Genomic DNA, 56761 nt, shown 5'->3' on the forward strand with positions numbered 1-56761 from the left:
GGCGACGTCACCGCTCCAGGTCCCGCTGAAGGCGCTCACGGTGCCTTGGATCTCCAGCGGGGACGCCATGTCGCCATCGATGACCAGCACGCCATGCCGCTCGATGACCGTCTTGCCGGTGTAGGTGTTGTCGCCCGACAGCCAGAGCGTGGCGTACGCGGCGGGGTCGTCCACTCCGACGGTCAAGCCGCCGCTTCCGCTGATGTCGTTCTGCCAGAACGAATGCGCCTTGTCCGGAAGCGATACCCGCACGTTGCCCCAATCGAAACGCGACGGTCCCCATACCGCCTTGTTGACGTTGAGCAAGCCGTAGCCGTAGACCTCGTCCACTCCGGGGGCGCCGAGGTCGGTCGCGCTCCCCAGGAGCGTCTGGCGGACCAGATCGTTGTCGAAGTACGGGAATGCGGACCACACCAGGGCCGCGGCTCCGGACACCTGCGCAGCGGCGTAGTCCGTCCCGTGCAAGGTGCGATAGGTTTCGGCGCCGGCCGTGTCCCGCGCGCCGTTGACCACCACGTCGCCGGGCGCAACGAGGCAGCTGTTCTTCGCCACGCCGCACTGGTTCGAGTAGCTTGCCAGGCGGGTTGGCGCGAGGGAGTCCACCGCGCCCACCACGAGCCAGCCTGACTGCAGGTCGCGGCTATCGACGCTGTCGAACGGAAGCCGCGCCAGCGCAGAGGGTTGCGCCTGGGCCGAGTTGCCGGCTTCGACCACCGTCAGGATGTCTTTGCCGTTCGTACCGGAAAGATCGGCGAAACCTTCGTACACCGGCGTCGCGGCGCCCAGTCGCAGCGCGTCGGTCGAGATGTTCAGGATGGTTTGCGCGTTTGTACCGGTGAAACTGTAGAGGAAGGTCAGCGCGTCCTCCGTCAGTGTCTGACCGCTCTCGGACGGCTTGTCCTCCAGCATCCGCAGCGAGCCGAGGAACAGATTGCCGGGCGCGACGCCACCGGGGAACGTGCCCTGCCAGCTGCCGGCGGCGATCTGCGCGACCGCAGTGCCGTGCCCATTCGGATCGCTCACGGACGTGTCGGGCGCCGGCACGCCCGCCCAGGTGGATGACCAGGACGTGTCGTCGTCGAGGCTCGGGTGGGCGAAGTTCACGCCCGAATCCATGAAGAGGATCGTCGCGCCGTTACCGGCGAACCCGGCGCGCCGGACTTCGGCGGCGCCGATCGCGTGCAGGTGCGCGTCCGCGGGAACGGCCGGCGTTACTGGCGCAGGCGGTGTGACCGGTGGCGCCGTCACGGGCGGATTCGGCGTGCTCGGCGCCGGCGGCGGATCGCTGCGGACATTCCCGCCGCCACCACCACCGCCACCACACCCGACCAGCCCCATGACGCACAACCCCAACATCACGCTGCGCGCCAGCGGCGCGCGCGTCGGCATCCCTTCCATGTTTGTCCCCTTTGGTGCTGCTCGCACCGCCCCCCGGCGGTCAGGCGCGCAGCGCTGGTACCGATTGCATCATGAATGTCCCGGCCACGCACGTGCCGGCCCTGGCGCGTCGGCCGATCAGAACGCCGTCGTCCAGTTGAGCATCGCCTGCGTCCAGGTTTCGCCGTGATCGCTGCGTGCATCGACGTCCAGGCTCAGGCGGCTGTTGTAGCGCAGCCAGGTGCCAATGCCGAAGCCCAGCACGCCGACGTCGCGATCCAGCGCGCCGCCCACGATCGGCGACCACGCGTCCAGTGCAGTGAAACGCGCCTGGATGTCGCCCCCGGACTGCGAGAGCAGGCGCTGCCATTCCGCGCGCGCCTGCAGGTCCCATTGCATGGAACCGACGTTCCATTGCGTCGCATAGCGCGCGCCGAGCAAGGCCTGGCTGACGCGCATCGACGAGGCATCGGTGCTCAGGCCGAACCCGACCGCGCCCGCTTCGCTGAACCCATCGCGTTCCAGCTGCAGGTTCTGCAGGCCGACGTACGGCGTGATGCGGCCCTCGCCGACGTTCATCGGCAAGCCGGCCTGCATGCCGACGCTCGCATAACGCTGCGCGTAGTCGGTGCCGAGGCGGAACGCGTCGGCACCGAGCAGCACGTCGCGACGCGTCCAGCGCTGCATGCGGCCGACGGCAACGCTGCCGAGCAGGTAGCCCTGCCCGAGGTCGTAGCTCGCGTAGAACTGCGCCTCCAGCTGACGGTTGTGTTCGCGGTCGAAACGCTGCTCGTGGTGTGCGTAGCCTTCGGTCTGCGCGAGCGCGGCGCCGACGGTCAGCGCGCCGACGCGGCGATCCTGGCCGGCCATCCAGCCGTCGGCCTGCATGTCGAAGCGCGCGAGCGCACGCTGCGAGTCGAGGTCGTCGAACCATGCGCCGCCGAGCGGCGCGTCCTGCAGCGCGTCGATGCGCGATTCCAGCGCGCGGCGGTTGCCTTCGATCGCCATCATCGCGAAGGCGGTGTCGGCGACGTGCAGCTCTCCGGAGAGGCTCGAGAGCGACTTCTCCGCCGCGGCTGCATCAGGCGTGCCCTGGAACGCGATCGCCCCCGCGAGCACGTCGAGACTGGCGCCCTCGCCATTGGCGACGCTGGTGTCGATCTGGTCCATCGCGCCTTCCATGCGCTGCGCGCTGGACAGCGCGGTCGCGCTGAGGTTCATCGACGACGCGGCCGTGGCGACGTCGGCGCGCGTGAGCAGCAGCGAGACGTCGGTGGCCGCGTAAGCGACCGAACCGGTCACGAACGGCGACCACGTGACCGTGGCAAACGTGCCCGTCACGGTAGAGGCCTGGAGGAAGGTCTCGCGCGTGGGCGTGTTGATGCTGGGCGTGGCGATGATGTAGTTCGGCGCACGGCCGGTCAGCCGCAGTTCGCCGCCAAGCGTCGCCGTGCCGGACACGTCCAGGTGCGCGCCGATCTGCAGTTCCATCGCACCGCCGGCGTTGTTGCGGAACGACGACATCGAGTACGTCGCGCCCTGCGCGGTATTGCCGCCAAGGAATTCGAGGGTGCCGGTGTTGTCCAGCGCACCGACGTTCGCCGCGACCGGGTTGCCCTGCAGGCCGGCGTTCAGGCGCAGGCGTCCACCGCTGGCTACCGTCGCGCCGCCCGGCATGGCGCGCTGCACTTCGAGGGTGCCCTGCTCGACTATGGTGGCGCCGGTGTAGGTATTCGCGCCGGTCAGCGCGAGCGTGCCGGTGCCGCGCTTGCGCAACCCGCCGCTGCCGGCGATGGCGTTGCTCCACGGACGACTCGTGCCGGTGACGTCCACGCTGGTCACGCCCCAGTCGAAACGGCCCGGTCCGTTGATCGCGCGCCCGACGTTGAGCAGGCCGTAGCCGAAGACGGGATCGACGCCCGGCGCGCCGAGGTCGGTCGCCGTGCCGAGCAACGTCTGCCGCACCAGGTCGTTGCTGAAGTACGGGAACGCCTGCCACACCAGCGCCGCTGCGCCCGACACCTGCGGCGCAGCGAAGGAGGTGCCCGAACCGCGCCAGTACGACGGCGAGGTCGGGCCGTCATTGACGCCGGTGAACACCGTCGTACCCGGCGCCGCCAGGCAATAGCGCATCGCGACGCCACACGCGTTGGCGTAGACCGCGCCGTTGGAATCGACGTCGAGCTGCTGCACGTTGTTGGGATTGACGCCGGTCACCGCAAGCCAGCCGCGTTCCAGGTCCGCCGCGGGCAGCGTGCCGTTCGGGCCGGGCTGGCTCGGCAGTCCCGCCATGCTGTCGGGGTTCGGGCGACCGTCGTTGCCAGTGGCGAACACCACCAGGCCGTTGTTGCTCAACACGAAGGGGCGGTATTCGTCGGCGATCGGATTGGTCGCGACCGTGTTGGTCCAGTACAGGCCGCCCCATGAGTTGTTCATGATCCGCACGCCGCTGTTGATCAGCTGCTGGTGGACCTGACGCATGCCGAGTTCGCCGCCGACTTCGTTGCCCTGCCCCGTGCCGTCGTCCTTCGGCGGCGTGTCGGACAGGATGCGCGCCGACACGATCTGAGCGCCCGGCGCGATACCACCCGGCCATGCACCGAACGGCGTGCCGGCGGCAAGTTGCGCGACATCCGTACCGTGGCCGAGCACGTCGTCGACCTGCAGGTTGTTCGGTGGCGAGGCGATGTAATTGAAGTTCGCCACGACGCGCGGCGCGAGCGCCGGGTGGTTACGATTCACGCCGCTGTCGACGACACCGATGCGTACGCCGGCGCCGGTGAAGCCGGCCTGGTGCGCGGCCGCGGTGTTGGTCAGCGCGATGTGCTGGCTGTACGCGGGATTGGGTGTGCTGACGACAGGCGGTGTCGGATTGGACGGAGTGCTCGGCGGCGGCGTACCCGGCTGCTGCGGTGCATAGAGCGGAGGCGTCTCGCGCACGTTCCCGCCGCCACCACCGCCGCCGCACGCGGCAAGCCCCATCAAGCCCGAGCACAGCAGCACGCTGCGCATCGCCGTCACCAGTTCCTTGTGCCTGTAATGCATGACGCTCCCCATCTGAATGAAATCGCATCGCTCCCCAGCGATCGCGAATCGAGTATCGACCCAATGCGGATCGTCCACAATCAACCGCACGATCCGGTGACGGAAACCGCGTCGGGCGCCACATTCCGCGCACATCGGTGAACGCGATGAACGCCATCCTCACCCGACCTCTGGGTTGCGACGACTGGTCCATCGTCGAAACGCTGCTCGGCCCGCGTGGCGCCTGCGGCGGGTGCTGGTGCATGTGGTGGCGCGTGCCGATGGGCGGGCGGCGTGGGAGGCAGCGAAAGGCGAACCCAACCGCGAGGCGTTTCGCAAACTCGTCAACGCCGGCGCGGCCTCCGGGGTGCTCGCATTCGTCGATGATGAGGCGGCCGGATGGTGCGGGATCGGCCCGCGCGCTGAGTTCCCGCGGGTCGACCGGAGCAAGTCGCTGGTTCGCCAATGGTCCGCCGATACCTGGTCGCTCAACTGCCTGTATGTGCCGCCGCGCTGGCGCGGTGTCGGGGTGGCCCGGGCGCTGGTGGCTGCCGCGGTGGAGCTGGCCCGGCAGCGGGGCGCGACCGAGGTCGAGGCGTACCCGCAATCCTTGGCGCCGGGGGAGCGGCAGGCCGGGGCGTTCGTCTGGACCGGCGTCCCCTCGCTTTATGAGCCGTTGGGGTTTCGCCGGCAGGGCGAACCAGGACGTGGCCGCGCCCTGTTCCTGCTGAAGCTGGGCTGAGCCCGGTTTGCCGCGCCGCAGCACGGCCCCGCATAATCGGAGGGTTCCGGCCCTCGCGCTGGCCGCTGTCACGGTTCGACCTTCAGTTGGAGTCCTCATGAGCGACGTCGTCATCGTCGGTGCCAAGCGCACCGCCATCGGTTCCTTCCTCGGCCAGTTCACCGGCGTCCCGACCCCCGCGCTGGGTAAGGCCGCCATCACGGGTGCGCTCGAACATGCCGGCGTCGCCGCCGACCAGGTCGACGAAGTGATCATGGGCTGCGTGCTGCCGGCCGGCCTGGGCCAGGCGCCCGCCCGCCAGGCCGCGCTGGGTGCAGGCCTTCCCACCTCCGCCGGTTGCACGACCATCAACAAGGTCTGCGGCTCGGGCATGAAGGCGATCATGCTGGCGCATGACCTGATCAAGGCCGGTTCGGCCAACGTCGTCGTCGCCGGCGGCATGGAGTCGATGACCAACGCACCGCACCTGCTCAACAACTCGCGCACCGGTATCCGCTACGGCAGCGCGGAATTCCTCGACCACATGGCGTGGGATGGCCTGACCAATCCGTACGACGGCAAGGCGATGGGCGTGTTCGGCGATGCGACGAGCCACAAGTACGGCTTCGATCGCGAAGCGCTCGACGCGTACTCGACCGAAAGCGCGCGTCGCGCGCAGGCGGCGGTGAGCGGTGGTGCGTTCAAGGACGAAGTCGTGCCGGTCACGGTCAAGGGTCGCAAGGGCGACGTCGTCGTCGACACCGACGAGGAGCCGGGCAAGATCGACCTCGGGAAGATCCCCACGCTGCGCGCGGCGTTCGGCAAGGATGGCGTGCTGACCGCTGCGTCGTCCTCGAAGATTTCCGACGGTGCCGCGGCCACGCTGCTGATGAGCGCCGACGAAGCCGCCAAGCGTGGCCTGACGCCGCTCGCGCGCATCGTCGCGCATGCCGGCCATGCGCAGGCGCCGGAGTGGTTCACCACCGCGCCGGTGAAAGCGATTTCAAACGTGTTGGCCAAGGCCGGCTGGTCGGTCGAGGACGTTGACCTGTTCGAGGTCAATGAAGCGTTTTCCTGTGTGGCCATGGCGCCGATGAAGGACCTGGGCATCTCGCACGAGAAGCTCAACGTCAACGGCGGCGCGGTCGCACTGGGGCATCCCATCGGCGCCAGTGGCGCCCGTCTGGTCGTGACGTTGCTGCACGCGCTGCGTGCACGGGGCGTCAAGAAGGGCGTGGCTTCGCTGTGCATCGGGGGTGGCGAGGCTACCGCTGTCGCCATCGAGCTGCTATAAGGCGTTAAAAACGCATTACCTAAAAAAAACCGGCCAAGCCGCTTGACACGCGTCACCGGCTTGTCATCATGTTATTGACGCGCAATTGCGCGTTGCCTAACTAAACGACGAGGATAAAAATCATGACCTTCAACAAGGCGCTGATCGCCCTGGCTATGGTTGCCGCTCTGGCCGCCTGCTCGAACCAGAAGCAGGCTGACGAAGCCGCTGCTGACGCCGCCGCTGCTTCGACCGAAGCCGCTGCTGCCGCCACCGACGCCGCTGCTTCGGGCGACGCCGCTGCTGCCGACGCTGCCCAGGCTGCTGCCGACACCGCTGCCCAGGCTGCTGACGCCGCCGCCGCTTCGGCCGACGCCACCGCCGCCGCTGCTGCTCCGGCCGCTGCCGACGCCGCTGCCGACGCCGCTTCGCAGGCTGCTGACGCCGCTGGCCAGGCTGCTGACGCTGCCGACCAGGCTGCCGAAGCTTCGAAGGAAGAGAAGAAGTAATAACCGCGGGCAAGCAATTGCCCAGGTGATTACCGCTTCGAAGAAGCCGCCGGATTTCCGGCGGCTTTTTCATTTGTGGCATCCGCAGTGGCATCCGCGCATGCATCGCAATGGGACCGAGGTGACGGTACCGCGCTCGTCGATCCACATGCATCGACCTGAGCCCCACGACCCATCGCGCGTGTAACGACGGACGTGCGTTCGGTCGGCAACGGTTTCTCCACGATTCATCCGTCCGGGCATCGGCGTCCCCGACGATGACTTTTCCTTCGCGCGGCCGCTGGCATCGTGCGCCCCGGCTGGGACCCAAACCCCGTCACACGGAGAAACCCATGAACACCAAGCTTTACGTCGCCATTGCCATGACCGCTGCTGCGCTGTCGCTGTCGGCCTGCCACCAGGCCGACACGCAGAGCGAAGCGGCCGAAGCCGCCGCTGCGGCCAACCAGGCCGCCGACGCCTCCGCCAACGCCGCGCAGGAATCGGCCGAGGCTGCGGCGGCTGCGACCAGCGAAGCCGCCGATCGCGCGAGCGTTGCGGTGGACAACGCCGCCGAACGTTCGCGCGAAGTCGCCAACGATGCGGCGGCCGGTGCGGCAGCTGCCACCGCCGACGCCGCGCAGGCCACGGCCGACGCGGCGAGCAAGGTCGCCGAGAAGGCCGACAACGCTGCGGAGAAGGCCGAGCAGGAAGCCGCCGAACGCAAGTAAGGCGCGCGATCGTTCCACTGGAAAGGCCCGCCTTGCGCGGGCCTTTTCTTTGCGCGTGCATGCCGCGCAGGTCGGGCACCGTTGGCCCATTCCCGCGCTTTATGGTCTGATGCCGCATCTTCCGCACGCCGCTGCATCGATGCCCGCACTGACTTCCCACATCGATCCCCGCTCGCAGGAATTCCAGGACAACGTCGCCTACCACCGCGCGCTGGTCGACGAGCTGGATGCCCGCCTCGCCCGCGCAGCCGGCGGCGGTGGCGAGAAGGCACGTGCGAAGCACACCGAACGCGGCAAGCTGCTCGCGCGCGATCGCATCGCCGCGCTGCTCGACCCCGGTTCGCCTTTCCTCGAGATCGCACCGCTCGCGGCCGAAGGCATGTACGACGATGCAGCGCCAGCCGCCGGCATGGTCTGCGGCATCGGCCGCGTCATGGGCCAGGAAGTGGTGATCGTCGCGAATGACGCCACGGTCAAGGGCGGCACCTATTTCCCGATGACGGTGAAGAAGCACCTGCGCGCGCAGGAAATCGCGCGCGAGAACCGCCTGCCCTGCGTCTACCTCGTCGATTCCGGCGGCGCGTTCCTTCCGCTGCAGGACGAGGTGTTCCCCGACAAGGAACACTTCGGCCGCATCTTCTACAACCAGGCGCGGCTGAGCGCGGAGAACATCCCGCAGGTCGCGGTCGTCATGGGCTCGTGCACCGCCGGTGGCGCCTATGTGCCGGCGATGTGCGACGAGTCGATCATCGTCAAGGAACAGGGCACGATCTTCCTCGGTGGCCCGCCGCTGGTGAAGGCGGCCACGGGCGAAGTCGTCGACGCCGAAGCGCTCGGCGGCGCGGGCGTGCACACCAGCGTGTCGGGCGTCGCGGATCACTTCGCCGAAGACGACCGCCATGCATTGCAGATCGCGCGCGACATCGTCGGCACGTTCAATCGCCGCAAGACGCTGCCGGTCGCGGTGCGCGAGTCGCGCGAGCCGGCGTTCCCGACCAGCGAGTTGTACGGCGTCGTCCCGAAGGACACGCGTCGTCCGTTCGACATCCGCGAAGTGATCGCGCGCGTGGTCGACGGCAGCGAGTTCCAGGAGTTCAAGGCGCGCTACGGCAAGACGCTGGTCACCGGCTTCGCGCACGTGCACGGCTATCCGGTGGGCATCGTCGCCAACAACGGCATCCTGTTCGCCGAGAGCGCGCTCAAGGGCGCGCACTTCATCGAACTGTGCAACCAGCGCGGCATCCCGCTGGTGTTCCTGCAGAACATCACCGGCTTCATGGTCGGCCGCAAGTACGAGAACGCCGGCATCGCGAAGGACGGCGCGAAAATGGTGACGGCGGTGGCGTGCTCGCACGTGCCGAAGTTCACCGTCGTCATCGGCGGCAGCTTCGGCGCCGGCAACTACGCGATGTGCGGCCGCGCATACGGCGCGCGCTTCCTGTGGATGTGGCCGAATGCACGCATCAGCGTGATGGGCGGCGAACAGGCCGCGAGCGTGCTGGCGACGGTGAGGCGCGACGGCATCGAAGCGGCCGGCAAGTCGTGGTCGAGCGAAGAGGAAGACGCGTTCAAGGCGCCGATCCGCGAGCAGTACGAATCGCAGGGCAACCCTTACTACGCGACCGCGCGCCTGTGGGACGACGGCATCATCGATCCGGCCGACACGCGTCGCGTGCTCGGTCTCGCGTTGTCCGCGAGCTTCAACGCGCCCATCGAGAGCGCGCCGGGTGACGCCAGCACGCGCTTCGGTGTCTTCCGCATGTGATGCGCTTCGCAGGCTTAAGGCGCTCTGATGCGGATTCAGGCAGGTGATCGGCATATGAACGGTGCAAAGCCGGCAACGATTGGGTGAGGCGAGTCACACGCAGCGCGGTTTTGCGGGCGTAGCCTCGGCTGGGTTGCACCCCGTTCTCTGCACCCCCGTGCATTGCCCCGCCCCTGCCAATCGAGGAAGTGCGTCATGGCGATCTTCAATTCCCCACAGCCCGCAACGCCGAAGCGCGACAATGGCCCCGCTCCCACGAATCCGACCGAATCGGCGCTGCCGAAGGAACCGGCACGCGACGAGTTCTCCTTCGGCGCGCCCAAGCCCGCCGCTGCAGCTGCACCTGCGCCCTCTCCTGCGCCGTCGCCGAGCCCGCGTGCGAACGAACGCGAAGGCAAGGAGTCGGTGATCGCCGCCGACCTGTCGATCGAAGGCAAGATCAACGGCGCCGGCCACATCCGCATCGCGGGCCGGTTCAAGGGCGACGTGCATGTCGAAGGCGACCTCACCGTGGAAGTCGGCGCGAAGGTCAACGGCGGCGTGCGTGCGCGCAAGGTCGTGATCGCCGGCGAGCTTGAAGGCAACGTCGAATCGGCGCAGCGCGTCGAACTGCTCGAAGGCGGCGTGGTCGTCGGCGACATCAAGGCCGGCGTCGTCAGCATCGCGCCGGGTTCGCGCATGCGCGGCCAGGTCGACTTCGGATTCGAGGATCGCGACACGCGCAGCGCCGGCAAGGCCGACAAGAACGAGAAGGCCGACAAGGGCGAAGCGAAGTCCGAGGCGTCCGCCACGTCATGAGCCTCGCGCGCCCCGGTACGCCCGGCGCGACGCGGACGTGCCCGCACTGCAAGACGACGATCCTGGAAAGCGCCAACGTCTGTCCGTCGTGCCGGCACCACCTGCGTTTCGATCCGGACGCCGCGCAATCCGCGCAGTTGCGGTCGGTGCCGCTGCGCGTGGAGGGCACGATCAAGCCGCCGCCCGGCGAGAACGCGCTGGAGTACTCGGTGGTGCTCACCATCCGTAACGCGGATGGCGAGGAAATCGAGCGTCAGGTGATGGGCGTGGGCGCGCTGTTCAATGGCGAGGAGCGCTCGTTCACGCTGGAAGTCGAAGCCGTGGAAGTGCGCGGGTACAAGGCGCGGCGGAAACACTGACGCTACGACCGGCGTAATCGTCCGCTTGCCCTCACCCCAACCCCTCTCCCGCACGCGGGAGAAGGGTTTCGTTACTCGGGAAAGGAACTTGCCGGTTTCAATGACGCCGCGGCGTTGACGGCCCGCAGCTGTTGCAGCCGCCGCAGGATGCATCGCTCAAGGCCGAAGGCGGCGCGATCCGGCGCCCGAGCTTCTGCATCCACGCGGCGCGACCTTCGCGCACCAGCGGAATGGCGAGGCCGACGCGCAGTCGGCGCACCGCGTTCGGGAACTGCCGCTTCGCGACGAACCACGCGCTGACGATCACCGCCACGGCGATGATCGCGTACTGCGCGAGCAGGCCGGCGTCCATCGTCATCCCGCGCCCAGCGCCACGGCGATGTGGTACGTCGCGAACGACGCCAGGTACGCCAGGCCGAACAGATAGCCCGTGGCGATCGCCACCTGCTTCCACGAGTTGGTCTCGCGCTTGATCGTCGCCAAGGTCGAGATGCACTGCGGCGCGTAGATGAACCACACCAGCAGCGACAGCGCGGTCGCCAGGGACCACGATCCGGTGATGATCGGCGAAAGCGCCTGCGCCGCGGCTTCATCACTCGCGGCCGACAACGCGTACACCGTCGCCAGCGAGGACACCGCGACTTCGCGCGCCGCCAGGCCCGGGATCAGCGCGATGCAGATCTGCCAGTTGAAGCCGATCGGCGCGAACACCGCCGTCAGCGCGTGGCCGATGCGGCCGGCGAAGCTGTAGTCGATCGCCGGGCCCGTCGCGCCCGCCGGCGCCGCCGGGAACGACAGCAGGAACCACAGCAGGATCGTCAGCGCGAGGATGATGCCGCCGACGCGGCGCAGGAAGATCCACGCGCGTTCCCACAGGCCGATCAGCAGATCGCGCGGATGCGGTATGCGGTACGACGGCAGTTCGAGCAGCAACGCGTGCTCGCTCTTGTCGCGGCGCCACTTCTTCATGATCCACGACACGGCCAGTGCGCTGGCGATGCCGGCCGCGTACAACGCGAAGAGCACCAGGCCCTGCAGGTTGAGCAGGCCGCCGGCCACCTGGCGCTGCGGGATGAACGCACCGATCAGCAGTGCGTACACCGGAAGGCGCGCGGAGCACGTCATCAGCGGCGCAACGAGGATCGTGGCGAGGCGGTCGCGCGGATCCTGGATGGAACGCGTCGCCATGATGCCCGGCACCGCGCACGCGAAGCTCGACAGCAGCGGGATGAACGACCGCCCCGACAGGCCCGCCCGCGACATCAGGCGATCCAGCAGGAACGCCGCGCGCGGCAGGTAGCCGGATTCCTCCAGCGCGAGGATGAAGGCGAACAAGATGAGGATCTGCGGCAGGAACACGATCACGCCGCCGAGGCCGGCGATGATGCCGTCGAGCATCAGGCTGCGCAGCGGGCCGTCGGGCATGACGCTGCCGACTGTCTCGCCAAGCGCGCCGGTGCCGGCTTCGATCAGGTCCATCAGCGGCGTCGCCCAGGCGTACACCGCCTGGAAGATCAGGAACATCACCACCGCCAGCGACACCAGTCCGAGCACCGGATGCAGCAGCCAGCGGTCGAGCGCGTCGTCCACCTCGGCGGTGCGGCGGGGCATCGTCACGGCGAGCGACAGCAGGCGGCGCGTTTCGGCGTGCAGCGCGTCGGGATCGTGGACGAGGTCGGCCGGCAGGTGCGCGCTGGGCTCGTGCAGTTTGCCGGCGACGCGATCGAGCATCGCGACCAGTTCGCGCGCGCCGCCGTTGCGGACCGCCACCGTCGGCACGACCGGAACGCCGAGTTCGCGTTCCAGCGCGGCCAGGTCCACTTCGATGCCGCGGCGCTTGGCGGCGTCCATCATGTTGACGGCCAGCACCATCGGGCGGCCGAGTTCGCGCACTTCCAGCGCGAAGCGAAGGTGCAGGCGCAGGTTGGTCGCGTCGACCACGCACACCAGCACGTCCGGCGCGGGTTCGCCGGGATAGAAGCCGCGGCAGACGTCGCGGGCGACCGCTTCGTCCAGGCTCGCCGCGTGCAGGCTGTAGGCACCGGGGAGATCGAGCACCGCGTAGTGGCGGCCCGACGGTGCGTGGAAACGGCCTTCCTTGCGCTCCACGGTGACGCCGGCGTAGTTGGCGACCTTCTGACGGCTGCCGGTCAGCTGGTTGAACAGCGCCGTCTTGCCGCAATTGGGGTTGCCGATCAGCGCGACGCGCACGCTCTGCGCGGCCGCGCTCTGCACGACGGCCACGCCCTTCACCGTCCCTTCGGCCGCGCTCACGCGATCGCTCCCGCCGCGGCCTGCGCGCCTTCGAGCGACACCCTCACGCGCGCCGCTTCGGTGCGGCGCAGCGCGAAACGCGTGAAGCCGATCTGCACCAGCAGCGGCTCCTTCGACACCGGGCCGGCGGCCATGACTTCCACGCGTTCGCCGCGCACGAAGCCGAGCTCGCGCAGGCGGCGGGCGATCGCGTCGTTGGGCGCCTGGTCCTCGACGGCTTCGACGATGGCGGCGGTGCGGCGTTGCAGTTCGGACAGCTTCAAGGGTCACCTTTAGGCCGAACCCGCCGCGGGCGGCGACGGGTCGACAAGATGGGAATCGTTCTCAATTGTAGCACCCGGCCGCCGCCGTACGCGGCTGCAGCATGGCCGTCGGAGGGCAGCGGCTATCATTCGCCAAACTCCAGCAAGCAATCCGGCCGATGACCAATCCGCTGTTGAACCTGCGCGAAGGGCCCGTCGCCCGCCTGCGCCTGAATCGTCCGGAGCTGCACAACGCCTTCGACGCGATGCTGATCGCCGCCCTGACCGGCGCCCTGGAAGCCGTGGCCGCCGACGACAGCGTCCGGGTCGTTGTGCTGGAGGGCGAAGGCGCCTCCTTCTCGGCCGGCGCGGACCTCAACTGGATGCGCGGCATGGCCGCCGCCAGCGAGGAGGCCAACCGCACCGACTCGCTCGCCCTCGCCCGCTTGATGCGGACCCTGGACGAACTCCCCCGCCCGACCATCGCCCGCATCCAGGGCGCGGCCTTCGGCGGCGGCGTCGGGCTGGTGGCCTGTTGCGACATCGCCATTGCCTCGGCCGACGCGAAGTTCGGCCTGACCGAGAGCAAGCTCGGGCTGCTGCCGGCGGTGATCTCGCCCTACGTGCTCGATGCCATCGGTCCGCGTCAGGCACGACGCTGGTTCGCTACCGGGGAAATTTTCGACGCGGCGACCGCGCTGCACATCGGATTGCTGCACCAGGTTGTGGAAGGCGACGCGCTGGACGCCGCGGTGCAACGCCAAGTCGACCTGCTGCTCAAGGCCGGCCCGCACGCGAGCGCCGAGGCCAAGACGCTGGTGCGGCGCGTGGCGTTCGAGCGCGACCGCGATCGCCTGGACCACGACAACGCCGCGCTGATCGCGCGCCTGCGCGTGTCGGAGGAAGGCCAGGAAGGACTCACCGCGTTCCTCGACAAGCGCAAGCCGCGCTGGATCCCGTAATCGAACCAGAAGGACCGACCATGCTCGACCATATGGGAATCACGGTGTCCGACTACGCGCATTCGCGCGCCTTCTACGAGCGCGTGCTCGGCGTGCTCGACTACGGCATCGTCATGGACGTGACGAAGGAACAGACCGGCGGCTACGAAGGGTGCGGCTTCGGCCCCGACGGCAAGCCCGCGTTCTGGATCGGCACCGGCCAGACGGCAAGCACCGGCCTGCACGTCGCGTTCGTCGCGTCATCGCGTGCCGCCGTCGACGAGTTCCACGCCATCGCCCTGCAGCACGGTGCGCGCGACAACGGCGCACCCGGCCTGCGCCCGCACTACCACCCGAACTACTACGGCGCCTTCGTGATCGACTTCGATGGCAACAACATCGAAGCCGTGTGCCACCGTCCCGAGTGACCTCATGCCCCAACGCCCGTTCGACAAGATCCTGATCGCCAACCGCGGCGAAATCGCCTGCCGCGTCATCCGCACCTGCCGCCGCCTCGGCATCCGCACGGTCGCCGTGTATTCCGAAGCCGACGCCGATGCGCAGCACGTGCGCCAGGCGGACGAAGCCTGGCCCATCGGCGGCCCGCGTCCGCAGGACAGCTACCTGCGCGGCGATGCGATCATCGAAGTGGCGTTGAAGTCCGGGGCGCAGGCGGTGCATCCGGGGTACGGCTTCCTCAGCGAAAACGCCGATTTCGCCGATGCCGTCGAAGCCGCCGGCATTGCCTTCATCGGCCCGAAGGCGGCGTCGATGCGCAAGATGGGCAGCAAGGCCGGCGCGAAGGAGCTGATGCAGGCCGCCGGCGTGCCGGTCGTGCCGGGCTACACGGGCGAGGACCAGTCACCCGAACGCCTGCAGCGCGAGGCCGACGCCATCGGCTATCCGCTGATGATCAAGGCCGCGCACGGCGGCGGCGGCAAGGGCATGCGCATCGTGCGCGCGAGCGGCGAGTTCGCGGCGAACCTGCAGAGCTGCCAGCGCGAAGCCGCCAACGCCTTCGGTCGCGATCGCGTGCTGCTGGAGCGCTACGTCGAGAAGCCGCGCCACATCGAGATCCAGGTCTTCGCCGACACGCACGGGCACGCGATCCACCTCAACGAACGCGAGTGCTCCGCGCAGCGCCGCTACCAGAAGGTGCTGGAAGAATCGCCCTCGCCCTTCCTCACCTCGCAGCTGCGCGCCGCGATGGGTGAAGCGGCGGTGCTCGCCGCGCGCTCGATCGACTACGTCAACGCGGGTACGGTGGAGTTCATCGTCGGCCAGGACGGCGGTTTCTACTTCATGGAAATCAACACGCGCCTGCAGGTGGAGCACCCCGTCACCGAAATGGTGACCGGACTCGACCTGGTCGAGTGGCAGCTGCGCGTGGCCGCGGGCGACGCGCTCCCGCTCGCGCAGGACGCCATCGCGCAGAACGGCCATGCGATCGAAGTGCGCCTGTACGCCGAGGATCCCGACGCCGGCTTCCTGCCCGGTTCCGGCAAGCTCGAACGCCTGCGCCTGCCGCATGCGGGCGAAGGCGTTCGCATCGACTCCGGCGTGGTCGAAGGCGACACCGTCACGATCTTCTACGATCCGATGATCGCCAAGCTCATCGTGCACGCCGCCGACCGCCCCGCCGCATTGGCGCGGCTGCGCGCGGCGCTGGCTACGTGCGACATCGCCGGGCCGAAGTCGAACATCGAATTCCTCGAACGCCTCGCGCGGCATCCGGCCGTGGTGGACGGCACCATCGATACCGGGTACCTGGACCGCCACCTCGACGAGTTCCTCGCGCCGGCCGATGAAGACATCACCGAGCGCCTGATCGCCGGCGCCACCGCGGTGCTGCACGCGCAGGAACAGGACACGCGCCGCCGCGCCGCGGCGTCGACCGATCCGACCTCGCCCTGGGCCATCGCCGACGGCTGGCGCCTCGGCCACGGCGGCCATCGCAGCCTGGCATTCCTCCAGGGCGACAACCGTGTCGAGCTGCAGGCGCAGGGCGCGGGCGGCACGTACCGGATCGACCTGGCGGGCCAGTCCCACGCGGTCGAAGGGGCGCGAATCGAGGCCGACGGGGCGCTGAGCCTGCGCATTGGCGGACATGGACGCCGATTTACGTTCGAACTGGATACGCTGGCCGACGACCGCCAGCGTCTGGTGGTGCACGACGGCGAACGCCGCCTGCGCCTGCTGGGGGTGCCGATGTATCGCCACGAGCGCAGCGGCGGCGGCAACGCCGGCCATAACGTGCTCGCGCCGATGCCGGGCCGCGTGGTGCTGGTGAAGGCCGCCGAGGGCGACACCGTGGAGTCCGGACAGGAGCTGATGGTGATCGAAGCGATGAAGATGGAGCTGAGCCTGAAGGCGCCGCGCGCGGGCACCGTCGCGCAGGTGCGCGCGGCCGCGGGCGACTTCGTCGAAGCCGATGCCGTGCTCGTCGCGCTGGCGCAGGACGAATGAGGCCGGCATGAAGTCTTCCGTCCGCATCGTCGAAGTCGGCCCGCGCGATGGGCTGCAGAACGAAAAGGCGACGATTGCCACTGCCGACAAGATCGAACTGATCGACCGGCTTTCCGGCACCGGCCTGCGCAGCATCGAAGCGACCAGCTTCGTCAGCCCGAAATGGGTGCCGCAGCTCGCCGACGCCGCGGAAGTCTTCACCGGCATCCATCGCGCGCCGGGCGTGCGCTATCCGGTGCTGGTGCCGAACGAGCAGGGTTACGAACGTGCGCGCGCCGTGGGCGTGGAGGAAATCGCGGTGTTCACCGCGGCCTCGGAAGCGTTCAACCGCAAGAACATCAACGCCTCCATCGACGAATCGCTGCAGCGCTTCGCGCCGGTGATGGAACGCGCCCGTGCCGACGGCGTCGCGGTGCGCGGTTACGTATCGACCGTGCTCGGCTGCCCATACCAGGGCGAAGTGCCGCTGTCCGACGTCGTGCGCGTCGCGCGTGCACTGCACGACATGGGCTGCTACGAGGTCTCGCTCGGCGACACCATCGGCGTCGGCACGCCCGGCAAGGCGCGCGCGATGTTGCTCGCGGTGGCCTCGGAAGTGCCGGTCAACGCACTGGCCGTGCATTTCCACGACACCTACGGCCAGGCGTTGGCGAACGTGCTCGCGTGCCTGGAAGAAGGCGTTGCCGTCGTCGACGCCGCGGTCTCCGGCACTGGCGGTTGTCCCTATGCGAAGGGCGCCAGCGGCAACGTGGCGACCGAGGACGTCGTGTACATGCTGCACGGGCTCGGCATCGAGACCGGCATCGACCTTGCCAGACTCGCCGACACCGGCCGCTGGCTCGCCTCGAAACTCGGGCGCGAGACCGGCAGCAAGGTGGGCAAGGCCCTCGCCACCACCTGACCGGCCTCCTCATGAAACCACGCTCGCCCGCGCAGGACACCGCCCCGCCCCTTCCGGTGGATGCGAAAACCACGCTGGCGGCGTTGCAGGACGCGGCGCGCGACGGCGCCCTGCCCGCGCCGACGCGCGAGCTGCTGCTGCAGGCGCACCAGGCGCTGGCGCAGTCGCTGGCCGATTGCGAAGCCGAACGCGCGCGCTATCGCACGCTCTTCGATGCGGTGCCCGATCCGGTGAGCATCATCGCGTGGGACGGCACCGTGCTCGACCTCAACAAGGCCGGCATGAACGCCTATCGCCGCGCGCGCGAGGAAATCGTCGGCCAGCCGATCGAGACGCTCAATCCCGACCTGCCGCAGGACCACATGGCCCCGGTGTGGGAAACGCTCAATCGCGGCGACACCTACGTGGTCGAAGTCACCAACATGCGCGGTGACGGCACGCGCTTTCCCGTCGAAGTGCACACCGCCGGGCTGACCTTCGACGGCCGCAAGGCGATGGTCGCCGTCGCGCGCGACCTCAGCAGCCGCCACACCGCCGAACTGCGCTATCGCGAGCTGATGGAGGCGATCGATCGCGGCATCGTCGTGCAGGACGCGGAACTGCAGATCACCTACGCCAACGTCGCCGCGATGAAGATCCTCGGCGTCGGCGAGGACGAGCTGGTCAACGACGCGATGCGCGGCGAGCAGTGGCTGGTAATGGACGAACACGGGCGCCAGCTGGCGTCCGACCGCTACCCATCGGCGCGTGCGCTGCAAAGCGGCCGCATCATCGAAAGCACCGTCGTCGGCCTGTACCACCGCCAGCGCCAGCAGCTGATGTGGCTTTCGGTCACGGCCGTGCCGCAGTTCCCGGCCGGCGGCGACAAGCCGCAGCAGGTGCTGTCGCTGTTCTCCGACATCACCGCGCTCAAGCGCGACAGCACGCTGTTCGACCGCGCGCAGAGCATGGCGCACATCGGCGGCTGGGAATGGGAGGTGACGCCGGACCGGCTCTACCTCACCGAGGAAGCGCAGCGCATCCTTGGCCATCGCCCGGCGCCGGACACCATCGAAGGCATGCTCGACTGCCTGCGCGTGGACGATCGCGACCGCCTGCGCGCCGCGCTCGGCCAAGCGATTTCCTTCGGCCGCAACCTCGACCTCGAGGTGCAGGGGCATCGCGCCGACGGACGCACGTTCTGGGCCCGCGTGATCGGCGAGGCCGAAGCAGGCGATCCGCTGCATTCCCGCCTGACCGGCACGCTGCAGGACGTCACCGAGCGCAAGCACGACGAGGAAACCCTGCGCGTGCAGGCGCGCAGCGACCCGCTCACCGGCCTGCTCAACCGCGACGCCGTGCTGGCGGAACTGGAAAGCCGGCTCGACGATCCGCTGCGCTCGCAACTGGCCGTGCTGTATGTCGACCTGGATCGCTTCAAGGTGGTCAACGACGTGCTCGGTCACGCGGCGGGCGATCGCCTGCTGGCGTCAGCCGCGCGTCGCATCCAGCGCGCCATCGGCAACGAAGGGCTGATCGCGCGCTTCGGTGGCGACGAGTTCCTGATCCTGTGCGACACCGGCAGCGATCCATCGCGCCCGGAGCGCTTGGCCGATGCGATCCTGGAGATCTTCGGCGACAGCTTCCGCCTGGACGGCGAGGAATTCAGCATTACCGCTAGCATCGGCATCGCGCAGGCGCCGCTGGACGGCGTGCGTTCGCAGCAGCTGATCCAGAGCGCAGACGTGGCGATGTACGACAGCAAGCGGCGCGGCCGCAACGGCTGGCAGACGTTCACGCCCGAACTGGCCGAACAGCAGCTGCATCGCCTGCAGCTGGAAACCCATCTGCGCCGCGCGGTCAACAACGAGGAGTTCCACCTCGTCTACCAGCCGCAGATCGACATGCGCACTGGCGACGTCGTGGCGGCGGAAGCGTTGATCCGCTGGCGCAACCATTCGCTCGGCGAGATCCGGCCCGACAAGTTCATCGACCACGCCGAGACCACCGGCGACATCGTCGGAATCGGAGACTGGGTGCTCAACGAAGCCTGCCGGCAGATGCGCGAATGGCAGGACTCGGGGCTCAACATCCCGCGCGTGGCGGTGAACGTGTCGTACCGGCAGTTCCTGGGCGAGGACCTTGCCAGCACGGTCGCGGCGGTGCTCGCCGAGTACGGCCTGCCGGGTCACGCGCTGGAACTGGAATTCACCGAACGCGTGCTCATCGAGGACGCACCCGACACGCTGCGCACCTTCGCCGCGCTGCGCCAGCTCGGCGTGATCCTGACGATCGACGACTTCGGCGAGGGCTACAGCGCGCTGAACTACCTGCGCCGGCTGCCGATCCACGGGCTCAAGCTCAGCCAGCTGTTCGTGCAGGGCGTGCCGGACAACCAGTCCGACGTGGCCGTCTGCCAGGCGGTCACCGGCATCGCGCGCAGCCTCGGGCTGGCGCTCGTCGCCGAGGGCGTGGAGACCGGCCAGCACCGCGATTTCCTGCTGCAACTGGGCGTCCACGTGGGCCAGGGGTTCCTGTTCGCGCCCGGCATGACGCCCGAAGAGCTGCGCGAGCGGTACCCGACGGTGGGAATGGCCGGAGCAGGCTAAAATCCCGCCTTTCCGCGTCCAGGAACCACGCCCATGCAGCTCCAATCCGTCCGCGCCATCGTCACCGGCGGCGTTTCCGGCCTCGGCCTCGCCGTTGCCCAGCACCTGGTCGCCCACGGCGGCAAGGTCGCACTGTTCGACGTGAACGACGAAAAGGGCGCGGCCGCCGTCGCCGAACTGGGCGACATCAACGCCCGCTACTTCAAGACCGACGTCACCAGCGAAACCGGTGTGTCCGAAAACGTGAAGGCCGCGCGCGAGTTCCTCGGCGGACTGAACGTCGCCATCAACTGCGCCGGCATCCTCGGCGCCGGCCGCGTGCTCGGCCGCGAAGCCTCGATGCCGCTCGCGCAGTTCCAGTCGACAGTGATGGTCAACCTGGTCGGCAGCTTCAACGTCGCCAAGGCCGCCGCGGACCTCATGCAGCACAACGAGGCCGGCACCGACGGCGAGCGCGGCGTGATCGTCAACACGGCGTCGGTGGCCGCGTACGAAGGCCAGATCGGCCAGGCCGCCTATTCCGCATCGAAGGGCGGCGTCGTCGCCATGACGCTGCCGATGGCGCGCGAACTGTCGCGTTTCGGCATCCGCGTGATGACCATCGCGCCGGGCGTGTTCTGGACGCCGATGGTCGACGGCATGCCTGACTCGGTGCAGCAGTCGCTGGCCGCGTCGATCCCGTTCCCGTCGCGCCTCGGTCAGCCGACGGAATTCGCCGACCTGGTCGCGTACATCCTTGGCAACACCTACCTCAACGGCGAGACGATCCGCCTCGACGGCGCGACGCGGCTTGCGCCGAAGTGAAGCGGTGATTCGTGTTTGGTGATTCGTGATTCGAAAGCACGACACCACTCGCAACCACGCGCTGTTCCGAATCACGAATCACAACCAACGAACAAGCCATGAAAGCCTACGACGTAAAGAAAGGTAACGTTGTCGAGTACAACAACGCGGTCTACCAGATCCGCGACATCGAGCGCAGCTCGCCTCAGGGCCGCGGCGGCAACGTCAAGTTCCGCTTCACCATGTACAGCGTGCCCGGCGGCACCAAGCTCGACGTGAGCATGGGCGCCGAGGACGAGCTGAAGGAAGTCGAGCTGAGCCGCCGCCAGGCGACGTTCTCGTACAAGGACGGCGACGCGTTCGTGTTCCTCGACGACGAGGACTACACGCCGTACACGCTCGACGCCGACGTCGTGGGCGACCTGGCCGGCTACATTGTCGCCGACCTCACCGGCTGCTACGTGCAGATCATCGACGACGCACCGGTCGCGCTGCAGCTGCCGCAGAGCGTGGCGATCGAAGTGATCGAGACGCCGCCGGAGCTCAAGGGCGGCACGGCCACCAAGCGTCCGAAGCCGGCGAAGCTGTCGACGGGCATCGAGATCATGGTTCCCGAGTACATCGGCAACGGCGAGCGCGTGCTGGTGAACACCACGACGGGCGAGTTCGCCGGTCGCGCGGACTGATCCATCCGGGCGATGCGCGGCCATCGCGCATCGCCTGTCGACCGCGGATATGCCGACCTTCCCACCCGCCGCTGCTTCCGATCTCGCCGCGCTGCTGCCGGTGATCCGGCAGTTCCATGCGGACGAGCACATCGAGTGGGACGAAGCACGCGTCCGCGTGGCGATGGAAGCGCTGCTCGCGGACGCCCGCAACGGCCGCCTCGTGCTGATCGAACGCGACGGCGAACTGGCGGGCTACGTCGTGGTTGGTTTCTGCTTCAGCCTGGAATTCGGTGGTCGCTTCGGCCTGCTCGACGAGTTGTACGTGCTGCCCGCGCATCGCGGTGGCGGCGTCGGCAAGCGGGCGCTGGAGGAAGTCGAGAGGCTGTGCATCGCCGAAGGCCTGCGCTGCGTGCGGCTTGAGGTGAGCGACGACAACGACAACGCGCGCGAGATCTACCGTCGTCGCGGCTACGCGCTGCATTCGCGACGACTGATGACGAAGTGGCTCGGCTGATCGCCCCCCAACCCCTAGGGCAAGCGCAATCCGCCCTGCTCCGCATGCAGCGCACGCAGACGCGAACCGAGCAATTGCGTGTTCACGGTGATGCCATCCAGCCGATCGCGTTGCGCCGCGCCCATCCACTCGCGCGCGCCCTGTTCCAGCTCCGCACGCGTCGCCTGAAGCTCGCTGCGTAGCGCAGCGCTGCGGGCGTCGAGCGCCGCGCGTTCGTCGGGCTGCGGCACGCCGTAGCCGCGTCCATCGAGCAGACGCGACGGCTGCCCGAGATACACGCTTTCCTGCAGGAGACGACGCACGACGTCGGGCGCGTCGTCCTCGCGGTCCGATGCGAGGTAACGCCGCTTCAGCGCCTCGCGGACCTGCGTCAGGGCGCGCCGCTGCGCGGCCTGTTCGAGGATCAGCAGCGCGGCGCTGGTCCGAAGATCGGCCCGCTCGATCGACGGCCGACGCTGCTCGGGTGACAGGTCCATCCACTGCGCGACGGTTCGCGGCGGCAGCGACAACGATGTCCTCGCGGCTGCATACAACGCGTCGTAATACGCGCCCTGCGATTCGAAGCGGTAGCCCAGGCGCAACGCCTGCGCGGGATCGTCGAGCACGGACATATCGGCGACGCCGGCGTTCCCCAGCCGCCGCAGCAGGCCGGTCGGCGTGATGCTGCCGATGCCCTGCCCCGCAAGCCGCGGCATGCTGTCGTGCAGCAGCTTCCACGTCTCCGCTGCGCAGTTGTTGCCAAGGAAGTAATAACGCCCGTCGTAACTCCAGTGCAGCTGCGACGTGCGTTCGAGCACCGCCGCGATCTCCTCGCGCGACAACCGCAGCGGCACCGAGCGCAGCCCGCGCAGTTCGACCTTCGTGTATTCGTCGATCACCTGCTGCATCGGCAAGACGAACAGGCGCGACGGATAGCGACCGCTCAGCCCGCGCCAGCTGGAAATCTGCACGTCGTCGACGAAGGCGCGGAACGAGAGGACGCGATGATGCGTGAGATCGAAACGGCAATCCGGCCCAGGCGCACGGCCCGGGGCGCACACGACCAGGCGCAGCATGCTGTGGCCCCAGCGACTCATTGGCTGCGCGTTGCCTTCGGCGAGCAGGTAATCGATCGCGTAGACGCGCGAGGGATCGATCGCGCCGATCGCGCCGTCGTCTCCTTCGCCCGCATCGACGTACACCAGGTCGTCGGTGCACGGCGTGCTCGCCGACGTCGAACCAAGGCGTTGTTCGAGATAGCGGTGCATCGCCGGCCGGCGGCAGGCGTATTGCGGATCGAGCAGGTAATGCTCGACGTTGACGGCGAAATACTCCGACGGCCGCGTGAGCTCGTATGGATCCGGGCTGCGGTCGACGAAACGGTTCTCCCGCGTGCGCCCGGCCACGCGCGTGTTGAAGCGCGTCGCGCGCACCTGCCAGCCGGCGAGATCGAGGAAACGCGGATCGCCGGAGATGTTCTCGTCGCGATCCTGGAAATGCGCGAGCTCGTGCAGAACGGTCGCCAGCGCCGCGTGTCGCGCTGCCTCGGTGCCTTCGATCAGCGGCGCGAGCAGTTCGCGGTTGAGCAGGAGTTCCGAGCGGCCGGCGTGACCGTGCACCTCGTCGGCCAACGTCGACCAGCGCACGGTGATGTCGCGACCGGATAGCGCACGTATGCGTTCAGGCAATCGTGCCTGTGCGTCGTCGAGCAGTCGCTGCGTGGCGAGACGTTCGTCCGGCGAGAGGCCGGCGGGATCGAGCTTCAGGGCGGCGGCATTGGCGCTCCACGCGCACAAGGCCGCGGCCAGCACGGCATGGCCGCCGCGAATGCGTTCGCGGCGGCCGTTCACCGCATTCACTGCGCGAGGATGGCCTGCGCCAGTTCGAGGTCGCTGGCCTCGCGTGCCTGCGGGACCTGCTCGCGCAGATGGCGCAACGCCGCTTCCAGCTGGGCGCCGCGGATCGCGCCATCGCTGGCGACGAAGCTCGCGGCATCCTCGCGCGCGGCCTGCACCACCTTGTCGTCCTTGCCGGAGCTCGAATCGGAGCTCGCGCCACTGGACGCGGAGCTGCCGCCGGCGGACGAGCCCGCGGACGTACCGGCGAAGCTGGAGGCGAAGGCCACCGGCGTGGCGGCCATCAGGGCGAGAGAAAGCAGCAGGACGGAACGCTTCATCAGGATTTCCCGGTTCGTTGGAAGGCCGCGTCGCGGCCGGCCCGCGAAGGGTACCGGTTTACGGTCCGAAAATCGGTGTCGATCGTTGCGCATCGTGGGAGCGTTCACCTGATGCTTGAGCTGCTCTCCCGACGGGAACGTGCCCGCAGGCTTGCTCGGGAGAGACCGCACCATTGCTACTGCAAAAGCACATGTCGCGAGTGCGCGCGTGCCCTCGCGCCCCGACCCTCACCCCCCACCCCTCTTCCAAGGGGGGGAGGGCTCAAAACACCGGGATGGTCAAGCGTCGAACACCTTCCCCGGATTCAGCAGCCCCTTCGGATCGAGCACCCGCTTGATGCCGCGCATCAGCTCGACCTCGGCGGCCGAACGCGTACCCAGCAGGTAGGGCTTCTTGACCAGCCCGATGCCGTGTTCGGCCGAGATGCTGCCGCCGTGGCGGGCAAGCGCGTCGGACAGCAGCTGCGTCACGTGTTCGCACTGGTCCACGAACACCGCGTAGTCGGCGTCGTCGGGCTTGAGCACGTTGATGTGCAGGTTCCCGTCGCCGATATGGCCGAACCACACCACGTCAAACTGCGGGTACTCGCGCGCCAGCAGCGCCTGGGTTTCGGCGAGGAACGCCGGCATGGCCGAGATCCGCACCGACACGTCGTTCTTGTACGGCTTGTACTTCGCCAACGCCTCGGTGATCCCTTCGCGCAGTCGCCACAGGTGCGCGGCCTGCGCATCGCTCTGGCTGATGACGCCGTCGTTCACCAGCCCGTTTTCCAGGCAGAACTCGAAGGCCGCCATCGCGGCGGCTTCCTTCGCCTCGTCGCCCACCGCAAACTCGGTGACGACGTAGAACGGATGCACTTCGTCGAACGGCTTCTGCGCGCCGTGCGCCAGCACGTGGTGCAGCGCGCGGTCGGTGAAGAACTCGAACGCCTCCAGCGTGAGTCGTTCGCGGAAGGCCGCGAACACCTGCATCAGCGTCTCGAACGAGGGCAGCGCGAGCAGCATCACGTTCGTCGGCGGCGGCGGATCGGTCAGTCGCAGCGTCGCCTCGACCACGATGCCGAGCGTGCCTTCCGAACCGATCATCAGCTGGCGCAGGTCGTAGCCGCTGGAGTTCTTGATCAGCGCGCGATTGAGTTCGAGCACTTCGCCCGCGCCCGTCACCACCTTCAGCCCCGCGATCCATTCGCGCGTGTTGCCGTAGCGGATCACGCGGATGCCGCCGGCGTTGGTCGCGATGTTGCCGCCGATCGAACACGAGCCGCGCGCAGCGAAATCGACCGGATAGACGAGCCCGTGCTCGCGCGCCGCGTTGTGCACCGCTTCCAGCGCGATGCCGGCCTGCACGGTGAGCGTGCGATCCACCGCGTCGAAATCGAGCACGCGGTTCATGCGTTCCAGGCTGAGCACGAGTTCGCCGTTCGCGGCGACCGCGCCGCCGGACAGGCCGGTGCGTCCACCCGAGGGAACGATCGCGACGCCTTCGTCCACGGCCCAGCGCACGATAGCGGCGACCTCATCCACGGACGCCGGCAACGCCACCGCAAGCGGTGCGGGCGTCCAGCGACGCGTCCAGTCGCGGCCGTAGTGCTCGGCATCGGCGGGATCGGTCGTCAGGCGAAGGCCGGGGAGCTGTGCACGCAGGCGCTCCAGGCGGGCATCGATGGGCTGCGGATCGGTCATGGAAGGCGCGTGGGACGCGGGCCGGACAGGAGCCCCAGCCTGCCACCGCCCGCGCGCCGGCGTCCAGTGATGCAGCGCAGCAACCGGCCCGGATTTCTGACATAGTCCAAGGCCCACCCACACCCGATACCGTCGTGAGCCTGACGACCTCGTTCCCGAAGTCCGACATCCGCGTCCTGCTGCTGGAAGGCGTCGCGCCGACCGCCGTGGAAAGCTTCCGCAACGCCGGCTATTCGAACATCCAGCTCTACGACAAATCGCTGCCGGCCGAGCTGCTGCAACAGGAAATCGCGCAGGCGCACATCGTCGGCATCCGCTCGCGCACGCAGCTGACCGCCGAAGTGCTGTCGCACGCGCGCCGGCTGATGGCGATCGGCGCGTTCTGCATCGGCACCAACCAGATCGACCTGGACGAGGCGGAACTGGCCGGCATCCCGGTGTTCAACGCGCCCTACTCCAATACGCGCAGCGTCGCCGAGCTGGTGGTGGCCGAAGCGATCATGCTGATGCGCGGCATCCCGCAGAAGAGCGCGCAGTGCCATCGCGGCGGCTGGTCGAAGTCCGCTGCCGGCAGCCACGAAGTGCGCGGCAAGACGCTCGGCATCGTGGGCTACGGCCATATCGGCACGCAGGTCGGCGTGATCGCCGAAGCGCTGGGCATGCAGGTGATCTTCCACGACATCGAAACCAAGCTCGCGCTCGGCAACGCGCGCATGGCGCTGGGCCTGGACGACCTGCTGGAACGCAGCGACATCGTCACGCTGCACGTGCCGGAGACGCCGGCGACGCAGGGCATGTTCGGCACGGCGCAGGTCGCGAAGATGAAGCCCGGGGCGCACCTGATCAACGCCTCGCGCGGCACGGTGGTGGACATCGACGCGCTCGCCGGCGCTCTTGCTTCCGGCGCGATCGGCGGCGCCGCCATCGACGTGTTCCCGGTGGAACCGCAGGGCAACGCCGATCCGTTCGTCTCGCCGCTGATCGGCCTGGACAACGTCATCCTGACGCCGCACATCGGCGGCAGCACGCTGGAAGCGCAGGAAAACATCGGCCTGGAAGTGGCGGCCAAGCTGATCCGCTACAGCGACAACGGTTCGACGCTGTCGGCGGTGAACTTTCCCGAAGTGACGCTGCCCGAGCACACCGGCAGCACGCGCTTGCTGCACATCCATCGCAACGTGCCGGGCGTGCTGTCGCAGGTGAACGACGTGTTCTCGCGACTGGGCGTGAACATCGACGGCCAGTTCCTGCGCACGCATCCGAAGGTCGGCTACGTCGTGATCGACGTCACCGCGACGCAGGAACAGGCGGCGCAGGTGCGCGAGGAACTGGCGCGCATCCCGGGCACGCTGCGGACGCGCGTTCTTTATTGATCGTCTTGGGCATTCGCCGGCTTGCTAGCGGCGGCGATCGGCTCTAGCCCTCTCCCACCGGGAGAGGGTGGGGTGAGGGGCAACGAAGCGACAGCGTGACCGATCGTTGCTTAAGCAGCGCCATCCTGCCCTCGGGTGCGTTTCGCTTACCCGGGCGAAAGGATCGCAGGGGTGCGTGGCATCAGGGCGACCGCGCCTTCCACTTCCCCGCCATCCGCCGCATCGACTCATCGCTGCCCGGATCCGCCAGTACCGCATCGACGGGTCGCCATGCGAGGTCGTGCGATTCCTCGCTGACGACGTAATCCTCGCGACCTTCGGCATGCACCACGTAACGCACGTCCCAGTGCCAGTGGCCGGGGACGTCGCCGCGCTCCGGGATCCAGTGCCGGTCCAGATCGAAGATCTCCGGCTCCACGCGCAGGTCGGTCAGACCCGACTCCTCTTCCGCTTCACGTAGCGCCACGTTCGCGAGATTGCGGTCGCCGTCGGCATGGCCGCCCAGCTGCAGCCAGCGTTCGAGCTTGCGGTGGTGCGTGAGCAGCACGCGCGTGCCGCCGCGATCGACCAGCCACGACGACGCGGTGAAGTGACCTTCCAGGTGGATGCGCTCGAACACCGTCGGCGCCTCGTCGAGGAACGCCGCGAACGAACGCGCCACCTCCGCTTCATCCGGCCAGCGCCGCGCATAGGACGCGAGCGCGTCGTGCAGCGAAACGTCCTGCGATGGCGAGTCGGATGCGTTCAAGGACGAAGCCTGTGCGTGAGGGACGCCAGTGTACTTCGACGTCGTTGCAGCGCTCGCGGCGTCTGCCAATTCCGACTTGCATGTCGACGCAACCGTCAGCTGACGATTTTCGGAATCGTCCGATGCAAGCGCGCGTCGGCGGTCGGCAACGTCTGTGGCGTTCCTCAACGCAAGAAGGCCACATGGCAGCATCCCGTTCCAAGTTGCACCGCACGCCGTCGGCGCGCGCATTCACCACCGCCGCCAGTCTGGCGCTGGGCCTGTTCGCGGCATCGCATGCGCATGCCGACACCGGCGTCTCTGCCGAGCCCGACGTGCGCTTCACCGGCCCGCTCGCCACCGGCGGTCCGCCGCTGCCGAAGGGGCTGGCCAACGTCGAGCCGTACCTCATCAACACTCAGGTCCACGGCTTCTACGACGAACACGGCAACCGCCATCACGCTGACGGCGTGCCGGATGGCTGGGCGCTCGTCGTTCCGGTGGGCTACGGCCTGACCGATCGCGTTGGCGTCGGCGCCACGTTCTCCGCGGTCGACGCGTCCACGCCGTCGGGCGGCCGCACGTGGGAACTCGGCGACACCAGCGTGTCGGCGTCGTACCTGCTCGCGAGCAGCGACCGGAACAACTCGTCGCTGACCGCCGCGATCAAGCAGAACCTCACCACGGGCGAGTCCGACCAGCTCGGCCGCCACGGCCTCGCCGAAGCGACGGGAAGCGGCGCGCCGACCACGCAGCTGTCGCTTGGCGGACAGGCCTACTTCCTCGCCGACCGGAACCTGCGCGGTCGCTTCAACGTCGGCTGGCGCCTGCCCGGCGCGCACGCCTCACTCGACGGCGGCAGCGCCTACGGGACGCCGGACGGCTTCCGAGGTCGCGCCGAACTGCATGCCGCGTCGCAGGCCAGCATCGGCCTGGAATACAGCTTCAACCCCGAATGGGTCGTGGCGACGGACGTCATCTACGAACAGGACCGCGGTGCGCACGTGCGCGGCACGGTTACCTCCTCGGCGGGCGAGCGCTCCGCGTACGACACCGAACTGCCATCGTCCTGGCGCCTGTCGCTCGCACCTGCCGTGGAATACAACTTCACCGATCGCATCGGCCTCATCGCCGGCGCGCAGGTCTCGCTGGATGGTCGCAACGCGGCGGCGATCTTCGCTCCGCAGGTGGCCGTCAACATGGTGTTCTGATCGACCCGGCGCCCTCGCGACACCGTGGCGCGAGGGCGCCTCGCAGGTGGTTCCAACCGTGACCTCGCGCGCTTGCCGGTGCTTTCCCGCGTGGGTTATGGTGGCCCGCCCCCCACGGCCATACGCTCCACCGCCCGCCTGAACGGGCGCAGATCTTCCATTCCCAGGGGAATTCGATGTTCAAGAACCTGTTCCTCACCAAGCCGGTCGAGCCTGCCGGGCACGTCGACGCCGGTGAGCCCGTAGAAGGCAGCCTCCAGGGCGAGGCGACCCTCAAACGTTCGCTCACCGCAACGCAACTGGTCATGCTGGGCATCGGCGCCGTGATCGGCGCGGGTATCTTCGTCCTCTCCGGCCATGCCGCCGCCGAACACGCCGGCCCGGCCATCGTGATCAGCTTCATCATCGCCGGCTTCGCCTGCGCCCTCGCGGGCCTGTGCTATGCGGAGTTCGCGGCGATGCTGCCGGTCTCGGGCAGCGCCTACTCCTATTCCTACGCCACGCTGGGCGAGTTCGTCGCCTGGTTCATCGGCTGGAACCTGGTGCTCGAATACATGTTCGCCGCGTCCACGGTCGCGGTGGGCTGGTCGGGCTACCTCAACAGCTTCCTCGGCTCGTTCAACATGGCCCTGCCGGCCTCGCTGGCCGCGGCGCCGCTCAACGTGGTGGAAGGCTCGATCGTCTACACGGGCGGCCTGATCAACCTGCCGGCGGTGTTCATCGTCGCCGCGCTCAGCGGCCTGTGCTACGTGGGCATCACGCAGTCGGCGATCGTGAACTCGGTCATCGTGGCAATCAAGGTCATCGTGATCGTGATGTTCGTCGCCTTCGCCGCGCAGTACGTCAACCCGGACAACTGGGTGCCCTTCGTCCCCGAGAACCAGGGACCGGGTCGCTACGGCATCGACGGCATCATCCGCGGCGCGTCGGTGGTGTTCTTCGCGTACATCGGCTTCGATGCGGTCTCCACCGCCGCCGGTGAAGCCAAGAACCCGCAGCGCGACATGCCCATCGGTATCCTCGGCTCGCTGGTCATCTGCACGATCATCTACATCATCGTGGCGCTGGTGCTGACGGGCCTGCTGCCCTACCCGCAGCTGAGCACGCCGAAGCCGGTCGCCACGGCACTGGAAGCCTATCCGTCGCTGCTCTGGCTCAAGCACGTCGTCGAACTCGGCGCCATCGCCGGCCTGAGCTCGGTGATCCTGGTCATGCTGATGGGCCAGCCGCGCATCTTCTATTCGATGGCGAAGGACGGCCTGCTGCCGAAGGTCTTCGCGAAGGTGCACCCGAAGTTCCAGACGCCGTACATGGGCACGATCTACGTCGGCGTGTTCGCCTGCCTGCTGGCCGGCTTCCTGCCGATCGGCCTGCTCGGCGAGCTGGTGTCGATGGGCACGCTGCTCGCATTCGCCACGGTGTCCATCGGCGTGCTGGTGCTGCGCAAGAGCCGCCCGGATCTGCCGCGTCCGTTCCGCGTCCCCGCCGCCGCGATCATCTGCCCGCTCGGCGCCGCGGCGTGCCTCTACCTGTTCTGGAAGCCGTTCTCCGAGCATTGGCCGCTGATGACCGGCTGGACCGTCATCGGCCTGCTGATCTACTTCTTCTACGGCTTCCGCAACAGCAAGGTGCGCCAGGCGGCGCGCTGATCCCTGATGCGACTACGAGGCCGGCGGCATTCCCGCCGGCCTCGTTCCTTTCGGCTCCACATTCGGCCGGCCATCGCGTGTGCCGGCTTCGGGAATCACGATGTTCCGACAACTCTGGGCGACCAAGCATCCCCACGCCGCTCATTCCGATGCCGAAGGCCTGAGCCTTCACCGCACGCTCGGCCCGTGGGGCCTGACCGCGCTGGGCATCGGCGCCGTCATCGGCGGCGGCATCTTCGTCATCACCGGCCAGGCCGCGGCGAACCACGCCGGCCCGGCGATCATGCTGTCCTTCGTCCTCGCGGCGATCTGCTGCACCTTCTGCGCGCTGGCCTACGCCGAATTCGCGTCGATGGTGCCGGTCTCCGGCAGCGCCTACACCTACACCTACGCGACGCTGGGCGAACTGGCCGCGTGGTTCATCGGATGGATGCTCGTACTCGAATACGGCGTCTCGGCCTCGGCGGTTGCGGTCAGCTGGACCGGCTACTTCCTGAGCCTGCTGCAGCATTTCGACATCACCTTGCCGAGGGAGCTGGTCAGTGCGCCACTCGACGCACAACTGCGTCCCACCGGCTCGATCGCGAACCTTCCCGCGGCGGCCATCGTGCTGCTGCTGACATGGCTCTGCTACGTCGGCATCCGCAAGTCGTCGGCGATGAACATGGCGATGGTGGTGCTCAAGACGGGCCTGATCCTGCTGGTGATCTTCGTCGGCTGGAAATACGTGAATCCCGACTACTGGCACCCCTTCATTCCCGAGAACGAAGGACCCGGCAAATACGGCTGGGAAGGCGTGCTGCGCGGCGCCTCGATGGTGTTCTTCGCCTACATCGGCTTCGAGGCGGTGTCCGTCGCCGCGCAGGAATCCCACAAACCGCAGCGCGACCTACCCATCGGCATGCTCGCCTCGCTCGCGATCTGCACGGTGCTGTACATCGCGATGGCCGCGGTCATGACCGGCCTGGTGCCGTTCAACCTGCTCGGCACCGATGAACCGGTCGTCACCGCCGTCGCGGCGCATCCCGAACTGGGCTGGCTGCGCGTGGTGGTGGAAATCGGCGCGCTGATCGGCCTGTCGTCGGTGGTGCTGGTGATGATCATCGGCCAGCCGCGCATCTTCATGATCATCGCGCGCGACGGCCTGCTGCCGCCGGTGTTCACGAAGATTCACCCGGAGTACCGCACGCCGCACATCAACACGGTGATCACCGGCATCGGCATCGCGCTGCTCGCCGCGCTGTTCCCGCTCGACGTGCTCGGCGAGCTGACGTCGATGGGCACGCTCATCGCCTTCGCCGCGGTCTGCGGCGGTGTGCTGATCCTGCGCCGCACCCAGCCGGACCTGCCGCGTCCGTTCCGCATTCCGGCGGCGTGGCTGATCTGCGGCGCCGGCATCCTCAGCTGCCTGGCGCTGCTGTCGACGATGACGGCGCACAACTGGTTCCTGATGGCCGTATGGACGGGTGTCGGTTTCCTGATCTACTTCCTGTACGGCTACCGGCACAGCCGCCTGCGTCGAGGCTGACGCACGACGGGATGCACACACGAAGGCGCCCAAGCGGCGCCTACGTCGTTTCCGGGCGCGGGAGATCGTCGCGAGGCGGCATCCGCCGCAGCTTTCCGTGGGCGGCACGCCGGATTTCCCCTTCCGGAACGGTCCCTTACCGCCCGTCCGCTACACTTGCGGTCATGAACGCCCCCCTCCCCTACGATCCCCAGCGCCTGGCGCACTGCGCCGGGGAAATCATCGTGAACGTGCGCGAGCTGTCCGCGCTGGGCTGGACGCCGGCGACCAGCAGCAACTTCTCGCGCCGCATGGACGAGCAGCACGTCGCCATCACGGTCTCCGGGCGCGACAAGGGCAAGCTGACCGAGGCCGACATCATGGTGGTCGATCTCGACGGCGTGCCGGTCGCGACCACCCAGAAGTCCTCCGCCGAGACGCTGCTGCACACGCAGCTGTACAAGCGCTTCCCGGAGATCGGCTGCGTCCTGCACACGCACTCGAAGGTCCAGACCGTCGCGTCCAGGCTGTACGCCGGCCCCGGCCACGTGCACCTGGAAGGCTACGAACTCTTGAAAGCCTTCTCCGGCAACACCACCCACGAAATCAGCCTCGATCTTCCCGTGCTGCCCAACAGCCAGGACATGAACACGCTGGCCGCGCAGGTCGACTGCCTGCTCGACCGCCGGGCGATGTGGGGATACCTGATCGACGGCCATGGCCTGTATGCCTGGGGCCGCGACATGCCGGAAGCCCGGCGCCACCTTGAAGCATTCGAATTCCTGCTCGGCTGCGAGCTTGAACTGAGGAGACTGCAGCGATGAGCCGCCTGCGCATCTTTGCCGAGAACGATCCGTCCAACCCGCGCCTGTCCACGTCCGACCACGCCGAGATGGCGGTCGAACTGAAGAAAATCGGCGTCGCCTTCGAACAGTGGCAGGCCAACGCGCCGGTTGCGCCGGGCGATGCGTCCGAGAAGATCATGGACGCCTACCGTGCCGACATCGATCGCCTCGTCGCACAGCACGGCTTCAAGACCGTCGACGTGGTGAGCATCGCGCCCGACAACCCGCAGCGCGAGACGATGCGCACCAAGTTCCTCGACGAACACTTCCACAAGGAAGACGAGGTGCGCTTCTTCGTCGCCGGCTCCGGCCTGTTCACCCTGCACGTGGACGGCGAGGTGTACGAGGTGAAGTGCGAGCAGGGCGACCTGATTGCCGTGCCCGACAGCACGAAGCACTGGTTCGACATGGGCCCGGAGCCGAGTTTCGTCGCCATCCGCTTCTTCACCGAGCCGGACGGCTGGGTCGGCCATTTCACCGGCACCGACATCGCCCAGCGTTTCCCGCGTTACGAGAAGGGCCAGGCGGACTGACGCCGAGGAACGAGTGGAGAGGAGTGAGGAGTGAGCTCCGCGCTCGTTCCGCACCTGCCCTGCCGTTCTCACTCCGCACTTCTCCTCACTCACTGCTCGCCTCATGACCATCCGCGCGATCCTCACCGACATCGAAGGCACCACCAGCAGCATCTCGTTCGTGAAGGACGTGCTGTTCCCGTACGCGCGCCGCGCCCTGCCCCGCTTCGTGGCCGCGCGTGGCAAGGAACCGGGCGTGCGCAAGTGGCTCGACGCGGTGGCGGCCGAGAACGGCGGCATCTGCCAGGACGAGGTGATCGTGGAAGTGCTGCAGGGCTGGATCGACGAGGACCGCAAGCACACCGCGCTGAAGGCGCTGCAGGGCATGATCTGGGCCGACGGCTACCGCAACGTCGATTTCACCGCCCACATCTACCCCGATGCGGCGAAGTCGCTTCAGGATTGGCACGCGGCCGGCTTGCCGCTGTACGTGTATTCCTCCGGCAGCGTGCCGGCGCAGCGCCTGTTCTTCGGCCACAGCGACGCGGGCGACCTGACGCCGCTGTTCTCCGGCTGGTACGACACCGAGATGGGCGGCAAGCGCGACGCGCAGAGCTATCGCAACATCGTCGAGTCCATCGGCATCCCGGCGCCGGAGATCCTGTTCCTCTCGGACGTGGTCGAGGAACTCGACGCCGCGCGTGAGGCCGGACTGCAAACCGTCCTCATTGACCGTCTCGACGACTATCCAACGCCGCGCACCGGCGACGCGACGCATGGGCATGCGCGCGTGGAGACGTTCGCAGACGTTTCGGTGAGCTGACCCACTCGTCGTTTCCACCTGCCGTCATTCCGCGATGGCGGGACTGCAACGCATTTCACGCGCCCGTTTCGCGTGAAGGCTGCTAGGGAATCAAATGGATTCCAGCTTCCGCTGGAATGACGAGGACGATGCAGTCACCCGTGGATCTTCTCGCCACGCAGCAGCATCGCGACGAACTTCTCCACGCGCGCCGCCTTCGTTTCCGCCTTCTTCGCCGTGTGCACGCGCCAGCAGAACGCGTAGCGGTTGGTGCGATCCAGCGCTTCGAACGCCTTGCGCGCCTTCGCGTTCTTCGCCAGCGCGGCGGCGAATTCAGGCGGAACATCCATGACGCTCGCCGACTGGTACGCCGCATCCCAGCGGCCATCCGCCTTCGCCGCTTCGACCTCACGGAGCCCAGCTGGCTGCATGCGCCCGGCGTCGACGAGCTTTTCGACACGCGCGATGTTGAGCTTAGACCAGAGGCTCTTCGCCTTGCGCGGCGTGAAGCGCTGCAGGAAATACTGCGCATCGCAGCTGCGCTTGAGACCGTCGATCCAGCCGTGGCACAGCGCCACGTCGAGCGCCTGCGAATAGCTCACCGACGTCGCGCCGGTGTCCTTCTTCGCGATCTTCAGCCACACGCCCGGCGCGTCGCCATTGGCGGCGAGCCACGTTTCCCACGCCGCTTCGGTCTTGAACAGCTTGATCGGCAGATCCGTCGGCAGCGGCGTGGTCATCGCTCCTACTCCGTGGCGTCTTCCAGGCGGTAACTCGATTGTGCGCGCTGTTCGCCCTGCCAGCGGTCGAACGCGCGCACTTCGATGCGATGTTCACCAGGCGCGAGATCGGTCGGCAGGGCGCCGCGCCACAGGTGCGTGGACGGATCGGCTTCCGGCGAACGGTCGTAGCCGCGCAATGAGGTCGCCGTGTCGTCGGCGACGTTCTCGACGACCAGCCGCGGATCCGGCTGTTCGACGCGCTTCATGGGCTTCCAGTCGCCGTCGTCGATGCGGTATTCGACGCGGCTGTCCGCATCCCCCATGAACACGTTCGCGAACACGCCGAACGCCGGCCACGCACCGCGGCGCAACACCTTCGGCGCATGCAGGCCGATCGCCTCGTCCTTCGGGCCGCGCGCGATCTGGTAGCGCAGCGAGTACGAACCGTCCGGCCTGAACGTCGCCCACGCGTAGCCGTTGGGCGTGCCGTCGCTCATCGTCGTGTCTGGAATTCCCTGCGCGTCCTTCACGCCCGACCAGAACGCGCCGCACGTCGCGCCGACGTTGTACTCGTGCAACGGCTTCGCTCCATGCCAACCGGTGGACGCGTCGTGGAAGTAGTGGCGCTGGTTGTGCGTGTGCGCACTGAGCAGCAACACGTTGGGACGATCCTTGAGCATTGCGAACAGACGATCGCGATCGGCGCGACGGAACGTCTCCACGCCCGGCACCGGCTCGAAGAACGGGATGTGCACGGAAATCACGACGCGGCGCTCTTTCGGCAACGTCGCCAGGTAGGCGTCGAGGAACGCGAGCTGGTCCTCGCGCAGCCCGCCGACGTAGGTCGGCTTCTTCCCCGGCATGTACACCACGTCGTCGAGCACGATGAAGCTCGCCTGCGGCTCTTCCCACGCGTACGTATCGGGGCCGAACGCGTTGCGGAAGCCGAGCAGCGCGTCCTCGTCGCGCTTGGCGTCGAAGTCCAGGTCGTGATTGCCGGCGACGTGCAGCCACGGCACGCCGAGCTTCGCCGTGACGCTGTTCATCGCCGGATACAGCGACAGATCGTCGTTGACGATATCGCCCAGGCTCAGGCCGAGTTGCGCGTCGTGATGCCCGGCCAGCGGCTCGACGATGTCGCGCTCGTAATAGCCCACGTCCACCACGCTCTTCGGCTGCGGATCGCCGAACACGAGCATCTTCAGGTCGCCCTTGCGCTTGGGCGCGCGATGCAGCGCGAAGTCGTACGACGCTTGCGGCGCGGTCGCGGCGATGCCGCCGAACCGGAGCGTAGGCGAACCTTCCGGAAACAGGTGATGCCAGAACAGCGGCAGTCCATTCGCGCCCGTCGCGGTCGCGTATTGCGGTGGCTTCACCACGAACAACGTGCTTTCCGCGCGCGTCGGCAGCGTGTATCGCCCCTGCGCGTCGGTGATCGCCAGTTCGCGCCCGTTCGAGACCTTCACGCCGGCGATGCCGCGCTCGCGACTGTCGCGCTGCCCGTTGCCGTTCGCATCGTCGAACACGCTGCCGGTCACGGTGGATTGCGCCGCCGCGCCGGTCGATGCAGCCAGCAGGGCGATGAGGACGGCGGGAACGGCGTTCGGCATGGACGACTCGCGCTGAGGGTTCGCGCGATTATCGTCTGCGCGGATGTCCGCCGGAAGTCGCCGCCTTGCCTCAGCCGGCGTGACGCGCCCGAAGCACGGTTTCCACGTCGGAGAGCCCGAGCCCTCGCGCGCGCAGCAACACGAGCAGGTGATAAAGCAGGTCGCCGGCCTCGCCGAGCAGTTCCTCATCCGACTGCGCGACGGCCGCCAGCGCGGTCTCGACGCCCTCCTCGCCCACCTTCTGCGCGATGCGGCGGATGCCGCCTTCGAACAGCTTGGTGGTGTAGCTGCCGGCGGGACGCTCCTGCTCGCGCGCGGCGATGAGCGCATCGAGTTCACGCACGAACGACGAGGACGCCGCCGGCGCGTCAGGGAAGCAGCTCTCGCGACCGAGATGGCACGTCGGGCCGTGCGGACGCGCGGTCACCAGCAGCGTGTCGTTGTCGCAATCCACGTCGATCGCGACGACATCGAGGAAGTGCCCCGAGGTCTCGCCCTTGGTCCACTGCGTGTTGCGACTGCGGCTGAAGAAGGTCACGTGGCCGCTGTCCAGCGTCGTGCGCAACGCAGTCACATCCATGTAGCCCAGCATCAGCACGCGCAACGTGTCGGCATCCTGGACGATGGCGGGCAGCAGGCCGCCCTGCTTGTTCCACGCGAGGGCGTCGATGGCCTCGGGCGCCAGTTCAAGCGACATCGCGCACCTCGATACCCTGCGCGCGCAGGTGCCGTTTGAGTTCGGGGATTCTTACCGCACCGGAGTGGAACACGCTCGCGGCGAGCGCGGCATCGACATCGGCTTCCGCGAAGGCCTGCACGAAGTGCGCCGCCGTTCCCGCGCCGCCGGAGGCGACCAGCGGGACCATGCAACGTTCGCGCACGGCTTGTAGCTGCTCAAGGTCGTAGCCTTCACGCACGCCGTCGCTGCCCATGCAGTTGAGGACGATCTCGCCGGCGCCGCGTTCCTGCGCTTCGACCACCCAGTCCAGCGTGCGTTTCGCAAGCGCGCGCGTCCGCGACGGATCGCCAGTGTATTGCCGCACGCGCCACTGCCCGTCCTCGTCCCGCAGGCTGTCGATGCCGACCACGACGCATTGCACGCCGAACACCTCGGCGATCTCGCCGATCAGTTCGGGGCGATCCAGCGCTGGCGTGTTGATCGACACCTTGTCCGCACCGGCATGCAGCACGGCGCGCGCGTCGTCCACCGAGCGGATGCCGCCGGCGACGCAGAACGGAATGTCGATCACGCGTGCAACGCGCTCGACCCATTGCCGATCGACACTGCGCCCTTCCGGGCTGGCGGTGATGTCGTAGAAGACGAGTTCGTCGGCCCCTTCGTAGCGATAACGCAGCGCGAGTTCGACGATGTCGCCCATGTCGACGTGATCGCGAAACTTCACGCCCTTGACGACGCGGCCGTCGCGCACATCCAGGCAGGGCACGATGCGGCGGCTCAGCATGAGCGCGCCCTCCGCAGCGCTTCGTCGAGGGCGAATCGGCCTTCGATCAGCGCCTTGCCGAGCACCGCGCCCGCGCATCCTGCGTCGCGCGCGCCTTCGATGTCGTCGATGTCGCGGACGCCGCCGGACGCCTGCACGCGCAACGCGGGCGCGAGCGTCGACAGATGCCGATAGAGCGACAGGTTCGGCCCGGCGAGCATGCCGTCGCGCGCGATGTCGGTGCACAGCAGGTGCACTAGTCCGCCGTCGGCGAAGCGCCGCACCAGCGATTCGAGCTCGACGCCGCTGTCCTGTGTCCAGCCCGCCGTGGGTAGTCGCCACGCGCCGGACGCATCCTGGCGCGCGTCGAGCGCCACCGTGATGCGATCGGCGCCGAAACGTTCGATCCATCGCAGCACGCGATCGGGCTCGCGCACGGCGAGAGAGCCGACGACCACGCGTTGCGCGCCGGCATCGAGGATCAGCGCGACATCGTCCTCGCTGCGCACTCCGCCGCCGGTCTGCACGTTCAAGCCGGTCGTCGCGACCAGCTCGCGCACGAACGGACGCAGCGTGTAGCCGCCTTCGCGCGCGGCGTCGAGGTCGACCAGATGCAGCCAGCGCGCGCCGCTGTCCGCGTACTGCGACGCGAGCTCCAGCGGCGGCGGCGCATAGCGTGTCTCGCGCCCGTAATCGCCCTGGTACAGCCGCACCACGCGACCATCGCGCACGTCGATCGCGGGATAGAGTTCGAAATCCGTGGGTTCTCTCGTGGAAGCGAGCGCGTTCATGCCGCCTCCATCGCGAGGAAGTTCGCGAGCAGGCGCTGGCCCGTCGCCGCCGAACGTTCGGGATGGAACTGCGCACCGAAGCGCTGCCCGCGCCCGGCGACGGCGGTGAACCCGCTGCCGTAGTCGCTGCTGGCCAGCGTGTCCGCGCTCAGCGGCGCGACGAAACCGTGCACGAAATAGGCCCATTCACCGTCTTCGATGCCGTCCAGCAGCGCAGAGGAGCGCTCGCATCGCAGGCGGTTCCAGCCCATGTGCGGCACGCGCACGCCCGGCCTGGGCGCGATGCGTTCGATGCGTCCCTTCAGCACGCCCAGCCCTTCCACTTCGCCTTCCTCCGAGGATTCATAAAGCAATTGCATGCCCAGGCAGATGCCCAGCAGCGGGGCTTCGAGCGCGCGGATCGTATCGACGAGGTCGAGCTCATGCAGGCGCTGCATCGCGGGCGCCGCCGCGCCGACGCCGGGCAGGATCACCCGCGGCGCATTCGCGATGGTGTCGGCATCGCGGCTGAGCACGGAACGCGCGCCGAGGCGGTCGAGCGCGTAGCGCACGGAGCCGATGTTTCCCCCGCCCCAGTCGATGAGGACGACGTCGGTCACAGCGTCCCCTTCGTGCTGGGGAGTTCACGCCCTTCGCGCTTCACCGCCTGGCGCAACGCGCGCGCGAAGGCCTTGAAGCAGGCTTCGACCTTGTGGTGGTCGTTGTCGCCTTGTACGCGAAGATTGAGGTTGAGCCCGGCCCCGTCGCACACCGAGCGGAAGAAGTGCGGCACCAGCTCGGTCGGCAAGCCGCCGACGCGATCGCGCGCGAACCCACCGTCGAACACGAAGTACGGTCGGCCGGAAAAATCGAGCGCCGCGCTCGCCAGCGATTCGTCCATCGGCAGCGTGAAGCCATAACGCCCGATGCCGCGCTTGTCGCCGAGCGCCTCGCGCAGCGCCTGCCCGAGCGCGAGCGCGCTGTCCTCCACCGTGTGGTGCTCGTCGATGTGCAGGTCGCCCTCGCAGCGCAGCTCGAGCGCGATGCCGCCGTGCTTGCCGATCTGCTCGAGCATGTGATCGAAGAAGCCGAGCCCCGTCGCGATCTTCGGCTCGGCAGTGCGATCCAGATCGATGGCGACCTCGATGCGCGTTTCACGCGTGTTGCGCTGCACGCGCGCGATGCGCGGCGCATCGGCGAGCTCATGCGCGATCGAACTCCAGTCCCAGTCGCCGCCGAACTGCGGCGTGCGCAACTGGAAGGCGCGGATGCCGAGGTTGCGCGCGAATGCATTGTCGGTTTCGCGATCGCCGACCATCGCCGAGCGCGACCAGTCGATGCCGCGATCCTGCAACAGCGGCGTGGCAAGCGCGATGCCGGGCTTGCGCGTCGGGGCGTTCTGCGCGGGCAGGCTCGTGTCGATCAGCACGTCGCGGAAGACGATGCCCTGGCTTTCGAATATCTGCATCATCAGGCCGTGCGGGCCGTCGAAATCCGCCTGCGGGAATGCGTCGGTACCCAGCCCGTCCTGGTTGGTCACCATCACGAACTGATAGCCCGCATCGCGCAGGCGGAGCATCGCGGGAATCACGCCCTGCACGAAGCGGAGCTTGTCGAAGCGGTCGATCTGGAAGTCAGACGGCTCCTCGATCAGCGTGCCGTCGCGATCGACGAACAGGATCGGCGTGCTCATGCGCGCGCCTCCAGGATCGACAGCACCGACGCGTTCTGCTGCGGCGTGCCCAGGCTGATGCGCAGTGCATCGCCCAGACCGGGCGCGGCGCGCATGTCGCGAACCACCACGCCCGCGGCGAGCAGGCGCTCGAACGCGGATTGAGCGTCATCGAAGCGCACGAGCACGAAATTCGCACGCGAGGCGTACACGCGGCGAACGCCGGGTGCGCTTGCAAGCCGCTGCGCGAGCGCGTCGCGTTCGGCGCGCACCATCGCGATGCGCGTGCGCGTCTGCAATGCGGCATCGCGGCCCAGCGCACGCAGCGCCTCATCGGTGCATGCGGAAGGCAGCGGATACGGCGCCTGGCAGCGGCGCAGCACGTCGATGAGTTCGGCGTCGGCGATCACCGTGCCGATGCGCGCCGCGGCGAGCGCGTGCGCCTTCGACAAGGTGCGAAGCACGGCCACGTTTCGATGCGTTCCGATGAGCCGGATCGCGGAAGGCGCGTCGGCGAACTCGATGTAGGCCTCGTCGACGACGACGAGCGCGCGCCCGGCAAGGCGCGCGGCGAGCGCGGCGATCTCGCCGATCGGCAGCAGCGCGCCGGTCGGATTTCCCGGCGAGCACAGGAAGACGATGCGTGCGTCCTGCGCGATCGCGGCGTCGGCGAGCGCGTTGAAATCGCTGCGCCACTCGCCCTCGGTTTCGCGCAACGGCACGTCGATCACGCGCGTGCCGTGCAGTCGCGCGCTCACCGCATACATGCCGAAGGTCGGCGTGCTGACCACGATCGCGTCGTTGCCGGGCCGGCAGAGCGCGCGCACGAGCAGGTCGATGCCTTCGTCGCTGCCGCGTCCGGCGAGCAGTTGCTCCGGCGCGCACTCGTAGAGTGCGGCGAGCGCGTCACGCAGCGCCTGCGGCTGTGGATCGGGATAGCGGCGCAGCGAGCCTTCGCGGTCGGCGAGGTTCGGCCACGGCGATTCGTTGGCGTTGAGCCACACTTCGCCCTCGAGCTTGTCGCTGCGAGCGGAGCGATATCCGCTGAAATCGCGCAGGTCCGCGCGCACCAGCGCGAGCGGGCTCGTGCCGAGGTTCGTGTCGATGGCGACGTTCACGACGCCACCGCCTGCAGCCGCAGCGCGACCGCCTGCAGGTGCGCATCCAGGCCTTCCGCGCGCGCGAGTTCCACCGCGCACGGGCCGATGGCTTCGATGCCGCGCGGCTGCACTTCCTGCACGGTGATCGCCACCTGGAAGCTCGCCACATTCAGCCCACCCGCAAAGCGTGCCGCGCCGCTGGTCGGCAGGACGTGGTTGGTGCCGCTGCAGTAGTCGCCCAGCGCTTCGGGCGCCCAGTCGCCGAGGAAGACGGAACCGGCGGCGGTGACCTGCGGCAACGCGGCGCGCGCGTCGCGGAGCGCGAGGATCAGGTGCTCGGGCGCGTAACGGTTGCTGATCGCCAGCGCCTGTTCGATCGACTCCACGCGGATCGCGCTGGACGACTGCAATGCCCGACGCGCGATGTCCGCGCGCGGCAGCTGCTCCAGCTGCGATGCGAGCTGTTCGCTCACCGCGTCGAGCAGCCTGTCATCGTCGCTCAGCAGCAGCACCTGCGAATCCGGGCCGTGCTCGGCCTGCGACAGCAGGTCGGCGGCGACGAAGGCGGGATTCGCGCCGAAGTCGGCAATCACCAGCACTTCCGACGGCCCGGCGGGCATGTCGATCGCCGCGCCATCGACGTCCATGGCGACCTGCCGCTTGGCTTCGGTGACGTAGGCGTTTCCGGGGCCAAATAGCTTGTCGCAACGCGGGACGCTCGCGGTGCCGTAGGCCATCGCGGCGATCGCCTGCGCGCCGCCGATCTTGAACACGCGCGTGATGCCGCAGCGCTTCGCGGCGTAGAGCACGGCGGGGTCTGCCGTTCCGTCGCGACGCGGCGGCGTGCACAGCACGATGTCGGGGCAGCCGGCCAGGCGCGCGGGGACGCCGAGCATCAGCGCGGTCGACGGAAGCGGCGCCGAGCCTGCGGGCACGTACAGGCCCACGCGCTGGATCGGCCGCAGCACGCGTTCGCAACGCACGCCGGGCGCGGTGTCGACGCTGTACGGCGCGGTCATGCCTGCACGGTGGAACGCGGCGATGCGCTCGGCCGCTTCGTCGATGGCGGCGCGGAGCCCGGCCGACAGCGAGGCTTCGGCTTCGGCGAATTCGGCGCTGCCCACGGCGAAATCGACCGGCGCGAAGCCGTCGAAACGCTCGCCGAATGCACGCAGCGCCGAGTCGCCGCTGTCGCGCACCTCGCCGATGATCGAGGCGACGGTGCTCGCCGTCGTGCTCGACGTCACCTGCGCGGGGCGACGCAGCAGTTGCGCCTGCGTGCGCGTGTCGAGCAGGCGCCAGTCGACGCGGCGCATCAGTTCGTCGGAGGACGGGACGGCGTTCATGCCAGCATGCCCTCCACCGGTAACACCATCAGGCCACGCGCGCCGGCACGCTTGAGTTCTTCCAGCCGCTGCCACGTCACCGCGCCGTGGCAGAGGGCCTGCAGGGCGAGGTCGTCGCCGTCGTCCAGGCGCATCACCGTGGGCGTTTCCGCGTCGGGCAGCAGCGGCAGCAGGTCGGGCAGCACGCGGCGCGGCGCCTGGAACAGCAGCAGCTTGCTGTGGCGGATGCGCAGTGCGCCATCGAGGCGGCGCAGCAGCATCTCGGCGAGTTCGCCGCGCGTGGCGTCGAGCGCTTCGGCCGGGCCGGCGAGCACCGCTTCGCTTTCCAGCAGCGTCGTCACCGGCTTGAGCTGGTTCGCCGCGAGCGTCGCGCCGCTGGAGACCAGGTCGCAGATCGCGTCGGCCTGGCCGAGGCGCGGTGCGATTTCGACCGACCCCGACAGCAGCACGACCTTCGCGTCGATGCCCTGCTCGGCCAGCCAGCGCGTCAGCGACGCCGGGTAGCTCGTGGCAATGCGCTTGCCGGCGAGTTGCTCCGGCCCCTGCCAGTCCCAGCCGTCCGGCACGGCAAGCGCGAGGCGGCAACCGCCGAACCCGAGCGCACGCCATTCGCGGAAGGTCGGCGCGCTGCCGCCCGCCGCACGGTCGTAGCCCTGCTCGAGCAGCACGTTGCGTCCGACGATGCCGAGGTCGCAGACGCCTTCGGCGATGAGGCCCGGGATGTCGTCGTCGCGCACCAGCAGCAGGTCGACCGGCAGCGATTCGCCGTAGCAGAACAGGCGGTCGCGGCTTTCGCGCCAGCTCAGGCCGCAGGAGGTCAGCAGTGCGCGGGCCGGATCGGCCAGCCGGCCGGACTTCTGGATCGCGATGCGCAGGCGATCGCGCGCCGGCGTGTTGGGGGAGGGACTCATGGGGATCTCTGGGAACCGATGCGGATCAGCCGGCGTTGAGCGCGGCGGGAGGCGTGGAAAGTCGGGCCGCGGCGACGCCGTAGCCGCCGGCGCCGCGTTCGAGCGTGCGCGCGACGCGACCGATGGTGGTGACGCTTACCTGCGTGCGCTCGTGGATTTCGCGATACGGGACGTTGTCCTGCAGCAGCGGCACCACGCGCCAGCGGTCGCCCATCGCTTCGAGCTCGGCGGGCGTGCACAGGTCTTCGAGGAAGGCCTGAACCTCCTCGACCGTCTGCAGGCTCGCCAGTGCCGCGGCGAGGAAGCCGAGGTTCTCGGCGCTGCGCTCGTTTTCCAAAGGACGACGCTTCATCCCGACTCAATGTATTAACGCGTTAATACATTGGAACATTCGAACCGGGCAGCCGTCAACCGCCGTCAGCCCGATGGCCGCCAAGCCTGAACGCCGCGTTCACACGGTCCGCGGCGATAGTGATGGCCGCGTCACGACCGCCCGCCGGGCCGCCAGCGCGGGCTCGCCGCCCTGCCGGTCCCACGCCAACGCCAACGATCGGCCACCGCATGAGCAGCGGCCGAAGGGACGACATGGAACGTGCGCCTGTCTGGGTCCGCCTCTGCCTCGCGGCGCTGCTCGCGCTTGCGTGGTCGACAGCGTCCGCGTCGGCGGCAACCATCGAACTGGGGCGGCAGACGGCCCAGGTCGATCTCGCGCCGGCCATGCAGTACCTCCACGACGAACCCGCGACCGGTGATATCGGCACGGCGATGCGGTGGCTCGACGACGGTCGCTTCCAGGCCCTGCCCGGCGGCCGAACCTCGCTCGGTTTCCACGACGGCGCGTTCTGGTTCCATGTTCGCGTGGTCAACCGCGACAACCCCGAGACGCGGTGGCTGCTGGTCCAGCACTACGCACTGAGCGACCGCATCGACGTGTACGCGCGCCATGCGGACGGCCGCATCACGGTGCAGGCAGGCGGCGACCATCTGCCGTTCGCCGCGCGAAGCATCCTCTACCGGCATCCGAACTTCCTGCTGACGCTTCCACCCGGCGAGCCGGTGGACGTATTCGTGCGCGTGCAGAGCGAAAGCTCGATGCAGGTGCCGCTCTCGCTGTTCACGCTGCCGGCCTTCGCCGAGGCCGCGCGCGATGCGCAGTTCGTCATCGGTGCGTACTACGGGATCCTGCTGGCGCTGTTCTTCTACAACATGGCGCTATGGCTCAGCCTGCGCGATGCCAGCTACTTCTGGTACCTGGTGCACCTGTCGGCGTTCGGATTGGTGTTGTTCACGCTCAACGGCCTGGGCTTCGAATACCTGTGGCCCGGCTCGACATGGTTGAACGACCGCATGGTGCCGTTGTCGGCATGCCTGGCGCAGATCGGCATGCAGCAGTTCGCGCGCGTGTTCCTCGGCCTGCGCGAACAGTGGCCACGCGGCGATCGCGTCAGCCTGCTGCTGATCGCGTTCTTCGCGCTGCTGGGCGTGGCGTCGACGTGGTTGCCGTACCACATCGCCACGCCCGTCGCCGGCGCCGCGGTGCTGCCGAGCATCGCGTGGATCGCGATCGCATCGGTGGCGATGGTGCGTCGCGGTTATGCGCCGGCGCGGCTGTTCCTGCTGGCGTGGGCGATGTTCCTGTTGGGGACGGGATTGTTCGTCGCCGTGGCGTTCGGCCTGGCGCCGAAAACCTTCTTCACCGAATACGGCGTGCAGATCGGCTCGGCCCTGGAAATGCTGCTGCTGTCGATCGCGCTGGGTCACCGCTATGCGCAGTTCCGCAACGAGAACGAACGCATCGTCAGCGAGGCGAAGGCGCAACTGGAGCACAAGGTCGAACTGCGCACCACGGAACTTCGAAGCGCGCTGGTGCAGCTGGAAGATGCGCATGCGCGGCTGCGCGAATCCAGCCAGCGCGACGCGTTGACCGGACTGCACAACCGCACGCATTTCCGCGAGCGCTTCGATGCATTGCTCCGGCAGGCGCGCGAGCATCACCGTCCGCTGTCGCTGCTGATGATCGACCTGGACAACTTCAAGTCGATCAACGACCGCTACGGGCATCTGATCGGCGACGAATGCCTGCGCTGGGCGGCGCGTACGCTGGGCCATGCGCTGCGCCCTCACCAGGATGCGCTGCTGGCGCGATTCGGCGGCGAGGAATTCGTCGTCGTGCTGCCCGGCCTGAACCTCACCGCCGCGGCGCAGGTCGCCGAGGACCTGCGCCATCACTTGCGCGAATCGCCGTTCCGCAGCGGTGCCTTCGAGATCACGGTGACAGCGAGCATCGGCGTGCACGCCGCCGGATCGCCCGCGTTTGGCGGCGTCGATCCGTTGTTGCAGTTGGCCGACCAGGCGCTGTATCGCGCGAAGGCGGACGGGCGCGATTGCGTGCGCACGTCGCACGGGGAAATGGCATGACTGCGGGCACTTACCCCGACCCTCCCCCTTTGCGGGAGAGGGCTTGAATCAACGCTCAGCTGCGCGCCGCGCCCAGGATCGTGCCGTCCTTCACCAGGCGCACCGCGGTGGCGACTTCGCCGTCGAGTGCGCGATCGCGATCGAGGAACGGAATCTCACGGCGGATCGCCGCATGCGCGGCTGCCACGGCGCGGCCCGGCTGGAACTCGTCCGCGGCCGCAAGCTCGGCGCGCAGCGCTTCCACTTCGTCGAGGAAGGCGTCGTATTCCAGCGTGCCCGGCGTCGGACCGCCGGCGATCTTGGCCGCGAGCGCGGTCGCATCGGCACGGTTCGCGAGATCGCGCGCGGCGTTGATCATGTCGCGACGCAGGTCCAGCGCCTGCGCGGCGGTGTACAGCTCCAGCGCGATCACCTTGCCCAGGTCGTCCGCCATCGACAGCACGTGGCGTGCCTCGTTCGCGCCCATCGACACGTGGTCTTCAGCGTTCGCGCTGGTCGGGATCGAATACACCGAGGCCGGATGCGCACGGCTCGCCAGGTCGTTGACGATCGCCGCGGCCGTGTACTGCACGATCATGTGGCCGGACTCGGTGGAATCCTCGTTGCCGATGAGGAAACCCGGCAGGCCGTCGTTCGTGGCCGGATCGACGAGCTTGTTGAGGCGGCGCTCGGAAATGCTCGCCAGCACGGGAATGGCCGCCTTCACGTAGCTCATCGCCAGCGCGAGCGGCATGCCGTGGAAATGGCCGGCGGAAATCACCTGCTGCTCGACGAACTCGGCCTTCGCATCGGGGAACACGATGGGGTTGTCGGTCAGCGCGTTGAGTTCGATGTCGAGCACGCGCGCCGCCTGCGCGATCGCGTCGCGCACCGCGCCGTGCACCTGCGGGATGCAGCGCAGCGAGTAGCTGTCCTGCGGCTGGTGCTTCTTGCCACCGCGGAACGGACGGAAGCGGCGATAGAACTTCTCGCGACCGTGGCGCTGCGCCATCGGCACCCAGTCCCAGCCGATGTCGAACCGCAGCGACTGCGCCTGCACGGTGTCCCAGCTGCCGGGCTGCCACGCGCGGAACTTCGGCACGAGGTGGTACGGAATGTCGGCAAGCGTCGAGCCCTGCAGCAGGATGCGCAGGTTCGCCGCGCTGTGCACCTGGCCCGGATGCGGGCGCAGCGCATGCACTTCCTCGGCGAACGCGCCCAGGCGCCCGGCGAAGGCGTCGATGGTCATCGCCGCGGCGAGGTCGGCCGTGTCGAGCAGGTCTTCGAGTTTGTCCAGCGCGAGCACGCCACAGGCGAGCATCTGCGCGGTGCCGTTGTTGAGCGCGAGGCCTTCCTTGTACGACAGCGTGATCGGCGACAGGCCCGCGCGATGCAGCGCTTCAGCGCCCGGCATCCGCTGGCCTTCGAAGAACGCTTCGCCACCGCCGAGCAGCACGATCGCCAGGTGCGACAACGGCGCCAGGTCGCCCGACGCGCCGACCGAACCCAGCTGCGGCACGACCGGCACGATGCCGGCGTTGAGCATCGAGGTCAGCGCCTGGAGGGTTTCCACGCGGATGCCCGAATGCCCGCGCATCAGCGTATTGATGCGGATGCACAGCATCGCGCGGACGATCTCCGGCGCGAACGGTTCGCCCACGCACACCGCGTGCGTGACGATCAGGTTGCGCTGCAGTTCCTCGTGCAGCGTTTCGTTCGAACGCGTGCTGCCCGGCAATTCGTCGCGAAGGCGATGGTTGCCGAGCAGGCGGTCGGCGTTGCTCCCGAAACCGGTGGAAACGCCGTAGATCGGCTCTTCGCGCCCCACCTGTTCGGCCAGGAACGCCGCGGCGCGCGCCACGGTCGGAAGCTGCTCGTGCGCCAGCTCGACGTGCGCGCCGTAGGCGACATCGACCAGTTGTGCTCGGGTGAGGGAACGGCCGTCGAGTCGGATCGGTTTCATGGAGGTTCCGTAATGGTTTCGGCGTCCTCCCCTGCGAACAGGGGAGGATCAGGGCTCAGCGACCGGCGAGTACCTGGGCCTGCTCGAGTTCGACGCGCAGCGTGCTTGCAAGCTCCTCGCGCGCGACTTCGAACTGTTCCTCGCGCAGCAGGTCCTTCACCGCGACCACGCCGCGTGCGCGCTCGTCCTCGCCGGTGAGCACGACGAAGCGGATGCCGGCACGCGAGGCGTACTGGAACTGCTTGCCGATCTTGCGCGCTTCCATCTGCATTTCCGTGTTGATGCCCGCTGCGCGCAGGCGACGCGCGATGTCCAGCGCGTCGGGCAGCGAATCGGCATCCATCAGCGCGACCATTGCCTGCACCGTGCTGCCGGTCGCCTTGCCGAGCAGGCCGGCTTCGCGCAGCTGCCAGAACAGACGCGTGAGGCCGATCGAGATGCCGACGCCCGGGAGCTTCGACTTGGTGTAGTGGCTGGCGAGGTTTTCGTAACGGCCGCCCGAGCAGATCGAACCGATCTGCGGGTAATCGTTGAGCGTGGTCTCGTAGACGGTGCCGGTGTAGTAGTCCAGGCCGCGCGCGATCGAGAAATTGAGCGCGTAGTGCGTTTCCGGCACCCCGAGTGCGCGCACCAGTTCCAGCACTTCGCGCAGTTCGGCCACGCCCTCGCGCAGCGAGTCGTTGCCTTCGCCCAGCGCGTCCAGCTGCGCGATGGCATCGGCGTGCGAGGTGGAGCGCACCTTCACGAAGTCGAGGATCTTCTCGACCCCGTCGGCCGGCAGGTTGAAGCCTTCACCCGTCAGCGTCTCGCGCACGTAGTCCTCGCCGCGCTTGTCGAGCTTGTCGACTTCGCGCAGCACCAGCGCCTGAAGTTCGCCGTCGGAGACGCCCTGCGCCTCGAAGAAGCCGCGCATCAGCTTGCGGTTGTTGAGCTGGATGGTGAACGCGCCGATGTCCAGCTCGCTGAACACCGAATGGATCACCGCCGGCAGTTCCGCATCGAAGCGCACGCTCAGCGCGTCCTTGCCGATCACGTCGATGTCGCACTGGTAGAACTCGCGGAAGCGGCCGCGCTGGGCGCGCTCGCCGCGGTACACGCGCTGCATCTGGTAGCGGCGGAACGGGAACGCGAGCTCGTGCTCGTGCTCGGCGACGAAGCGCGCCAGCGGCACGGTCAGGTCGAAGCGCAGCGCCAGTTCCGGCATGCCCTCGCCGGTCCCGCTTTCGGCCTTGCCGAGCGCGCCGGTGGACTGCACGAAATACACCTGCCGCTCGGTCTCGCCGCCGGACTTGGTCAGCAGCACCTCCGACAGCTCCATCACCGGCGTTTCCACCGGGAGGAAGCCGAAGCGTTCGAAATTTCGGCGGATCGTGTCCAGCATGCGCTGGAAAGCGATCTGGTCAGGAGGCAGCAGCTCCATGACCCCGGGCGGGGTACGCGGCTTGATCAAGCGGAACTCCAGTGGATCGGGCGGCGGCGCCTGCGCGGCGCGTCGCTGAAGGGGACGGGAACCCCCACAGTTTAGCGGTTGCGCCCGCCCTTCCCCCAGCGCGGCGCCACCGACCTGAAGGAAATTGCATGAGACCCCTTGCCTCGCCCCCGCCGAACTGACTAGAATTTGCGGCTCAGCAGTCGGGGTGTAGCTCAGCCTGGTAGAGCGCTACGTTCGGGACGTAGAAGTCGCAGGTTCAAATCCTGTCTCCCCGACCAATTCCGCAGCGATGCGGTTGCTGAAACAGAAAACGCCGGCCGATGCCGGCGTTTTTCGTTTGGGGCGTTCCGAACGCACGTACGCGTCGACGCGACGTCGGGCATGATGCCGCGCAGTCCCTTCGGCGCTCCGCCATGCCCCTGTCCATCGAACCCTTCGAGCAGCGCGGCCGTTCCTGCGTGCGCCTGCGCCATTCCAGCGGCGCCACGACCGACGTCAGCCTGCACGGCGCGAACGTGCTGTCGTGGAAGCCCTCCCCCGCCCGCGAGCGCCTGTATCTCAGCCCCAACGCCAGCGTGACGCCGGGAACCGCGATCCGCGGCGGCATTCCGGTGATCTTTCCGCAGTTCGGCGCACGCGGGGCGCTGGTCAAGCACGGGTTCGCGCGGCTGCTGGAATGGCGCTTCGCCGGCTTGCAGGAGGCAACGCCGTTCGGCGAGTCGGCGGTATTCGAGCTGGACGACGACGAACACACGCGCTCGCTGTGGCCTGTCCGCTTCGGCGCGCGGCTGCACGTCGCGCTCGGTGCGGATGCGCTGCAGGTCGGCCTGGAAGTGCTCAACCGCGACGACGCACCGTTCGCCTTCACCGCCGCGCTGCACACCTATCTGCGCGTGGCGAAGCTCGCCGCGGTGGAACTCGACGGCCTGGAGTCCACGCCTTACGAGGATTTGGCGCGCAACGGCATCCCGATGCCGGCGTCGAACGCGCCGATCCGTTTCGAAGGCGAACTCGACCGCATCTACGCCTCCGCGCCACGGTCGCTGCGCCTGCGCGACGGCGACTCGACGCTGCACATCGAAAGCGAGGGCTTCCGCGATGCGGTCGTATGGAATCCCGGCGCCACGCTGGCGGCTTCGATGGGCGACCTCGGTGCGGGCGAACACCTGCGCTTCATCTGCGTGGAAGCGGCGACGGTGGTGGAACCAGTGACGCTCGCACCGGGCGAGCGGTGGCTCGGCGTCCAGCGGCTCAGGGAGTGACGGTCAGCCGCGCGACTCCGCGTGGCGCACCTGCCCTTCCCCGCGCACGACGAAACGCTCGATCGTCAGCGATTCGGCGCCCATCGGGCCGTACGCGTGCAGTCGCGTGGTCGAAATGCCGATCTCCGCGCCCAGGCCCAGCTGCCCGCCGTCGTTGAAACGCGACGACGCATTCACCATCACCGCCGAGCTGCGCGTGCCACGCACGAACGCGTCCGCCGCCGCTGCATCCTGCGTCGCGATCACCTCGGTGTGGTCCGAGCCGTATCGCGCGATGTGCGCCAGCGCGGCATCGAGGTCGTCGACCACGCGCACGGCAATGACGAAATCCAGGTACTCGGCCGCGTAGTCGTCGTCCGTCGCTGCGCGGGCGTGCGGAACGATCGCCCGCGTCCGCTCGCAGCCGCGCACCTCGACGCCGCGCGCGGAGAGCCGTTCCATCGCGCGCGGCAGGAACGTCGCCGCGACATCGCGATGCACCAGCAGCGTTTCCAGCGCATTGCACACGCCCGGCCGCGAGGCCTTGCCGTCGACCAGCAGGTCCAGCGCCTGCGCGACATCGGCCGACGCGTCGACGTACAGATGGCAGACGCCCTTGTAGTGCTTGATCATCGGAACGCGCGCGTGTTCGGCGACGAAGCGGATCAGGCTCTCGCCCCCGCGCGGGATCGCCAGGTCGATCAGGTCCGACAGTTGCAGCAGTTCGAGCACGTGTTCGCGCGCCGGATCGGCCACCAGCGACACCGCCGCTTCCGGCAGGTCCTCGGCACGCAGCGCCGAATGCAGGCAGGCGGCGATCGCGGCGTTGCTCGCGCGCGCCTCGGAACCGCCGCGCAGCAGCACCGCATTGCCGGCCTTCAGGCACAGCGCCGCGGCATCGGCGGTCACGTTCGGACGTGCCTCGTAGATCATCGCGATCAGGCCCAGCGGAATGCGCTGGCGTTCGATGACCACGCCGTTCGGGCGTACGTCGCGCCGCGTGATGACACCGAGCGGATCGGCCTGCGCCGCGACTTCGCGCAGGCCCTGTGCCATCGAATCGATGCGCGCGTCGTCGAGCTTGAGGCGGTCGAGCACCGCATCGCCGAGCCCGTTCGCGCGCCCGCGTTCCATGTCTTCGGCATTCGCGGCCATCACCTCGGCACGTCGCTCCGAAAGCGCATCGGCCATGCGTTCGATCAGGCGACGGCGCGCATCGCCATCCAACCGCGCGATGACCGACGCGGCTTCGCGCGCGCGTTCGGCAAGATGGCGGACGTATCCACTCACGTGCTGGTTTCCTTGTGCGACGTCGCGTCGATCAGCACCAGGTCGTCGCGATGCACCACCGATTCGCCGTAGCGGAATCCGAGGATCGCTTCGATCTCGTTGCTGTGCCGGCGCGCGATGCGACGGACTTCGTTGGCGCCGTACTGGGCCAGGCCGCGAGCGAAGGCGGGTTCGTGCTCGACGCCTATCTCGACCACGTCGCCGCGGCGGAATTCCCCCTCAGCAGACACCACTCCGCCCGGCAGCAGCGACGCGCCTTGACGGTGCAACGCGGCGAACGCGCCCGCGTCCACGTGCAGGCGGCCGGATGATGGCGCATGCCGCAGCCATTGCTTGCGGGCGCGGAGGCGGTCGCCCTGCGCGAGCACAAGCGTTCCGTGCAGCACCTCGTCGTGGAGCGCCCGAATGACATCCGCATCACGGCCGCAGAAGAGCGCGGTTGCGATGCCGGCCGCGCCTGCCTTGGCGGCGGCATCGAGTTTGGTGCGCATGCCGCCGGTGCCGAGCGTGCCGGCGCCGCCGCTTGCGGCCTGCAGCAGCTCCGGCGTGATGGTCTCGACGCGCGTGATCGGTCGCGCCGATGGGTCGCGCGGATGCGCGCTGTACAGGCCACCGATGTCGGTGGCGATCAGCAGCAGATCCGCATCCACCAGCGATGCCACGGCGGCGGCAAGATTGTCGTTGTCGCCGAGCTTGAGTTCGTCGACGGCGACCGCGTCGTTCTCGTTGATCACCGGCAGCGCGCCCAGGCGCAGCAGTTCGCGCAGCGTCGCACGCGCGTTGAGGTAGCGCCGCCGGTTGCGCAGGTCATCGTGCGTGAGCAGAACCTGCGCGACGGGACGATCGACCAGCTGCTGCCAGAACGTCACCAGCGCGGCCTGCCCGAGCGACGCCAATGCCTGTCGCAACACGAGGTTGTCGCCGCCCGCAGCGATGCGATGCCGTCCCGCCGCGACCGCGCCGGACGACACGAGCACGATCTCCCGCTGCTGCGTCCGCGCATGTTCGATGAAGCGCGCCAAGGCGCCCGCATGGCGCGGATCCAGGCCGTCTTCGCCGGATAGCAGGCTGCTGCCGACCTTCAGCACGGCCCGGCGCCACGGCGGCAGCGGTTGCGCGGTGAAATCGGAGGCGTTCATTGCGTGCCGTATTCCCAGTCGAACGGCACGCCCGTCTCGCCCAGCACGAAGCGCACGAGCTGCGGGAAACCCGCCTCGCTGCGCACGTCGTTCGACAGGATCGCCACGCAGCGCTTGCGCTGCTCGACGCAGACCCACGTGTTGCCGGTGGTGTCGTTGTGCCCACCCTTGAAGAAGCCGCGACCCTGCGGGCCCTCGAATACGACCACGCCAATGCCCGCCGCCAGATCCTTCCGGCGCTGTTCCGGCGGAAGCTCCGGTTGCAACGTCGGGAACTGCGAACGCGTGGTGATCGCGAGTTGCGGCTTCACCATTTCGGCGCGACTGCTCGGCTTGAGGCCATCGCCGCGCACGAATGCCGCGGCGAACTTCGCGAAATCCGCGATGGTGGTGTCCATCGAGCCGGCGGCACGCACCTTGGAGCGTTCGTCGTGCGGCTCGGCCTTGCCCTGCTCGTCCCAGCCATCGGCGAGGTTGCCGGCGAAGTCGTCGCGCCAGATCAGGCTCGTGCGCGTCATGCCGAGTTCGCTGAAGATGCGCGCGCTTTCCGTCCCGACGTCGATTCCTTTGCCGGTCTCCATCGCGAACTGGAGCGTATTCAGCCCATCGCCGGAGTACGCGTAGCGCGAACCGGGATCGAAGTGGAAATGCAGCTTCTCGTCCGGCTCGAGGAAACCGAAGTTCGCGAAGCCGGTGGAATGAGTCAGCACGATGCGCGGCGTCAGCTTGCGCCAGCGCTCGTCCAGCGCGGTCCAGTCGGCGAAACGGTTCGTGATGTCCGCCGACGCATAGGACGGCAGCGGCCTGGGCAACATGTCGGCAAGCGACGTGTCGAGGGTGAAGCGGCCGGCATCGACCTGCCGCATCACGGTGTAGGCGAACACCGCCTTGGTCAGCGACGCGCCATACATGATCGTGTCGACCTGCAGCGGGTCGCCTGCCGCGTTGCGTACGCCGTGCGCGGCGACGTGCACCGGCTTGCCATCGTCGATCACGGCGATGGCGAGGCCCTTCGAGCCGGTATCGCGCATGACCCGCGCGACTTCGGCCTCGATGGCCGCCGGCGCGGGAATCTCATGCGCCGACACGACGGCCGGCGCGAACGCGAACAGTGCGAAGAACCAACGGCGCATGGAGCTCCCCTTCATCATGGACGTACCGTGTGATGCGGAACCGCGACTGCCACTGCATTGGAACCAGCCTGCCCGCGCCCCGCGCGCGGGAGGATGTGCCGGAAGTTACTCCGCCAAACGAGCCAGTCTCTCCTTCAACGCATCGAGCCGCAGCTCACCCGACGCACCCGGCGAAACACGCGCGCGCAGGCTCGCGTCCGGATCGCCTTCGGCCCAGCGCGCCGGATCGGCGGCAAGACGGTAGGCCTCACGGAACGGCAACCCCTCGCGCGCCATGTCGACGGCGAGGTCGGTCGCGTACATCGACGGATCGAGCGCCTTGCGCATGCGGTCGGTCTTCCATTCCAGGTTGCGCAGCAGGTCGGGAAGCAGCTCGAGCGCGTCGAGCCCGCGGCCGAACGCGTGGAAGATCGCGCCCTTCGAGAACTGCAGGTCACGGTGGTAGCCCGACGGCAGCGAGAGGAGCTGTTCGATCTCCGTGCGCGCGGCCGCGGCCGCGGAGTAGCTGGCGCGCATCAGTTCGATGACGTCGGGATTGCGCTTGTTCGGCATGATCGAACTGCCCGTCGTGTACTGCGACGGCAACGCGACGAAACCGAATTCGGCGCTGGTGAACAGGCTCAGGTCCCACGCGAGGCGGCGAAGGTCAAGCAGCGCGGACGTCAGCGCTTCGATCGCGGCCATCTCGAACTTGCCGCGCGAAAGCTGCGCATACGCGGCCGACACCTGCATGCGGCCGAAGCCGAGCGCCTGCGTGGTGTGGTCGCGTGCCAGCGGCAGGTTCACGCCGTAACCGGCGGCGCTGCCGAGCGGATTGGCATCCACCCATGCGAGCGTGTCCGCGGCGCGCTGCGCGTCGTCGACGAACCCCTCGGCCCACGCCGCCCACCACATCCCCAGCGACGACACGACGGCGCGCTGCAGGTGCGTGTAACCCGGCAGCGGCACGGCCTGCTCGGCCTCGGCGCGGGCGAGCGCAACCTGCGCGCCCTCGCGGCACGTGGCGAGCAGGCGCGACAGACGATCCTTCAGCCACAGGCGCGTGGCGACTAGGATCTGATCGTTGCGGCTGCGGCCGGTGTGGATCTTCTTGCCGGCATCGCCGAGGCGTTCGACCAGGCGCGCCTCGATCGCCGAATGCCCGTCTTCGTACTGATCATCGAGCACGAAGCGACCCGCGTTGAAATCGTCGGCGAGGAGGGAAAGCTCGCGCTCGAGCCCGGCGAGCTCGTCGGCAGTGAGGATGCCGATCTGCTGCAGGCCCTGCGCATGCGCGCGGCTCGCTTCGATATCGAACACGAAGAACTCGCGATCGAGGATCACGTCCTCGCCGGCGAGGAACTTCTGGATGCGCGCGTCGACCTTGACGCCGGGTTTTTGCCACAACAGATCGGACATGACGGCCTCGGTATTACGTGATGCTTCCTGTCGCCCGCGCATGCGAACGACGCCAGACTAACCTGCGTGGCGAACCTGCGGGACGCCGCGGTTCTCGTCGAACCCGAACGCGAGGTTGAGGTTCTGCAACGCCTGTGTCGCCGCGCCCTTGAGCAGGTTGTCCTCGGTGGCGACGACGACCAGGCGGCGGCCATCGGGCGACAGCGTGAAACCGCCGAGTTCGACGTGATGGTGGCCGGCGATGCGGCTGACCCACGGCGCCTCATCGAGCACGTCGACCATCGGCTCGTCGGCGTAGCGTTCGCGATAGCGCGACACGACCACGTCGCGTTCGAACGCGGCCGACAGCGGCAGGTTCGCGGTGATGGTCAGCCCGCGGAAATGCGGTGCGACGTGCGGCAGGAACTGCACTTCGTGACCGAGCTGGCGCGTCACTTCACGCTCATGGATGTGATTGGTCAGCGCGTACGGCATCAGGTTGTCGCGCAGTTTTTCCGGATCGTTCTTGTCCGACGGCGACGTACCCGCGCCCGAATAGCCCGACACGCCAAAGCACTGCACCGGACCCGCCAGCGCATCGAGCATTGGCGCGACCGCCAGCTGCATCGCCGTCGCATAGCAGCCGGGATTGCTGATGCGGCGCTGGCCCGCGTACTTGCGGCGCGTGAGTTCGGGCAGGCCGTAGTACCAGGTGCCGTCGAAGCGGTAATCGGCGGAAAGATCGACGATGACCGGATCCAAGCCCGCGTTGTCGAACGCGGCGACGCACGCGGCGGCCTTGCCGTTCGGCAGCGCGAGCACGACCGCGTCCGCGCCCA

At 68.3% G+C, this 56761-nt stretch carries 51 protein-coding genes and 1 tRNA gene (2 of these 52 running past the window's edge); 25 read left to right on the forward strand and 27 right to left on the reverse strand.

All coding sequences use genetic code 11. The features are described from left to right. Both GOY17_RS11890 and GOY17_RS19060 read right to left on the reverse strand, forming a co-directional pair. Positions 1 to 1398 carry the 5' end (the start) of an autotransporter serine protease gene (locus tag GOY17_RS11890; RefSeq protein WP_157030568.1) on the reverse strand. Its footprint begins 1500 nt before the window's first position, so 1398 of the gene's 2898 nt are visible here — the first part of the coding sequence; the start codon lies at positions 1396 to 1398; the stop codon falls past the left edge of the window. 117 nt (positions 1399 to 1515) lie between these two features. After that, positions 1516 to 4422 carry an autotransporter serine protease gene (locus GOY17_RS19060; RefSeq protein WP_198173676.1) on the reverse strand — a complete coding sequence of 969 codons (2907 nt, stop codon included), beginning with the start codon at positions 4420 to 4422 and terminating at the stop codon, positions 1516 to 1518. Positions 4423 to 4654: 232 nt separating this feature from the next. Here GOY17_RS19060 and GOY17_RS11900 point away from each other — a divergent pair, with 232 nt between their 5' ends. The 7 genes from GOY17_RS11900 (at position 4655) to GOY17_RS11930 (ending at position 10536) form a co-directional block, all read left to right on the forward strand. After that, the gene (locus GOY17_RS11900) at positions 4655 to 5143 is read left to right on the forward strand and encodes a GNAT family N-acetyltransferase (protein ID WP_232338415.1); all 489 of its coding nucleotides are present in this window, start codon (positions 4655 to 4657) and stop codon (positions 5141 to 5143) included. Between the two features lie 97 nt (positions 5144 to 5240). Then, positions 5241 to 6416 (forward strand): thiolase family protein, encoded by a 1176-nt coding sequence (locus GOY17_RS11905; RefSeq protein ID WP_157030571.1) that lies wholly within the window; start codon positions 5241 to 5243, stop codon positions 6414 to 6416. A gap of 122 nt (positions 6417 to 6538) precedes the next feature. Further along, the gene (locus GOY17_RS11910; RefSeq protein ID WP_115841772.1) at positions 6539 to 6904 is read left to right on the forward strand and encodes a hypothetical protein; all 366 of its coding nucleotides are present in this window, start codon (positions 6539 to 6541) and stop codon (positions 6902 to 6904) included. Between the two features lie 332 nt (positions 6905 to 7236). Further along, a complete protein-coding gene (locus GOY17_RS11915) occupies positions 7237 to 7614 on the forward strand; it encodes a hypothetical protein (protein ID WP_115841773.1) in 378 nt (125 codons plus the stop codon). Positions 7615 to 7753: 139 nt separating this feature from the next. Next, positions 7754 to 9379, forward strand: a complete 1626-nt coding sequence (locus GOY17_RS11920; protein ID WP_157030572.1) for a carboxyl transferase domain-containing protein — start codon at positions 7754 to 7756, stop codon at positions 9377 to 9379. 195 nt (positions 9380 to 9574) lie between these two features. Beyond that, positions 9575 to 10177: a bactofilin family protein gene (locus GOY17_RS11925; protein WP_157030573.1), complete on the forward strand. Its 603-nt coding sequence runs from the start codon at positions 9575 to 9577 to the stop codon at positions 10175 to 10177. Further along, positions 10174 to 10536, forward strand: coding sequence for a hypothetical protein (locus GOY17_RS11930; RefSeq protein ID WP_157030574.1), 363 nt, complete (start codon positions 10174 to 10176; stop codon positions 10534 to 10536). Before GOY17_RS11925 ends, GOY17_RS11930 begins: the two co-directional genes overlap by 4 nt. Positions 10537 to 10633: 97 nt before the next feature. Here the strand turns inward: GOY17_RS11930 and GOY17_RS11935 are convergent, their stop codons facing one another. Genes GOY17_RS11935 through GOY17_RS11945 form a run of 3 tightly spaced genes read right to left on the reverse strand, consistent with a single transcriptional unit; the run spans position 10634 to position 13073 of the window. Further along, positions 10634 to 10888, reverse strand: coding sequence for a DUF6587 family protein (locus GOY17_RS11935; RefSeq protein WP_157031708.1), 255 nt, complete (start codon positions 10886 to 10888; stop codon positions 10634 to 10636). A gap of 2 nt (positions 10889 to 10890) precedes the next feature. Then, positions 10891 to 12771, reverse strand: coding sequence for a ferrous iron transport protein B (feoB, locus tag GOY17_RS11940; RefSeq protein ID WP_157031709.1), 1881 nt, complete (start codon positions 12769 to 12771; stop codon positions 10891 to 10893). A gap of 35 nt (positions 12772 to 12806) precedes the next feature. Further along, positions 12807 to 13073 (reverse strand): FeoA family protein, encoded by a 267-nt coding sequence (locus GOY17_RS11945; RefSeq protein ID WP_115841777.1) that lies wholly within the window; start codon positions 13071 to 13073, stop codon positions 12807 to 12809. A gap of 158 nt (positions 13074 to 13231) precedes the next feature. Here GOY17_RS11945 and GOY17_RS11950 point away from each other — a divergent pair, with 158 nt between their 5' ends. The 8 genes from GOY17_RS11950 to GOY17_RS11985 all read left to right on the forward strand — a co-directional run bounded on the left by GOY17_RS11950 (position 13232) and on the right by GOY17_RS11985 (position 21913). Then, positions 13232 to 14014: an enoyl-CoA hydratase-related protein gene (locus tag GOY17_RS11950; protein ID WP_157031710.1), complete on the forward strand. Its 783-nt coding sequence runs from the start codon at positions 13232 to 13234 to the stop codon at positions 14012 to 14014. Positions 14015 to 14034: 20 nt separating this feature from the next. Further along, a complete protein-coding gene (locus GOY17_RS11955) occupies positions 14035 to 14421 on the forward strand; it encodes a VOC family protein (RefSeq protein WP_115841779.1) in 387 nt (128 codons plus the stop codon). A gap of 4 nt (positions 14422 to 14425) precedes the next feature. Next, positions 14426 to 16459, forward strand: coding sequence for an acetyl/propionyl/methylcrotonyl-CoA carboxylase subunit alpha (locus tag GOY17_RS11960; RefSeq protein WP_157030575.1), 2034 nt, complete (start codon positions 14426 to 14428; stop codon positions 16457 to 16459). A 7-nt stretch (positions 16460 to 16466) separates the two neighbouring features. Beyond that, entirely contained in the window at positions 16467 to 17360 is an 894-nt protein-coding gene (locus tag GOY17_RS11965) for a hydroxymethylglutaryl-CoA lyase (RefSeq protein ID WP_157030576.1), read from the forward strand. Positions 17361 to 17371: 11 nt separating this feature from the next. Further along, positions 17372 to 19948, forward strand: a complete 2577-nt coding sequence (locus GOY17_RS11970; protein ID WP_157030577.1) for a sensor domain-containing protein — start codon at positions 17372 to 17374, stop codon at positions 19946 to 19948. Between the two features lie 33 nt (positions 19949 to 19981). Continuing rightward, positions 19982 to 20752: an SDR family NAD(P)-dependent oxidoreductase gene (locus GOY17_RS11975; RefSeq protein WP_157030578.1), complete on the forward strand. Its 771-nt coding sequence runs from the start codon at positions 19982 to 19984 to the stop codon at positions 20750 to 20752. A 98-nt stretch (positions 20753 to 20850) separates the two neighbouring features. Beyond that, the gene (gene yeiP / locus GOY17_RS11980; RefSeq protein WP_115841783.1) at positions 20851 to 21417 is read left to right on the forward strand and encodes an elongation factor P-like protein YeiP; all 567 of its coding nucleotides are present in this window, start codon (positions 20851 to 20853) and stop codon (positions 21415 to 21417) included. A gap of 49 nt (positions 21418 to 21466) precedes the next feature. Beyond that, a complete protein-coding gene (locus GOY17_RS11985) occupies positions 21467 to 21913 on the forward strand; it encodes a GNAT family N-acetyltransferase (protein WP_157030579.1) in 447 nt (148 codons plus the stop codon). Between the two features lie 14 nt (positions 21914 to 21927). Here the strand turns inward: GOY17_RS11985 and GOY17_RS11990 are convergent, their stop codons facing one another. The 3 genes from GOY17_RS11990 to GOY17_RS12000 all read right to left on the reverse strand — a co-directional run bounded on the left by GOY17_RS11990 (position 21928) and on the right by GOY17_RS12000 (position 25751). Further along, positions 21928 to 23742 (reverse strand): DUF7844 domain-containing protein, encoded by a 1815-nt coding sequence (locus GOY17_RS11990; RefSeq protein WP_232338416.1) that lies wholly within the window; start codon positions 23740 to 23742, stop codon positions 21928 to 21930. A gap of 5 nt (positions 23743 to 23747) precedes the next feature. Then, positions 23748 to 24068, reverse strand: coding sequence for a DUF2388 domain-containing protein (locus GOY17_RS11995; protein WP_115841785.1), 321 nt, complete (start codon positions 24066 to 24068; stop codon positions 23748 to 23750). A gap of 279 nt (positions 24069 to 24347) precedes the next feature. Then, on the reverse strand, positions 24348 to 25751 hold the full coding sequence (locus GOY17_RS12000; RefSeq protein ID WP_157030580.1) for a D-2-hydroxyglutarate dehydrogenase: 1404 nt from the start codon (positions 25749 to 25751) through the stop codon (positions 24348 to 24350). A gap of 134 nt (positions 25752 to 25885) precedes the next feature. On the opposite strand from GOY17_RS12000, the gene serA reads away from it, so the two are divergent. Further along, positions 25886 to 27124 (forward strand): phosphoglycerate dehydrogenase, encoded by a 1239-nt coding sequence (gene serA, locus GOY17_RS12005; RefSeq protein WP_157030581.1) that lies wholly within the window; start codon positions 25886 to 25888, stop codon positions 27122 to 27124. A 181-nt stretch (positions 27125 to 27305) separates the two neighbouring features. On the opposite strand, the gene GOY17_RS12010 is transcribed toward serA, so the two are convergent. Next, on the reverse strand, positions 27306 to 27872 hold the full coding sequence (locus GOY17_RS12010; protein ID WP_232338417.1) for an NUDIX hydrolase: 567 nt from the start codon (positions 27870 to 27872) through the stop codon (positions 27306 to 27308). A 182-nt stretch (positions 27873 to 28054) separates the two neighbouring features. Here GOY17_RS12010 and GOY17_RS12015 point away from each other — a divergent pair, with 182 nt between their 5' ends. The 6 genes from GOY17_RS12015 to mtnC all read left to right on the forward strand — a co-directional run bounded on the left by GOY17_RS12015 (position 28055) and on the right by mtnC (position 34398). Then, positions 28055 to 29062, forward strand: coding sequence for a hypothetical protein (locus GOY17_RS12015; protein WP_157030582.1), 1008 nt, complete (start codon positions 28055 to 28057; stop codon positions 29060 to 29062). Positions 29063 to 29238: 176 nt separating this feature from the next. After that, positions 29239 to 30711 (forward strand): amino acid permease, encoded by a 1473-nt coding sequence (locus tag GOY17_RS12020; protein ID WP_157030583.1) that lies wholly within the window; start codon positions 29239 to 29241, stop codon positions 30709 to 30711. A gap of 100 nt (positions 30712 to 30811) precedes the next feature. Next, a complete protein-coding gene (locus tag GOY17_RS12025) occupies positions 30812 to 32239 on the forward strand; it encodes an amino acid permease (protein WP_115841791.1) in 1428 nt (475 codons plus the stop codon). Positions 32240 to 32403: 164 nt separating this feature from the next. Further along, positions 32404 to 33042, forward strand: coding sequence for a methylthioribulose 1-phosphate dehydratase (locus GOY17_RS12030; protein ID WP_157030584.1), 639 nt, complete (start codon positions 32404 to 32406; stop codon positions 33040 to 33042). Beyond that, entirely contained in the window at positions 33039 to 33596 is a 558-nt protein-coding gene (locus GOY17_RS12035; protein ID WP_157030585.1) for a 1,2-dihydroxy-3-keto-5-methylthiopentene dioxygenase, read from the forward strand. The genes GOY17_RS12030 and GOY17_RS12035 overlap by 4 nt, the downstream gene beginning before the upstream one ends. A gap of 103 nt (positions 33597 to 33699) precedes the next feature. After that, positions 33700 to 34398 carry an acireductone synthase gene (mtnC, locus tag GOY17_RS12040; protein WP_157030586.1) on the forward strand — a complete coding sequence of 233 codons (699 nt, stop codon included), beginning with the start codon at positions 33700 to 33702 and terminating at the stop codon, positions 34396 to 34398. 134 nt (positions 34399 to 34532) lie between these two features. Here the strand turns inward: mtnC and GOY17_RS12045 are convergent, their stop codons facing one another. The 11 genes from GOY17_RS12045 to GOY17_RS12095 form a co-directional block, all read right to left on the reverse strand. Next, positions 34533 to 35117, reverse strand: coding sequence for a YdeI/OmpD-associated family protein (locus GOY17_RS12045; protein WP_157030587.1), 585 nt, complete (start codon positions 35115 to 35117; stop codon positions 34533 to 34535). A 5-nt stretch (positions 35118 to 35122) separates the two neighbouring features. Continuing rightward, positions 35123 to 36709: a calcineurin-like phosphoesterase C-terminal domain-containing protein gene (locus GOY17_RS12050; protein ID WP_157030588.1), complete on the reverse strand. Its 1587-nt coding sequence runs from the start codon at positions 36707 to 36709 to the stop codon at positions 35123 to 35125. A gap of 70 nt (positions 36710 to 36779) precedes the next feature. Continuing rightward, positions 36780 to 37406 (reverse strand): bifunctional phosphoribosyl-AMP cyclohydrolase/phosphoribosyl-ATP diphosphatase HisIE, encoded by a 627-nt coding sequence (gene hisIE, locus GOY17_RS12055; protein WP_157030589.1) that lies wholly within the window; start codon positions 37404 to 37406, stop codon positions 36780 to 36782. Then, positions 37396 to 38172: an imidazole glycerol phosphate synthase subunit HisF gene (hisF, locus tag GOY17_RS12060; RefSeq protein ID WP_157030590.1), complete on the reverse strand. Its 777-nt coding sequence runs from the start codon at positions 38170 to 38172 to the stop codon at positions 37396 to 37398. Before hisF ends, hisIE begins: the two co-directional genes overlap by 11 nt. Further along, a complete protein-coding gene (gene hisA, locus GOY17_RS12065) occupies positions 38166 to 38942 on the reverse strand; it encodes a 1-(5-phosphoribosyl)-5-[(5-phosphoribosylamino)methylideneamino]imidazole-4-carboxamide isomerase (protein ID WP_157030591.1) in 777 nt (258 codons plus the stop codon). Before hisA ends, hisF begins: the two co-directional genes overlap by 7 nt. Continuing rightward, positions 38939 to 39541, reverse strand: coding sequence for an imidazole glycerol phosphate synthase subunit HisH (gene hisH / locus GOY17_RS12070; RefSeq protein ID WP_157030592.1), 603 nt, complete (start codon positions 39539 to 39541; stop codon positions 38939 to 38941). Before hisH ends, hisA begins: the two co-directional genes overlap by 4 nt. Next, positions 39538 to 40614, reverse strand: a complete 1077-nt coding sequence (hisB, locus tag GOY17_RS12075; protein ID WP_157030593.1) for a bifunctional histidinol-phosphatase/imidazoleglycerol-phosphate dehydratase HisB — start codon at positions 40612 to 40614, stop codon at positions 39538 to 39540. The genes hisH and hisB overlap by 4 nt, the downstream gene beginning before the upstream one ends. Further along, positions 40611 to 41711: a histidinol-phosphate transaminase gene (gene hisC / locus GOY17_RS12080; protein WP_232338418.1), complete on the reverse strand. Its 1101-nt coding sequence runs from the start codon at positions 41709 to 41711 to the stop codon at positions 40611 to 40613. Before hisC ends, hisB begins: the two co-directional genes overlap by 4 nt. Beyond that, a complete protein-coding gene (gene hisD / locus GOY17_RS12085) occupies positions 41708 to 43009 on the reverse strand; it encodes a histidinol dehydrogenase (RefSeq protein WP_157031713.1) in 1302 nt (433 codons plus the stop codon). Before hisD ends, hisC begins: the two co-directional genes overlap by 4 nt. A gap of 26 nt (positions 43010 to 43035) precedes the next feature. After that, positions 43036 to 43950 (reverse strand): ATP phosphoribosyltransferase, encoded by a 915-nt coding sequence (gene hisG / locus GOY17_RS12090; RefSeq protein WP_157030595.1) that lies wholly within the window; start codon positions 43948 to 43950, stop codon positions 43036 to 43038. 25 nt (positions 43951 to 43975) lie between these two features. Continuing rightward, on the reverse strand, positions 43976 to 44302 hold the full coding sequence (locus tag GOY17_RS12095; RefSeq protein WP_115844612.1) for a YerC/YecD family TrpR-related protein: 327 nt from the start codon (positions 44300 to 44302) through the stop codon (positions 43976 to 43978). Between the two features lie 233 nt (positions 44303 to 44535). On the opposite strand from GOY17_RS12095, the gene GOY17_RS12100 reads away from it, so the two are divergent. Next, complete coding sequence (locus GOY17_RS12100; protein ID WP_198173678.1) at positions 44536 to 46368, forward strand: sensor domain-containing diguanylate cyclase; 1833 nt, start codon at positions 44536 to 44538, stop codon at positions 46366 to 46368. A gap of 55 nt (positions 46369 to 46423) precedes the next feature. Here the strand turns inward: GOY17_RS12100 and GOY17_RS12105 are convergent, their stop codons facing one another. Both GOY17_RS12105 and hisS read right to left on the reverse strand, forming a co-directional pair. Then, complete coding sequence (locus GOY17_RS12105) at positions 46424 to 48310, reverse strand: HAL/PAL/TAL family ammonia-lyase (protein ID WP_157030597.1); 1887 nt, start codon at positions 48308 to 48310, stop codon at positions 46424 to 46426. A gap of 55 nt (positions 48311 to 48365) precedes the next feature. After that, positions 48366 to 49760 (reverse strand): histidine--tRNA ligase, encoded by a 1395-nt coding sequence (gene hisS, locus GOY17_RS12110; protein ID WP_157030598.1) that lies wholly within the window; start codon positions 49758 to 49760, stop codon positions 48366 to 48368. Between the two features lie 183 nt (positions 49761 to 49943). Here hisS and GOY17_RS12115 point away from each other — a divergent pair. Together GOY17_RS12115 and GOY17_RS12120 are read left to right on the forward strand one after the other, a co-directional pair. After that, positions 49944 to 50020: transfer RNA gene (locus GOY17_RS12115), tRNA-Pro, on the forward strand. Positions 50021 to 50155: 135 nt separating this feature from the next. Further along, positions 50156 to 51004, forward strand: a complete 849-nt coding sequence (locus GOY17_RS12120; protein WP_198173679.1) for a D-hexose-6-phosphate mutarotase — start codon at positions 50156 to 50158, stop codon at positions 51002 to 51004. Between the two features lie 3 nt (positions 51005 to 51007). Here the strand turns inward: GOY17_RS12120 and GOY17_RS12125 are convergent, their stop codons facing one another. From GOY17_RS12125 to argC, 5 genes are all read right to left on the reverse strand, one after another. Beyond that, positions 51008 to 52273 (reverse strand): glutamate-5-semialdehyde dehydrogenase, encoded by a 1266-nt coding sequence (locus GOY17_RS12125; protein WP_157030600.1) that lies wholly within the window; start codon positions 52271 to 52273, stop codon positions 51008 to 51010. Next, positions 52270 to 53412: a glutamate 5-kinase gene (proB, locus tag GOY17_RS12130; protein ID WP_157030601.1), complete on the reverse strand. Its 1143-nt coding sequence runs from the start codon at positions 53410 to 53412 to the stop codon at positions 52270 to 52272. Before proB ends, GOY17_RS12125 begins: the two co-directional genes overlap by 4 nt. Further along, positions 53409 to 54545, reverse strand: a complete 1137-nt coding sequence (locus GOY17_RS12135; protein WP_157030602.1) for a serine hydrolase domain-containing protein — start codon at positions 54543 to 54545, stop codon at positions 53409 to 53411. Before GOY17_RS12135 ends, proB begins: the two co-directional genes overlap by 4 nt. 105 nt (positions 54546 to 54650) lie before the next feature. Further along, positions 54651 to 55943, reverse strand: coding sequence for an argininosuccinate lyase (gene argH, locus GOY17_RS12140; RefSeq protein WP_157030603.1), 1293 nt, complete (start codon positions 55941 to 55943; stop codon positions 54651 to 54653). A gap of 57 nt (positions 55944 to 56000) precedes the next feature. Next, on the reverse strand, positions 56001 to 56761 hold the 3' portion of the coding sequence (argC, locus tag GOY17_RS12145) for an N-acetyl-gamma-glutamyl-phosphate reductase (RefSeq protein WP_157030604.1). 208 nt of this gene lie beyond the right edge of the window; the window shows 761 of its 969 coding nt (coding positions 209–969); its start codon lies off the right edge, out of view; it ends in the stop codon at positions 56001 to 56003.

It is taken from the genome of Lysobacter soli (genome assembly GCF_009755585.1).
GTDB lineage: Bacteria > Pseudomonadota > Gammaproteobacteria > Xanthomonadales > Xanthomonadaceae > Lysobacter_J > Lysobacter_J soli.

What these genes read in the sequence shown, in the direction of transcription:
- GOY17_RS11935 (WP_157031708.1), bottom strand. Translation starts at nt 10,888, where the DNA reads ATGGACGCCGGCCTGCTCGCGCAGTACGCGATCATCGCCGTGGCGGTG.
- GOY17_RS11925 (WP_157030573.1), top strand. Translation starts at nt 9,575, where the DNA reads ATGGCGATCTTCAATTCCCCACAGCCCGCAACGCCGAAGCGCGACAAT.
- hisIE (WP_157030589.1), bottom strand. Translation starts at nt 37,406, where the DNA reads ATGTCGCTTGAACTGGCGCCCGAGGCCATCGACGCCCTCGCGTGGAAC.
- GOY17_RS11965 (WP_157030576.1), top strand. Translation starts at nt 16,467, where the DNA reads ATGAAGTCTTCCGTCCGCATCGTCGAAGTCGGCCCGCGCGATGGGCTG.
- GOY17_RS12120 (WP_198173679.1), top strand. Translation starts at nt 50,156, where the DNA reads ATGCCCCTGTCCATCGAACCCTTCGAGCAGCGCGGCCGTTCCTGCGTG.
- argH (WP_157030603.1), bottom strand. Translation starts at nt 55,943, where the DNA reads ATGTCCGATCTGTTGTGGCAAAAACCCGGCGTCAAGGTCGACGCGCGC.
- hisF (WP_157030590.1), bottom strand. Translation starts at nt 38,172, where the DNA reads ATGCTGAGCCGCCGCATCGTGCCCTGCCTGGATGTGCGCGACGGCCGC.
- GOY17_RS11985 (WP_157030579.1), top strand. Translation starts at nt 21,467, where the DNA reads ATGCCGACCTTCCCACCCGCCGCTGCTTCCGATCTCGCCGCGCTGCTG.
- GOY17_RS12135 (WP_157030602.1), bottom strand. Translation starts at nt 54,545, where the DNA reads ATGCGCCGTTGGTTCTTCGCACTGTTCGCGTTCGCGCCGGCCGTCGTG.
- GOY17_RS11920 (WP_157030572.1), top strand. Translation starts at nt 7,754, where the DNA reads ATGCCCGCACTGACTTCCCACATCGATCCCCGCTCGCAGGAATTCCAG.
- yeiP (WP_115841783.1), top strand. Translation starts at nt 20,851, where the DNA reads ATGAAAGCCTACGACGTAAAGAAAGGTAACGTTGTCGAGTACAACAAC.
- GOY17_RS12095 (WP_115844612.1), bottom strand. Translation starts at nt 44,302, where the DNA reads ATGAAGCGTCGTCCTTTGGAAAACGAGCGCAGCGCCGAGAACCTCGGC.
- proB (WP_157030601.1), bottom strand. Translation starts at nt 53,412, where the DNA reads ATGAACGCCTCCGATTTCACCGCGCAACCGCTGCCGCCGTGGCGCCGG.
- GOY17_RS12025 (WP_115841791.1), top strand. Translation starts at nt 30,812, where the DNA reads ATGTTCCGACAACTCTGGGCGACCAAGCATCCCCACGCCGCTCATTCC.
- GOY17_RS12020 (WP_157030583.1), top strand. Translation starts at nt 29,239, where the DNA reads ATGTTCAAGAACCTGTTCCTCACCAAGCCGGTCGAGCCTGCCGGGCAC.
- GOY17_RS12100 (WP_198173678.1), top strand. Translation starts at nt 44,536, where the DNA reads ATGGAACGTGCGCCTGTCTGGGTCCGCCTCTGCCTCGCGGCGCTGCTC.
- GOY17_RS11955 (WP_115841779.1), top strand. Translation starts at nt 14,035, where the DNA reads ATGCTCGACCATATGGGAATCACGGTGTCCGACTACGCGCATTCGCGC.
- hisB (WP_157030593.1), bottom strand. Translation starts at nt 40,614, where the DNA reads ATGAGCACGCCGATCCTGTTCGTCGATCGCGACGGCACGCTGATCGAG.
- GOY17_RS11995 (WP_115841785.1), bottom strand. Translation starts at nt 24,068, where the DNA reads ATGAAGCGTTCCGTCCTGCTGCTTTCTCTCGCCCTGATGGCCGCCACG.
- GOY17_RS11960 (WP_157030575.1), top strand. Translation starts at nt 14,426, where the DNA reads ATGCCCCAACGCCCGTTCGACAAGATCCTGATCGCCAACCGCGGCGAA.
- GOY17_RS12030 (WP_157030584.1), top strand. Translation starts at nt 32,404, where the DNA reads ATGAACGCCCCCCTCCCCTACGATCCCCAGCGCCTGGCGCACTGCGCC.
- GOY17_RS11970 (WP_157030577.1), top strand. Translation starts at nt 17,372, where the DNA reads ATGAAACCACGCTCGCCCGCGCAGGACACCGCCCCGCCCCTTCCGGTG.
- GOY17_RS19060 (WP_198173676.1), bottom strand. Translation starts at nt 4,422, where the DNA reads ATGCATTACAGGCACAAGGAACTGGTGACGGCGATGCGCAGCGTGCTG.
- mtnC (WP_157030586.1), top strand. Translation starts at nt 33,700, where the DNA reads ATGACCATCCGCGCGATCCTCACCGACATCGAAGGCACCACCAGCAGC.
- GOY17_RS11930 (WP_157030574.1), top strand. Translation starts at nt 10,174, where the DNA reads ATGAGCCTCGCGCGCCCCGGTACGCCCGGCGCGACGCGGACGTGCCCG.
- GOY17_RS11905 (WP_157030571.1), top strand. Translation starts at nt 5,241, where the DNA reads ATGAGCGACGTCGTCATCGTCGGTGCCAAGCGCACCGCCATCGGTTCC.
- GOY17_RS11910 (WP_115841772.1), top strand. Translation starts at nt 6,539, where the DNA reads ATGACCTTCAACAAGGCGCTGATCGCCCTGGCTATGGTTGCCGCTCTG.
- GOY17_RS12035 (WP_157030585.1), top strand. Translation starts at nt 33,039, where the DNA reads ATGAGCCGCCTGCGCATCTTTGCCGAGAACGATCCGTCCAACCCGCGC.
- hisD (WP_157031713.1), bottom strand. Translation starts at nt 43,009, where the DNA reads ATGCGCCGCGTCGACTGGCGCCTGCTCGACACGCGCACGCAGGCGCAA.
- GOY17_RS12045 (WP_157030587.1), bottom strand. Translation starts at nt 35,117, where the DNA reads ATGACCACGCCGCTGCCGACGGATCTGCCGATCAAGCTGTTCAAGACC.
- GOY17_RS12050 (WP_157030588.1), bottom strand. Translation starts at nt 36,709, where the DNA reads ATGCCGAACGCCGTTCCCGCCGTCCTCATCGCCCTGCTGGCTGCATCG.
- GOY17_RS12105 (WP_157030597.1), bottom strand. Translation starts at nt 48,310, where the DNA reads ATGAAACCGATCCGACTCGACGGCCGTTCCCTCACCCGAGCACAACTG.
- GOY17_RS11950 (WP_157031710.1), top strand. Translation starts at nt 13,232, where the DNA reads ATGACCAATCCGCTGTTGAACCTGCGCGAAGGGCCCGTCGCCCGCCTG.
- GOY17_RS11915 (WP_115841773.1), top strand. Translation starts at nt 7,237, where the DNA reads ATGAACACCAAGCTTTACGTCGCCATTGCCATGACCGCTGCTGCGCTG.
- GOY17_RS12000 (WP_157030580.1), bottom strand. Translation starts at nt 25,751, where the DNA reads ATGACCGATCCGCAGCCCATCGATGCCCGCCTGGAGCGCCTGCGTGCA.
- hisA (WP_157030591.1), bottom strand. Translation starts at nt 38,942, where the DNA reads ATGAACGCGCTCGCTTCCACGAGAGAACCCACGGATTTCGAACTCTAT.
- GOY17_RS11975 (WP_157030578.1), top strand. Translation starts at nt 19,982, where the DNA reads ATGCAGCTCCAATCCGTCCGCGCCATCGTCACCGGCGGCGTTTCCGGC.
- GOY17_RS12015 (WP_157030582.1), top strand. Translation starts at nt 28,055, where the DNA reads ATGGCAGCATCCCGTTCCAAGTTGCACCGCACGCCGTCGGCGCGCGCA.
- hisG (WP_157030595.1), bottom strand. Translation starts at nt 43,950, where the DNA reads ATGAGTCCCTCCCCCAACACGCCGGCGCGCGATCGCCTGCGCATCGCG.